Source organism: Neptunomonas japonica DSM 18939, assembly GCF_000422765.1.
GTDB lineage: Bacteria > Pseudomonadota > Gammaproteobacteria > Pseudomonadales > Balneatricaceae > Neptunomonas > Neptunomonas japonica.
In genome coordinates this window covers 230,686-288,356 of record NZ_AUGR01000002.1, presented here as the reverse complement: position 1 = coordinate 288,356, position 57,671 = coordinate 230,686, and the positions used below count along the sequence as shown (strand labels likewise).

The window sequence follows — 57,671 nt, the reverse complement described above, 5'->3', positions numbered from 1 at the left end:
GGGTCCCCTCTATCCGCTTTATTAACGGTTATCACCAAACGCCTGAATATGTAAACGCTATTAGCCTGTCGATAACAAACTATATCGAGCAGTTCGGCATGCCCGAACGCTTGATATTCTCATACCATGGCACACCACAACGCTATCTAGAACAAGGTGATCCTTATTATTGTTTTTGTATACAAACCACTCGCCTAGTCGTTGAGGCATTGGGGTTAGACAATGAACTTGTTATTAGCAGTTTTCAATCACGCTTCGGTAAGGCTGCATGGCTGCAACCCTATACAGATGTCACTTTAAAATCGTTTGCTGAGCAAGGCGTGAAGCGAGTCGCTATTATCTGCCCTGGTTTTTCCTCAGATTGCCTAGAAACAATTGAAGAGATCGAGGTTGAGAATAGAGACTATTTTATTAATGCCGGAGGCGAGTCTTACGATTACATCCCCTGCCTAAATGACAGCCAAGCTCATATCGATATGATGCACCAGCTGATCAAGCAGAATATGACATAGCAATAACTTCAAAAAGAGCGGTTCCCATCGACAAAAGCCAATGGGAGCCCGCTGAAATATGGCTGGAGGCAATCTAATCGCTAATTACTAGATTTAGCAGTAGTCTTCAAAGTCCAAGGCTTGGCGATAGCCAAACAGAGCCTGAGCACCGCCTGTATGTAAGAAAACGATATTGTCATCTTTATCAAAATGGCCTTTACGGATCAGATCGATAAAGCCTGCTGCACCTTTGGCAGAATAAACTGGGTCTAGCATAATAGATTCTTGGCGGGCAAAAAGTTCGATCGCTTCGATACCGCTTTCTGTTGGTATTCCGTAGCCCTCACCCACATAATCACAGTTAGCCACAACATCTTCGCGCTTAACCACTCCTGGGATGCCCAGATGCTCAGCAGTTTTTTCTGCGAGGCGAAATACATTACCCTCTTGCAGTTCACGTGGAGCACGAACACCAATCCCTAAAACAGGGATCAGGCTATTAGAGGCCACTAAACCTGTGACCAAGCCAGCCTGTGTACCCGCGCTACCTGTGGCATGAACGACTCTATCGATCTTAAGGCCCATATCATTCGCCTGTGTGAGAAGCTCTAAAGCCGCATTCACATAACCCAAAGCACCAATAGGGTTAGATCCACCACCTGGAATAATATAAGGAGTCTTGCCTTGTGCACGTAGTTTTTCGGCAACTTCTTCCATCGCTTGATTCATGTCAGTATCAGCAGGGAACTTGCTTAAAGATGCACCAAATAACTGGTCCAGTAGCACGTTACCATTGTAGTTATAGTCAACGTCTTTACTGCCAGTACGGTCTTCCAATAGTACATGGCATTCCATACCCATTTTAGTCGCGATTGCTGCCGTCTGGCGAGCATGGTTAGACTGTGTTGCGCCTTGAGTAATAATGGTATCAGCACCCTGAGCAATGGCATCGCCCATCAGGAACTCTAGCTTGCGAGTCTTGTTGCCGCCACCAGCCAAACCCGTGCAATCATCCCGTTTAATCCAAAGATTAGGCCCTCCAAGAAGCTTGCTAAGGTTTTTCATGGGCTCAAGTGGTGTTGCCAAATGTGCAAATTGTAAGCGGGGAAAGCGAGATAAATGCATCGTAATGCTCCTGTTATTATACTTGTGCAGCTCATAGGCTTTGTTCAAGTGACGCTATTGAACGGTGATTTATCATAGGATTTCTCAACAACAACTGACCAATGCTGTTTTCTGTACAGCTTGGTACTTTTTGGCATACTCTAGATATAGCGTTGCTTCTGGGGCACATCCGGGGCCAAACATAAGCATGAGTAGAGATAAAGCAGGAGTAAGAAATGGAGCTAAAATGGTTGGAAGACTACCTTGCTTTGGCAGAATACAGCAGCTTCTCAAAAGGTGCTGAAGCCCGGTTTGTAACACAACCCGCTTTCGGGCGCCGTATCAGAGCCTTAGAAAACTGGCTGGGTGTTGAGCTGGTCGACCGGCAGCAATACCCTACTGCTCTCACCCCTATGGGAGTAGAGTTTGTTGAACAAGCCCAGCAATGGGTAGAGCAGTTCTACAATACTCGCGCACAGATGCGGGAGCGACTTACCAGCACAAAACGGATTGTCTTCGTAGCCCAACACTCACTGACCGTCTCTTTCATACCCTATTGGGTTAAATCACTACAGCCATTGATTAATGATACCTGCATGAGGATCAATGCCTATAACCTCCATGATTGTCTTGATACGCTGCTGTCCGATCAGGGTGATTTCTTGCTGAGTTATCACTCTCCTGAGATATTCCCCCAACTAGAGCGGGATGATGTACTGAGCCTACAGGTTGGAACTGATGAGTTAATTCCGGTATCTGCCATTGACGAAAACGGAACACCCTTACATGCTCCCCATTTGCATGAGCCTCTAAAGCTTCTGAATTATCCTGATGAATCATTTTTCGGAAGATTATTACAACGAGACTATTTTTCACGTAGAAAAAATACCATTAAATTTCAGATTCAATGTGAAAATGCATTGGTTGAGGGGCTTAAAGCACTGGCATTAGCAGGTAACGGTATGGCGTGGTTGCCCGCCAGTGCCATTAAGCAAGAATTGAAACGAGGCCTACTGGTACGGATTTACGAACACCTCCCTGCTCCCGAACTAAAAATCATGCTTTATCGCAAGAAAGACCCAAGGCTAAAAGAAGTTGAGCTCATCTGGGATTATCTGAAAAACATGAAGGCCTGAACTCTCACTATTACTTTATAAGCTCTGCTGCCATTTCAAGAGAGGTTTCCATAATAACCTGTTCGCGGGCAGAGCTGGCCGAGTGGTGATAATACAGACGAATGTCATACTCAATATCCCAGCTTTTATCCCCAGCACTGCAGAGCTTACCGTCTTTGAGCTCTGAAAGAATTGAGGACTTGGGAAGCCATGCAAAGCCTAACCGTTCAATAATCATTGACTTAAGCACATGGGAAAATGCATTTTCGTAGCGTCGAGATAAATAACAATGCCTGCCCTTATCCTGTATCAGCTTATCGACTGTTTTACCAAACAGTGAGTCATGGGTGTAAGCAACAAAAGGGGTAGGGTTTTCAGGGCTGCCCGGCAAAGTAAAAGCGGGTTCTTGGATGTCATCTCCATTGAGCGGTGTTGTCACCGGAATCAATGTATCTTTACCGATCGTCGTGTAAGAGAACTTGTTCTCATCGATGGGCAAGCTTACGTTCTCATTCGCATAGCAGAGCATGTAATCAACATGGCCCTGATTGAGCAGGTCGATGCAGTCGGTAAGCTTTTCTGAAATCAAACGGACATACACAGAGTCTAAACGTTTCTCAAATCGTTTGGTCCAGTCAAGAAACAACGTTTGAGCGATAGAGCTTTGTGCCGCCACTCTAATCTCACTTTCACCGCTAGAACCCAATGCTCGCACAGCTTCACGCGCATTATATAAACGCCTCAAAATAACTTCAGCCTCCGCAACAAATGCCACACCCTGCGGAGTAAGATCAAACGAGGGACTATCACGATTAACAAGTGTTGTACCCAGCCACTCTTCCAGCGCCTTGATACGCCGACTCAAAGCAGACTGCGTAACATGCCGCTCTAAAGCGGCAGCTGTGAAATTTTGTAAATTTGCAAGGCATACAAAGTCTTCGAGTAGCTTTATATCCACCAACCCTTCCTTTCAAATAAGATCTTTTAGTTATTATTATCAACAGTATAAGTCGGCCCTAAAGATATTCGCTAACAACAATGCTGCAAAATAGCAGTGGCCACAAACATTCTAGAACAAACTGCTTTTCAGCATGCACTAGCAGGGTCAAATAGTGCAAGAAGAATACCTTCAAGAGCCATTTTTCTGCTTCCAAAGCCTCTTTCGTCATACAACATAAAATACGTCTTCCGCTGAATAACTGCGTTGCAAGACGTGTAAACATGCGGGCTTGCCATTTTCAGCATGGGGTCAGTCTGAATAAGCATTAGCCAAAAATTAAAAAAAATGGAAATACTAAAAACATGAGTAAGAACATAAACCCAACTCATATGACTATGACGACAATAAAAATAATGGTGATTCAAATGATGAAAACTACATTCTTACGAACAGTTTTAGCCAGCGCCGTAGTACTCGGTATGACGGCAAGCGTTGTTCAGGCAAAAGAAACGATTCGTGTATCCACCTACGTGAACGAGTCAGATATTCGTTATGACGGATTTAAAAAGTTTGCTGAGTTAGCCAGCCAAAAATCCAATGGCGATTTAGACATACAGATTTTCCCGTCGTCTACGTTGCATGGCTGGAGTGAGGGTGTTGATGCCGTACAGGGCGGTGTCTCGGATGTTAGCTGGATTCCGGCAGATAAGCGTCTAGCGTGTTATCGCGTTACATCCTTATACCCTGCAGCCGTCAGCCTTGAAAACCAAATCGATCTGGATGCTGAATACGCTGAGTTAATGCGTAGCGAGTCCGCAAAAGTAGGCTTGGTTCCTTTGATCAATTCTAACTATTCCTACGACCAGGAATGGTGGTTCGAAGAACCTATTCAGGACTTGAGTAATTTGGACGGAAAGCTGGTTCGATCTATCGGCCCACTGGTTAGTAGCATGATTGAATCATGGGGCGGAAAACCCGTTTTTGTTGCACCAAAAGAAGTCTTCCAGTCAGCGGAACGTGGTGTCGTCGATGGCATCAATATGGGCGTCGCAACCTACAGTTCATGGAAACTGTGGAGTGTTATGCCTTACATGGTCAATGCCAACCTATTCTACGGCAACATCATGTACATGATGAATAAAAACAAGTTCGACTCACTCAGCGAAAGCAACCAAACCGCATTGCTAGAAGCGGCAAAAGAAGCAGAAACCTGGTTAAAACCTCGTTATGAAGACTGGGTCGATCAGCGTGTGGGTAACGCGGTAATGAAAGGTGGCGGTGCCGCTGTCACGGTCTCTCAAGAAGACCGTCATGCCATGATCGAAAAGGCGCAATCTTCATGGAATAGTGAAGTTGATGCAGCCTGTGGAAAACCTCTTGCTAACAAGGTTAGAGCTTTATTTGCTAAGCACGCTAACTAAGTTATTTTTTGCAATAAGAGGGTGTCAATATGCGACAGGCATTGGCTCGACTACTAGAACGACTAGCACTGGTACTGCTGTATTGCGGTGGTGTAATCGTCCTCATTCAGGCAGTTTGGATCAGTTATGGCGTATTCATGCGCTATGTACTTGATAGCCCTGACGGCATGGTGACCGAGGCAACAGCATTAATGCTGGTGCCTGTTGCATTCTTTGGGTTGGCGTATGCGCTTAGCAACGACGCCTATCCAAAGGTCACATTGCTGCGGGATTTACTGCCTGTAAAGGTTCAAGGAATCATCGATAGAATCAACTTACTAATCATGACACTGACAGGGATGTTTTTCAGTGTCTCCGCGTGCGAAGCTGCTTATCGCGCCTTTCATTCGGGGGCCGCTTCAGAGATTTTGCTCTGGCCGCGATTCTATTTCTGGATTCCCGTTGCTATTTCATTGTTAATTTTTACCCTGCTAGCGATTGTTCGTCTACTTAACTACGAACATCCATCGCGCCGGGTAGATGCTGTACAGGAGGCTCCCTAATGGAATGGTACACTGTCGGTCTAGGTTTACTTGGTCTGCTCATTCTATTCATCTCGATTGGTCTTCCAATCCCATTCGCACTGGCGGCGGCGTCGGTACCGTTTCTTCTCAGTATTCAGTCGCTGTCGACATCACTCATCACCGCCGAGCTAAAACTCTGGGGGGTATGGGTCGATTACATACTGCTGGCTGTGCCACTCTTTGTGCTCTTAGGCGAGCTCATCGGGCGATCGTCGATTGGCCCCAATCTCTACTGGTTTATGCACAGTAAGGTTCCTGTCAGAGGCTCTGCCGCCTACGGGAGTATCGGTGCCTGTGCAGGTTTTGGCGCGGTCTGCGGCTCCAGCATGGTGGGATCACTTACCATTGGAGGGGTAGCCCTTCCTGAGATGTTGAAACTGGGTTATGGCAAACGTTTATCCAGTGGTGTGTTAGCTGCCGGTGGTACGCTCAGCGTATTGATCCCACCGAGCCTGATTCTGCTGTTTTACGGTATCGTGACAGACCAATCAATTGGCGATCTATTTATTGCCGGCGTTATTCCGGGCATCATTTTAGTCTCGTTCTTTATCATTATCGTCGCTATCTGGGGCTGGTTACGCCCGCAAGATGTACCAGAGCGTGATAACACCAACCCGATCCCTTGGGGATTAGCGTTGAGCGCCGTTTTGCCGGTTATTTTTATCGGTCTGATTATCACGGTATCGATCTATACTGGTATAGCAACGCCCACTGAAGCGGCAGGGATCTCCTGTGTCGCCACCATGATTATGGCCTTTACTGTCGGTGGATTACGTTGGGATGGCTTTCTTGGGGCGATACGCGCCACCATGCAAACCATGGGATACCTCGGTCTACTGCTATCGGCCGGTGTGCTGTTCGGTTTTGTGATGACCTACTATCGCGTGCCACAGCAGTTCACTGAAATTTTCAGTGCAATGGAGCTATCGCCCTACTTAGTGCTGGCAATAATCATCGTGTTTTACGTCATTCTCGGCATGTTCCTTGAACCGGTCTCCATGACCTTCATTACCCTACCAACCATGTACCCGCTCGTAGCCGCATCTGGCTTCGATCTGATCTGGTTTGGCGTGATATATACCATCACCATGGAGTTGGCGGTGCTCACCCCCCCCGTAGGGCTCAACTTGTATGTCATACAAGCCCTAGCCCGAAAGGAAATCACCATCATAGACGTCATTATTGGCTGCCTACCTTTCATTGGTTCCCTGATCATTTTATTGGGCTTGATGGTCATGATCCCCGACATAGCACTGTGGTTACCGAGCATCATGGATTAGGAGAGAGATTATGGGATGCATTAGAGTCGGGAAGGGACCCGTGTTGGTCTTAGTTCATGGGTTCTTAAGCGGGCTTTCTTACTGGGATAAACAGATTGAAAGCTTAAGTACACGCTTTGAAGTTATCGCCATGGACCTGCCCGGTTATGGCGGAGAAACACAACAAACTGGGCACGACAAAGTCGCTAGCTTTGCGAATACGATACTCGAAAAACTAGATAGATTAGGCGTGAAAAACTTTCACCTAGTAGGCCACTCTATGGGCGGCATGATTGCTCAGGAGATAGCCCTTCAAGCGCCAGAAAGAGTCAATCGTCTTGTGCTTTATGGAACCGGGCCGATGGGTGAATTGCCCGGTCGCTTCGAGCCTCTAAAAGTCAGCATGGAAAAGGTAGAAAAGGATGGCACCGGAGAGGCCAAGCACTACACGGTAGCAAGCTGGTTTAAACAAGGGGCAAAAGACGCTAATTTTGAACCCGGAATGGAGTTGGCCAAAGGCGTGTCATTGCAAACCTATATCAATGGATTGAATGCGATGGCTGGTTGGAGCGCTGTCGGACGGCTGGATCAGATCCAATCCCACACATTGGTGATATGGGGGGACATAGACCGCAGCTATATCTGGCAGCAACCTTACGCCCTGTGGCAAGAGATACAAAATTCTAGTTTGGCGGTTATGCCACTGTGTTCACACAATGCACATTTAGAGAACCCACAGCTGTTTAATCAATTGCTATATGACTTTCTAACGCATGATTGATATATCAAGTAGGTAAAGCATTGACTAAATGCTGACAGCTTACATCAACAAAACTATCACAATAGAGGATGATAACTCATGCTTATAAAAGGCCCTTATGGACCTTTTATAAGCTCGTAGGGCCTTATAATAAACAACTTTTGCTATTTAACATGCGGTTGATAGGGAATCCGGTAAAGCAAGGTAAATAGCACGGGGACAACGATCAATGTCAGCACCGTAGCAAAGCCTAAACCAAACATAATGGTAACCGCCATAGATTCAAAAAAGACATCAAATAGCAGTGGAATCATACCAAGAATCGTTGTGATTGCAGCCATAGCTACGGGTCTTACTCGACTAACCGCCGAGTGGAAAACGGCGAGGTAAGGATCTTTACCTTGTGAAAGTTCAAGGTTGATTTGATCAACCAGCACTATCCCATTTTTTAGCAACATTCCCGACAAGCTAAGTAAGCCTAACAACGCCATAAAACTGAATGGAGCTCCCATAACCAACAGGCCAACAGAAACACCAATGAGAGCCAACGGTACGGTAGCCCAGATCACCAACGGAGCTCGAATCGAGTTAAATAGAAGCACTGTGATGACAAACATTCCTAGATAACCTAATGGCAAGCCACCAAATAGTGCCGCTTGCGCATCACCAGCGGACTCATACTCACCACCCCATTCCATTTTATAGCCCGGCGGTAAATCAATGGCCTCTATTCCCGGTCGAACTCGGCTAAACAATGTGGCGGCCGTTTCATCGCCCAATACATCGTGGTCGGCCATCACTGTGAGTGTACGCTTACGATCACGACGTACAATCAATGAATCCTCCCAGTCAGTTTCAAAGCCGTTGGTCACTTGAGCGATAGGCACGTAAGCGTTAGCAGCCTGACTGTAGACTTGAAGTTCGGGTAAGCTATCAATGGTTAGACGCTCCGACTGCGGAGCCCTAGCAATAATTGGCAGCAACTGAGTGCCTTCACGATACAATCCTACTTGCTGACCAGAAAAACTAGAGAGTAGTAATTGATCAAGGTCCTGTTTGCTGATACCGACCCTACGTCCCATCGCTTCGTTAAACTGCGGACGAATGACCTTGGTTCGCTGTCGCCAGTCGTGGCGAATATTATGGGCACCAGCGTCAGCTTGTAATATCTCTATAGCTTGACCTGCTAACTTACGTAACTGATCCGGATCGGGACCTGTAAAACGGGCCTCGATCTTTGCGTCCGTTGACGGCCCTATCTCCATCCGCTTAACCTTAAATTCGGCTTGAGGATAGTTATTAGCCATATAATCACGGAGGTTGGCCATCATAGGCCGCAGCGCCTCTCGATTATCTACTCTAATTATCACCTGCCCAAAGGCTGCATAAGATTTTTCCTGGCCATAAGTCAGCATAAACCGTGGAGCGCCACGCCCGGCCGTAGTCGTGACTTGCTCTACAGATTCCTGCGTTAAAAGATAAGCTTGTATTTCCTCGATATCTTTCTGCGTTTCACGGATATCTGATCCTTGAAAGCGCCAATAGTCCAGATAAAACATCGGCGTATTAGACGGAGGGAAGAACGACTGCTTAACTTGCCCAAAACCCACAACTGCTGCAACAAAAAGCGCCACCATTAACAATAAAGTGGAGATACGAAAGCGCATACAAAAATTCAATAGAACCTTATAAGCGGTGAATATCGCGCCTTTATAAAGCTGCTCATCCTTGTCTTCATTTATATTATTGCCTGCGTTTTCTTTAAACATTAAATCGGCAAAAAAGGGCGTTAGCGTGATAGCCGTAACCCAACTCAACAGCAGGGATATCAATAGCACCCAAAATAAGCTGCCGGCAAACTCCCCTGTCGCATCAGAAGAGAGACCGATAGGAGCAAAAGCCGTAATGGCTATCACCGTTGCACCTAGCAATGGAAGGTTAGTTTGGCGTGTAATATCTAAGGCGGCCTGTAGCTTTGTTTGGCCTTTTTTAATGCCTATCAAAATACCTTCAGTGATAACAATAGCGTTATCCACCAGCATACCTAAGGCGATAATGAGTGCGCCCAATGAAATTCGTTGCAGATCAATAGCAAAGAGCTTCATAAATATAAAGCTACCAAACACAGTGAGCATCAGAATCAGGCCGATCAAGATGCCACTTTTCAGGCCCATAAAGACCAGCAGTACTGCAATCACAATTGCTACAGCTTCCGTTAGACTCAGCATGAAACCTTGCATAGAGTTATCTACTTCAGCTGGCTGGTTATAGACATGAGAGACTTCCATACCGATAGGACGAACATATTCTAGTTCAGCCATACGTTTTTCGATTTTCTCACCTATCTCGACAACATTAACCCCACTAGCAAAAGAGATTCCCAGTAATAAAGCTTGCTGGTTATTGTAGTTAGTAATGTTTTGCGGTACTTCAGCATAGGTTCGGCTAACCTTAGCGACATCACCCAGATAAATCAGCTCAGAAGCTCCGGAGTTAGAAATTAATAAACCTTCCAACTCTTCAACGCTTTGAAACTCACCCGTTGGATGCAAGCGAATGTACTCGCTTCCTATCTTGATGCTACCAGAATTAGACACTTGGTTTTGAGTCTGCAAAAGCTGATAAATTCGATCGGGAGAAATGCCCAAAGACGATAGCTTATTTCGGGCAACCTCAACCACTATTTGTTCCTGTTGCTCGCCCGCCATTGTTACTTTTCCGACACCTTGAATCAGCACTAATTCACGTCGCAAATAGTCGGAATAGTCCTTAAGCTCCTCGTAAGAATACCCTTCACCGTTAATGGCTAACAAGACACCATAGACATCGCCAAAGTCATCCATAACATTGGGGGTCAACACGCCAGGAGGTAAATTTGGGCTAAGGTCATTCACCTTACGCCTGAGTTCATCCCAAATCTGTTTCAGGTCATCTTTACGGTAGGTCCCCTTCATTTCAACAATGATTTGCGACAAGCCTGTAGACGATACAGAGGTAACAAAATCTACGTAAGGCAGTTGTTGCAGAGCATTCTCAATAGGGTAAGTGACCTCCTCTTCTACCTGCGCCGGCGAAGCACCAGGGTAGTTAGTCATTACCATCGCCATTTTAAGAGTAAACTCTGGGTCCTCTAACCGCCCCAAACCATTGTAAGAAACAATACCACCGAGCAGTAAGATCAGAGCAAACATCCAGCTAGTAACGGGGTTTGTGATCGAATATTCAGTTAGTTTCATTTATAACCCCTCTTCCCTGTTCCAGGGGCGAACCTGCATACCTTCAGAAAGAAAATGCACACCAACGGAAACCAGCTGATCTCCTGGCTCAATACCACTTAATATTTCAATACCCTGATCCCGTATATCTCCTACGGTTACCTCTGCTCTACTGACTTTCATAGTTTCTGGACTCACTTTCCAGATATAACGGACACTAGTAGAAAGTGGAGCATCTTCTGCAGCAAATACAGCACTCACAGGCAGTATAAAGTTATTGCTGCTGACGTCAGTCACTTGAGCGAGATCAATTCTAATATTGGCTGACATTCCCGGAAGTACAGTGAACGCTTTGGGTGAGGATAAAGAAAAGACAACCTTGTAGGTTAGCGTGGATGGGTCGGCCTGAGTATCCCACTCTTTCACAGTGACCAGAAATTCTTTACCCGGATGAGAATCAAAAATCACCGTTGGTTGATATTTAGTATCTTTTTTAATGCGCGAGACGATACTTTCAGGCATTTGAATTGAGATATCGACCTGATCCCGAGTTTGGAGTATCAAAACGGTCTGCTTGGCCTGAATATTCTCATGTTGTTCTACCATTACTTTAGCAATACTGCCGGTAAAAGGTGCTCGCAAGTATGTGTACTCTAGGTTTGCTTTCTCTACGTTGAGAGACGACAACGCTACATTCAACTCCGCTTTCGCCTTATCGTAATCAGATTGGGCTAATAATTTGCGTTTCAGCAGCTTCTGAGCTCGTTTAAACTGAGATTTAGCCAGTGCATAGCGAGCTCGGCGATCATCTAGGCTAAGTTTAAAGTCCTTAGGATCCAACCGTGCTAGCAACTGCCCCTCTTTCACTTCATTTCCCGGTTTTACCAGAAATTCAATAAGCTGGCCGCTCACCCTGAATGCCAGCTTAGAATCAGCGTTTGCTTCTACTTCGGCTGGATAGTTACGAAAAGTCTCACTAGCAGGGTCTAGCACCTGAAAAATTTTGGCAGGACGAACCACTTTAACGCTCGGCTGGTCAGCCGTCTGCTCGCTGCAACCCGCAAGACCAATTAGCAGTAATACAACGGCTGAAAGCAGCCTTTTATTCAAAGGAGTCTGGGGTAGAACAGGCATATTAAACCTCTTTATGGCTTACGATAGATCAGATAGGGTGTGACCGGTGACTAAAGACCGGACAGAAAAGCGCAGACAAAGCCACGCTTAAGATCATTAAGTTAGCCCGCTATTTTTTCCCGGCATAATTAACGGGTGAAGAATATGTCTAAATCTGCTTAAATAATATTCACTAATTATTGCCAACTTGTTAAATAAAATTTATATGACGCTAGATCAACTACGTACTCTTTGCCATATTGTCGAGTGTGGCTCACTTAAACTAGCAGCGGAAAGCCTACATAAAACTCAGCCGGCATTATCAATGGCGATCAAAAATCTAGAGGCTGAATATGGCTTCAAGATATTTAACCGCCAAAGTTACAGACTAAATCTTACCCCTGAGGGGAAACCGTTTTATCGTAAGGCGCAGGAACTGCTGTTAAATGCCGACCAACTCAACTCTATGGGGAGGCACTTAGGGGAAGGTAATGAACCTTTAGTACGTTTTGCCTATGATCTAACTTCTCCACATGCACTTATTCTTAAAGCATTAAAACAGTGCCAACGTCAGTACCCTGAGACCGAACTACATGTCCTTTGCAAATCACGCTTCGGAGCATTAGAGCTATTACAAAATGGCCAAGCAGACCTTGCAGTCGGCCCTTGGTGGCCAACACTATATAGCTTAGGGGATTTAGATACCGTGGCTATCAGCCACTTCAAAGTGTTGCTTGTTGCCTCACCCGAACTGTTTCAACCCGGAGAAGTAACATGTGCCGACCAGCTCAAACCTCAATGCCATCTAACCGTTGAGGAGAGCGGCCTAAACTTTGATTCAGAAAACCTGATGATGATGAAAGGGCTGAGACAGTGGAAAACTCAAGATGCACACACGCTAAAACAAATGCTACTAGGAGGGCTAGGATGGGGCTTTATTCCAGAGCACATGGTCCAAAATGAACTCATCCAAGGAACTCTAGTTGCATTACAACCTGAAGATATGGAACACACTATTAATGGTGAGATTCGCCTGATTCGCCGACAAGAACAAACCTTGGGCCCAGTAGCCACAATGTTGTGGCAAAGCTTCGTTACCGCTAACGATGAACTATCCTTATCTTAAGCCATACATTTACGCCTCATTAGGCTCACTCCTGACCCTCAGGTAATGATATCTAACTAGGCGCAATGTATTGCTATTTTCAGCGCACCGCTACCCACCCAACTGTTATTAACTATAAAGTGTGATGAGTTGCGCCATTAGCGTGTTTCTAGATTTTCTGCTGACTCTAACGTTTGACTAATCAAAGCATTAATAGTCATTGGCCCCACTCCACCTGGTACGGGTGTTAATGCTGCAACTCTGTTTTCTAGACCGGCTTTCTCGATGTCTCCGATACCTCCAGCATGATAACCGGCGTCGACCACAACGGCGCCGTCCTTAATCCATGCAGCTTTAATAAGTTCAGGCTTACCTACTGCACCCACAATGATATCCGCTTGAGCTACCAGCTCAGCAAGGTTCGTTGTACGCGAGTGGCAAACCGTTACTGTCGCATTGGCATTAAGCAACATAGCAGCCATCGGCTTACCCAAAATAGGGCTACGCCCTAGCACTACGGCATGCTTACCTGAGAGCTGGATGTCATAGTGCTTGAGTAGAGTCATAATACCTGCAGGTGTTGCTGAACCAAATGCCTGCTCCCCCATAGACATCTGACCAAACCCTTGAGTAGTCACACCATCGACATCTTTCGCTATTGCTATAGAGTCAAAACAGGCACGTTCATCAATCTGCTCCGGTACTGGATGTTGTAGCAAAATCCCGCAGACGTCTGGATCTTTATTCAGCTGGTCAATCTTGGATAGTAACTCTTGTGTGGTAGTGGCTGCTGGCAAACTGATAAAACGAGAGCCCATACCCACCCGAGCGCATGCATTAATTTTCATCTGCACATAGGTTGCAGAAGAAGGGTCATCACCCACTAAAATAGTTGCCAAAATAGGTTGTAAACCACCCCCATCCTGAAACTTTTTAACAGCGGCTTGTAGTTGTTGCTCACGACTCTTAGCCAGTGCTTTCCCATCCAAAATTAATGCAGACATCAATCAAACCTCATCATTGTTCTTGGGTTGTTTTCATATAGGGAAGCAACCATATAGCCCGAGTTCAGGGCCCCCATAAACCGACAGCAACCTAGCACCGGTTTATAAACGGGTGGGCTATACAGTGCTTCTAACTTTTCAGGTGCAATAGCAAAAACGGCCTATTAACACTTAATTTTCTCCATGGACGGGTCATAGAACGAACGTAAAGATGGTTTTACTGAGTAACGCTCACACTCAACTTCAATTTCAAAGTCAGTGTTATCCAACCATTCTTTTGTTACGCCCTCTGCATGCTCAACATAACCCATCGCTACTGTCGCACCTACCGTATGGCCAAACATACCTGCTGTGGTACGCCCAACAATCTTGCCGTTGGCATAGATAGGTTCTTCGTGGTAACACAAAGGTTCTGGGTTCTCGAATAGAAATGCAATGAAGCGCTTCTTCAACGGACCTTCAGCCTTCTGTGCTAATAAAGCTTCTTTACCAATAAAACCGCCTTCTTTGTCAAAATTAGAAGCAAAACCCAGACCTGCTTCCAGAGCGGTATCCTCGTCTGTAATGTCATGCCCCCAATGGCGGTAACACTTTTCCATTCGTAACGAGTTCATCGTATGGTAGCCGTATGGCTTGATAGCAAACTCTTCACCGGCTTCCATCACTAAATCATAAACACTCGGTGCATATTCAGTTGGGATATACAATTCCCAACCTAACTCACCTACGTAGGTAATTCGTGATGCGCGAACCATCGCATAACCCATCTCAATTTCTTGAGATGTAGCAAACGCAAAGCTCTCGTGAGATAAATCAGCACCTGTTAGTTTACTCAATGTTTCACGAGACTTCGGTCCCATTACCGTCACTACAGCGTAGGCAGAGGTCACGTCGGTAAACACAACCATCGCATCAGCGGGTTTATTTCGGCGTAACCAGTCCATATCACGGGTCTGACAAGCCACACCTGAAACAACCAGATAGCGATCTTCAGCCAAACGAGTCACGGTGACATCAGCTTCAATACCACCACGATCATTAAGCCACTGGGTATACACCATCTTACCTACGGCAACCGACACATTGTTGCTACAGATACGGTTCAGCAGAGTTTCAGCATCAGGGCCTTCAATCTGGTACTTACAGAATGAGCTCTGATCTATAACGCCTACCGAAGTACGTACAGCTTCATGCTCTTCGCGGTTATTATCAAACCAGTTCTGGCGACCAAAAGAGAGTTCATATTCAGGCTTTTGTCCTTCTCTTGCGAACCAGTTAGCACGTTCCCAACCATTTTCTGAACCAAACACGGCGCCTTGTGCTTTTAGCTGATCGTGTAAAACCGAACGACGAACACCGCGGGCTGTTTTATACTGCTTAAATGGAAAGTGCGTTTCATACAACAACCCCAATGATTCAGTCGTACGCTCTTCCAAATACTTTTGTGTACCTTGGAATGGCAGGTTACGACGAACATCAACATCCCATAGATCTTGTGGCGCATGGCCTTTATGAATCCACTCGGCCAGCATTTTACCAGCACCACCTGCAGACTGAATGCCTACAGAATTAAAGCCTGCTGCTACAAAGTAGTTACGCAATTCTGGCGCTTCCCCTAAGTGGTAGCGATCATCTGGTGTGAAAGATTCTGGTCCATTGAAGAATAACTGTAAGCCAGTGCGTTCTAAAATCGGCAAACGGTGCATTGCAGCTTCAAGATACGGCTCAAGGTGCTCAAAGTCATCCGGTAACGAATCGAAGAAGAAGTCTTCTGGTATGCCTTTCATACCCCATGGTTTTGCATGCGGCTCGAACATTCCGACGAGCAACTTGCCGGCATCTTCCTTGTAATAGCAATAACCGTCCATATCACGCATTGTTGGCAAACCACGTGTCAGATCCGGCATGTTCTCAGTAACAACATAAAAGTGCTCAGCAGCATGTAACGGTACATTAACGCCCGCTTTTTTACCGAACTCTCTAGCCCACATACCTGAACAGTTAACTACGTACTCTGCATCAATATCACCCTGTTCGGTGATAACACCTACGGCTTTACCATCACGTATTTTCATATCCAGCACTTTTACGCCTTCAATGATTTTCGCTCCACCCAATCGTGCGCCTTTAGCTAATGCTTGTGTGACATCAACCGGGCTGGTCATACCATCCATTGGCAGATGAATAGCACCTAATACATCGTCAACGTTCATCAGCGGCCAAAGTTCTTTAGCCTGATCTGGTGAAATCACATCGCACGGAAAACCTGCAACTTTGGCCATCGATGCACCACGTTTCAATTCTGCTAACCGCTCTTTATTGGTAGCGATAGTCAACGAACCATTACGAACAAAGCCTGTTGCTTGTCCAGTTTCAGCTTCTAATTGCTCATAAAGAGTGGCGCTATAATTAGCTAACATCGACATGTTATAGGTGGCGCGAAGAGTGGGTACTAGGCCAGCTGCGTGCCATGTAGTACCACACGTCAGCTGGCGGCGTTCTAGCAGCACAACATCGGTAAAGCCAAGTTTAGTCAAGTGATATGCCACGCTGCAGCCGATAACGCCGCCGCCAACGATGACAACCTGAGCAGAAGTAGGTAGTTGCTTAGTCATTATTATTCTCCAAAATCCCACGGCCCTGGCGCAGGATTAAGTTGGTAAAGTTATTATTAGCTGAATACAACTGTTTTATTTCCGTGTACTAAAATACGATCTTCCAAATGATCACGTAAGCCACGAGCAAGCACGGTCTTTTCGACGTCTTTACCTAAACGAACGAGGTCTTCAACTTTATCGCTATGGGTCACTCGTGCTACATCTTGATCAATGATCGGGCCTTCATCCAACTGCTCTGTTACATAGTGGCATGTCGCACCAATCAATTTCACACCACGGCGTGAAGCTTGGTGGTAAGGTTTAGCGCCAATAAACGATGGCAGAAAACTGTGATGAATATTGATTACCTGATGTCGATATTTTTCACATAGCGCTTGCGGCAGAATCTGCATATAACGCGCCAAGACAATACAGTCCGCATCATATTCATCAACCAAACCTTCTACCTGAGCAAACCCAGGGGCTTTATTATCTTTATCAATAACAACATGGTGGTAAGGAATACCGTACCATTCAACCAACCCCTGCATATCGGTATGGTTTGAGATAACGCAGCTGATTTCGCAATCAAGATCGCCACTTCTCCAGCGGTCCAAAAGGTCAGATAGGCAGTGACTACCTTTGCTCGCCATCAACACGACTTTTTTAGGTGTACCACTATCAACGAGACGAAGATTCATCTGGTACTCTTCAATCATCGGTTTAAACTTTTCGCGCAACTCTTCAATTCCGAACGGTAAAGAATCAGCTTGAATTTCAAAGCGGGAGAAAAAACGATTGCTGTCTTCATCAGAATGATGCGCAGCTTCAGATATCCAGCCACCATTACGGGTGATCATCTCGCCAACACGAGTAACGATTCCAACTTGGTCCGGACAATCGAGAATTAAACGAAAAGTACGCTTCATAGTATTCATCCTTTAATAATGCAGTCACTGAAATTTTTTCACGCCTGCATTACTTTGTTATTTTTAGAAACTTTTTATATTTAAAAAGAATTAGCTCAATGCTTTCTCAAGCTCAGGTAAAGCATCGAACAAATCAGCAACTAGGCCGTAGTCAGCCACACCGAAAATCGGCGCTTCTGCATCTTTGTTAATAGCGACGATAACTTTAGAGTCTTTCATGCCTGCCAAATGCTGAATCGCACCGGAGATACCCACTGCCACATATAGATCAGGTGCAACAATTTTACCGGTCTGTCCTACCTGCATATCGTTAGATACAAACCCAGAGTCTACCGCAGCACGAGAAGCGCCTACCGCAGCGCCAACCTTGTCAGCTATGCGTTCCAGCATTGGGAAGTTATCACCGCTTTGCATGCCTCGGCCTCCGGATATAATTATCCGAGCAGAGGTGAGGTCTGGACGATCAGAAATGTTCTTATCTTCGCTGATAAAACGAGACAAGCCGCTCTCAGCTACGACAGACAAGCTAGCTTGTTCTGCCTGGCCACCATTATCTGCCACCGCAGCAAACGCAGTACCACGAACGGTCATTGCTTTAATAGAGTCGCTACTACGAACGGTAGCTAATGCGTTGCCTGCATAAATAGGACGCTCAAAAGTATCAGCATCAACAATTCCCACGATCTCAGAAATCTGTGCAACATCTAATAATGCAGCAACACGTGGTAACAGGTTTTTACCCGTGGTTGAGGCAGCACAAAGAATGTGGCTATAACCACCCTCTTTACAAAGCTCTACTACAACAGGAGCCACATTCTCTGCCAATTGATTGAGCAGAACGGCGTCATCAACAAGAACAACATGATCGGTGACAGGCACTCCAGCAGCTTGATCAGCAACAGCGCCGCACGCATTACCCGTTACCAATACAGTAATTGGTGAACCGGTTTTTTCTTTAAGCTCTGCGGCCGCCTGCAAGGTATTCAGCGTTGCAGCATTAAGGGTTTCATTGTTGTGATCGGCAATCACTAGAATAGATGCGCTCATCTTAAAGTACCCCTGCTTCTGTTTTAAGTTTTTCAACCAGCTCAGCAACACTGCTGACAATGACACCCGCTTCGCGCTCTGCTGGACTAACAACTTTAACCGTTGTCAGACGCGGCGTTACATCAACACTTAACTCTTCAGGGGAAATAACTTCTAGAGGCTTACGCTTAGCCTTCATTATATTAGGTAGCGAAGCAAAACGAGGTTCGTTTAACCGCAGGTCAGTTGTGATTACTGCGGGAAGTTGCAAAGCAATTTTTTGCAAGCCGCCATCTACTTCACGAGTCACCAACACTTCAGACCCTTCACATACAACTTCTGAAGCAAAAGTGCCTTGCGGCATATTACCAATAGCAGCCAACATCTGACCGGTCTGGTTATTGTCGTTATCAATAGACTGCTTACCCAATACAACGAGCTGACATTCTTCTTTCTTAACGATAGCATTCAGAATTTTGGCAATGCCCAGAGGCTCAACTGTAGAATCCGTTTTAACTTGTACAGCACGATCGGCCCCCAACGCCAAAGCCGTTCGTAGCTGCTCCTGACAGCGGTCATCGCCTACACTCACCACCAGCACTTCACTGGCCACTCCGCGTTCCTTCAGGCGAATAGCTTCTTCAACAGCAATCTCACAGAACGGATTGATAGCCATTTTTACGTTAGCCAGATCTACATCAGAATTATCAGGCTTAACTCGTATTTTTACGTTGGCATCGACAACGCGTTTTATCGCGACCAGTACTTTCATGGTGACCTCAGCATAAGTAAGTTGCTTCAAAACTAACAAATGAAATTATTATTTAAATTTTCATGCTCGTATTTACATATATTTTTTTATTCATGTCAATTCACTTGTTCAATAAATGTTCATTAATGTTTTAAGTTAATTTGTTTTTTTCAAAGCCAAACAGTATTTACTTGTTATTAAAACTAACAATGTAGGAATTTTTCTCAATTGTCCCGCTCTCTAATACGGGGCAGTATCGATAGAAGTTCATTGATTTAATGAAGTTCAAAACCGGTCCACTTAACGTGCACCGAACCAATAAAATAAGAATTCGCACAAGCGATAATGTAGAGGTAATTATGAAATCGATCGTCTCTAACACGTTCAAAGTAATGGCTTTAACTACTTCAGTTTTAGCAGCAGGTTCAGCTATTGCCGCCGACAAGCCAGATACTGTTACTGTTGGCTATTTTCTTGAATGGCCAACGGCCAACCAAATTGCTCAGGTCGAGAAAACTTACGATAAGGTCATGGGTGTCAACATGGAATGGCGCGCTTTTGACTCAGGCACTGCAATGTCAGCAGCGATGGCTTCTGGCGATGTTGATATGGCTTACTCTCAGGGACTTGTACCTTTCACTGTCGCTGTTTCACAAGGATTGCCAATCACTATGGTTGGTATCGCCGTCTCTTACGCAGAAAACGACAACTGCGTTGTTAGTACAAAATCAGGTATCAGTCAGGCCAACGCTAAAGACCTAGAAGGTCAGAGAGTCGCAGTGCCATTCGGTACAGTTGCACATTACAAAATGTTGCGTGTGATGAGCCATTTAAACGTTGATAGCACGAAGGTCCGTCTACTCGATATGGCACCAGCCGACAGTGCTGCAGCGATCGCCCGTGGTGATGTAGCTATGGCATGCGGTTGGGGTGGTGCATTACGCCGCATGAAAGCGTACGGACCAGTACTAATGACTGCCGCTGAACAAGAAAAGCTGGGGATTCGTGTATTTGATGTGATTTCTACAAACAATAAGTTTGCAAAAAAGCATCCTGAACTCGTTACTCAATTCCTACAGGTTACTAATGATTCAAATAGCGCCTTCACTAATAACCCTGAACAATACCAGCCAGTTATCGCTAAAGCCTCTGGCCTAAACCTAGAAGATTCTAATCAGGTTCTTGCTCTTTTTGACTTCCCGTTGAAAGACTCACAGGTATCTGATCAGTGGCTAGGTGGTGCTGTTCAGGAGTTCACAAAAGAAGTCGCTGATTTCTTTGTACTGCACAAGCAGATCCCAAAAGCGTTGCCAGACTATAGCGCTACAATTGACAGCAGCTTCTTTGAAAAAGTGAATTAATAATCTCTTAACAGGTCTTTCGGCCTGGACGCATCAGGGCAGTAGATATTAGCTGCTCTGATGCCCTACACACTTTATTAATTCTTTTGTTTTAAGGAAATAGCTATGTCTGATCTAGTTGTTAATGACGTGTCCATGGTATTTGATACACCTAGCGGTGAACAAGTTCATGCACTTGAAAACGTCTCATTCTCCCTAAAGCAGGGTGAATTGCTGTCCATTCTGGGTCCTTCCGGCTGTGGTAAAAGTACCCTATTAAACATTATTGCAGGTTTCCTTGCGCCAACAGATGGCACCGTTGAACTAGCATCTACTGAAATCCACGGCCCAGGGTCTGATCGAGGCATGGTATTTCAGCAAGGAGCCTTGTTTGAATGGTTAAGCGTCGCTGAAAACATCGGCTTTGGTTTAACGATGAAAGGAACTCCGAAAGATGAGATCAAAAAAACAGTTGATCATCTTCTAGAAACTGTGGGCTTGCATGATTTTGGTGAAAAAGCGATTTACGAACTCTCTGGAGGAATGCAACAGCGCGTAGCTCTTGCACGCTGCCTTGCCAATGACCCCGATGTTATTCTCATGGATGAACCTCTAGGAGCACTGGATGCTTTAACACGTGAAAAGATGCAAGGCTTGGTATTAAAGCTTTGGAAAGAGACTGGCAAAACCATCATATTAATTACTCACAGTGTTGAAGAAGCCCTATTCCTGGGCGAACGATTATTCGTTATGGCTCCACGCCCTGGTCGAATTAAAAAAGAATATTCACTACCGTTTGCTGAAGCAGGCGTTACAAAAGATCCTCGTGATGTGAAAGCTGATCCCGATTTCGGTGCTAAAAGAGAAGAAATTCTTAATATGATCTGGGAGATGGAAGAAGAAATCATGGGCCAGGCAGAAGAATAAGGAGCCTAAATAATGTCATTTATTCAAACGCTGAAGCAAAGCGTCGGTCTTAGTACAGACGGACTAACTAAACGAAAAACTGTCACCTTTGGCGACACCACCGCCGTAGGCAATGGCCGCTTCTGGAGTATCATTTCGGTAATTACGCTATCAATGGCCTGGTATCTAGGCAGCGCACTTGAGTTGGTAAACCCCATCTTCTGGCCCGCACCTTCAGCCGTCTGGGATCAGTTTATTAATATCTCGCAGGACGGTTACCGAAATTTTACTCTTTGGGAACATGTATGGGCCAGCCTATACAGAATATTAGTCGGCTTTGCTCTGGGCTGCCTAATCGGTATACCTCTGGGTTTCGCTATGGGACTATCCGAGATAATACGCGGCTGGTTTGACCCTATTGTGGAGTTTTTTCGCCCAATTCCGCCATTAGCCTTTATACCATTGGTCATTATTTGGTCAGGTATTGGTGAGCGCTCTAAAATTTTACTGCTGTTTTTTGCAGCTCTCTGGATTATGGTTATTGCAGCCAGAGCGGGTGTTGGGAGTGTTAAGCTTTCTAAAATTCATGCGGCTTACTCTCTAGGGGCTACTAAACGCCAAATATTGATGCATGTAATCTTACCTAACTCACTACCAGAAATATTTACCGGTATGCGTGTCGCTATGGGTATTTGCTGGGGAACGGTAGTTGCCGCTGAGCTAGTTGCCGCTGAATCCGGCATTGGCTTTATGATCATGGCCGCTAGTAAATTCCTAGCGACAGACATTGTAATACTCGGGGTAATTGTCGTCGGGGTAATTGGTTATGCGATCGATATACTGATGCGTAAGCTGGAAGATAAGCTGATCCCTTGGAAAGGAAAAGCATAATAGAGAGTTTTTAACGACTTCTGCCAGTATTTTTAGTGCGATATTAAGGAAAGATCGAGGCTATCTCGGTCTTTCCTTTTTTAGTTAATGCGCAGTAGCGTTTTATCTTCAACTATCTGGTGATGTAACCAGCGAGCAAAGTAATTAATCTTGGAATCAGACAAGCTGCGTGACGGTTGCACTAGATACCAAGCACCAATTTCAGGTACTTGAAGGTTTACTGGCACCACCAGCTTATTATTGGCAATATCACCACTGGCGAAAAATGATTGCACAATAGCCACGCCCTTCCCTGCAATCGCCGCTTCTAATGCTAGTTGATGATTATCATGTTCACTAACAACAGTGACCTGCCCCTCAGTTAAGCCAACACTTCTCAACCAACTAGGTAGGTTCAAAGGGGATTCTGCAATACTCAGAAAAGGCATTTCTAGTAGTTTATCAACCGTTATCGGGCCATTTTCTTCAATCAGTGAAGGGCTGCATACCGGGATTAAAACACCTTTAAACAACTGTTGATAGATCAAGCCAGGCTCTGTTTTTTCACTGTAAATAATACCGATATCTGCAGCATTTATTTCAAATTCCCAGTCATAATAAGAGCTATAGAGTTCTATATGTATATCCGGGAACTGATCCCTAAAATAGCCTAACCTTGGCACCAACCAGCGCGAAGCAATACCCATATAGACCTGTACCGATAAATCACCTTTATCGGGATCACCAAATATACGGTAAGTGCTGTTCTCTATGTCATACAAGGCCTGACGGATTTCTGATGCATACTGAGCTCCAACACTGGTCAGTGCAATGCTACGCCCTAACCGTTCAAACAGAGACTTTCCCAACTCCTGTTCCATTTTTTTAATCTGATGACTTATCGCCGAATGTGTCACATTCAACTCTTTTGCCGCCTGTTGAAAGCTAAGTAAGCGCGCTGTTGCCTCAAAAGCTTTTAACGCTTGTAGTGAGGGTATATGACGTCTCATGAGCCCTGCTCCCGCCCCCTGAATAACAGGCACGTAAGCTTCATATACATTCCATTATTCATACTATTGTGTCTCTCACATTAAAATTAGGGTTTTGATCTATCTAGCTTTCAGTCCATGACCCTAATAACCAATCTCTAAAAATACGTGACGCATCAGATAAGTTTTTATCACCTTGATAACACAGATAATAGCTACCTTCAGTGGTAATACTATCCGCAAATGGCGCAACCAGTTGCCTTGCTAACACCCCTTCACGCATTAACTCATCGTACATCATGCATACACCAAACCCATTGGCAGCCATGGTCACCGCAGTCGCATGGCTATCCATATACTGGCGCGTTTGATCTTGTAAGTGGTCAAGCTGCATTTTTTCTAACCAGCCACTCCACCCCTGTGGAGTTCCTATCACATCTAGTAGCGGTACTCCTTCTAAATCCGATGGGTTACGCATTCGTTTAGCATTAGCCATTGAGCAATAAGGCCGTAACAGCGGAGTGACTAAAGGATGAGACTCGTACCCTGACCAAGTCCCAGAACCGTACCGAATCTCTAACTCTGCTGTTGATATATCAAAATCAGTAGACCAGTTAGTGCCTAATTGGCGAATGGTTATTTGTGGGTATATCGCATTAAAGCGCTGTAATCGTGTCGCAAGCCACAACACACTGAATGACGTATTCACATTGACCTCTACCACGGCCTGATTCAATGGTGTGAATATTTGCGCGGCACCTGCATTCAATTGACGCAAACTTTCCTGTACTAGCGGCAAAAAAGAACGCCCCGCATCACTTAATTGAATAGCTCGGTTCGCACGTACAAATAGTTGCTGATTCAGATGATGTTCTAGTAACTGAATCTGCTGACTCACTGCAGACTGGCTCATATTCAGCTCTTGAGCAGAGAGCGTAAAGCTTAACTTTCGTCCCGCCGCCTCAAAGGTTCTGAGCCAATTTAGCTGAATATTATTTGTCAAAATATCTTTCATAAGTAGAGCTTATCCATCTAGGCTTTATTTATCGTTTGTAACTAGTCGAACACATTCATAACATCGATAGATATTCATTTACAAGAGATCGAGTGGTTGTTTCCACTTTTTGCGACCGATGGGAATCAAATAATGAAAAATAAAACAGAAGTGTTAATCATTGGCGGCGGCATTGCAGGTGTAAGTACGCTTTATCATCTGACAAAGATGGGTTGTACTGATGTAATGCTGACAGAGAAGCTGGAACTCACGTCTGGCTCTACATGGCATGCTGCGGGCAATCTTCCGCACTTTAGTAACAGCATTAATGTCATGAAATTACAGCAATACAGTATCGATCTATATAGCCGTCTACAGGAAGAGACAGGCCAAGTTGTAGACCATCACCAAACAGGCGCAGTACGCTTAGCACATACGCAGGAACGTTTCGACGAATTCAAGCGCGTCGCGGCTATGGGTGAGATCTGTGGCCTAGATCTTGAGATCATTGATAATGACCGCCTAAAAGAACTATACCCATTCCTTGATACCACAGGCCTTGTCGGTGGATTATGGGATAAACTGGATGGCCATATCGACCCAACCAGTGTGACTAACGCACTGGCCGCAGGCGCGCGTGCTAGCGGCGCAACAATTGTTCGCCACAACCCAGTATCTGCCATTGAACAACAAGAAAATGGTCGTTGGAATGTAACAACAGCAAAAGGTGTTATTGATGCTGGTGTCATCGTCAACGCTGGCGGCTTCCGCGCTCAAGAAATTGCTGACATGGTTGGCCACCAGCTGCCAATGAATAGCATGGAACATCAGTTCATCGTGACGGATAACGTACCTGAACTGGAAGAGCGTGACCAGATGCTCCCTATGCTGCGTGACCCCGATGTTTCTTACTACTTACGCCAAGAAGGTAAAGGCTTTATCTTAGGCCCTTACGAAAAAGGCGGTATTCCTTGGGCTGTGGATGGTGTCCCAGCTGCATTTGGCCAAGAACTTCTACAGCCAAGCCTTGACCGAATCGAAGATATTTTGTGTACCGCTATGGAGCAAGTTGGCATTACAGCTAATGCTGGTTTTAAAACAGTGGTCAACGGCCCTATTACCTACACACCAGACGGCCACCCGTTAATCGGCCCTATTCATGGTTTTGAAAACTACTTTGTTTGCACCGGCTTTAACTTCGGTATCGTACAAGGTGGTGGTTCAGGTAAGTTCATGGCCGAGTGGATTGTCAATGGTCACCCAGAACTAGACCTCTGGGAACTTGATCCACGCCGTTTCGGTGACTACGCAACTCCAGAGTTTAACGTTGCTAAAGGTACAGAAGTTTACGCTAACGAATACCAATTAGGCTTCCCTAACGAATACGCTATGCGCCCAGCTGTTCGAGGCCAGAAAAAAGCACCTATCTACGAAAAACAAGCTGAGAAAAACGCCGTATTTGGCGCTTACTATGGCTGGGAACGTGCGAGCTGGTTCGCGCCAAAAGGCACTGCGCCAGTAGAAGAGCATAGCTTTCGTCGTGGTAACTGGTTCGACGCTGTCGATGCTGAATGTAAAAACGTAATGAACAATGTAGGTCTACTCGACTTATCACCGTTCACTAAGTTTGATGTTAGCGGCGATGCTGCCCATGCATGGTTAGAGTCTATTTCTCCTAACCGTATTCCTACGAAAATTGGCGGTACTACTCTAGCCCACCCTCTTACAAAAGAAGGCGGTGTTGCTTGGGAATTTTCTATCACTAAATTGCCAGACGGTAGCTACTATATGATGGCTCCCGCTGCAGCAGAGCTACTTGTAGAAGACTGGTTAACACAGCGTTTACCTAAAGATGGTTCGGTTAATTTAGTTAATATTACGCGTAATTACGGCACGCTCGTTATTGCAGGCCCTAATGCTCGTAAAGTCTTATCTAAAGCGACTGATGCTGATCTAAGCAACGAAGGATTTCCATGGTTCACAAGCCAAGAAATCACTATTGCAGGCGCAACAGTTCGCGCTATTCGCATGAACTTTGTTGGTGAACTTGGCTGGGAAATCCATCACCCTATCGAGCATCAAACAGCTATCTACGATGCACTTAATGATGCAGGTAAAGAGTTCAACATCTCAGACTTCGGCCTACGAGCCATGGATTCCATGCGCCTTGAGAAAGGCTACCCAATGTGGGCTCACGATCTGACACTTGAGTACACATTGCTTGAATCCAACCTAGGCTTCTTCGCTAAGCTTGATAGTGATAAAGCTGACTTCCAAGGTAAAGAGGCTCTTATTGCACAAAAAGCAGCGGGGGTTACGCGCAAGCTAATGCTGCTTGAAGTGGACACTAATGTTGATGCATCTACGGGCATGGAACCGGTCTACCACGATGACAAAATTGTTGGTGAAGTTAGCTCGGGTGGTTATGGCCACAGAACAGGCACAAGTCTAGCGTTAGCCTTCTTGGATGTTGATGCTAAAGACAAGGAGTTAACGGTTAAGATTCTTGGCACTAAATACCCAGCTAAACCAGTGCCACAGTGCAACTACGATCTGAAAAATGAGCGTCTTAAGTCTAACGGCTAAACTTTCATGACTGAAGTATCTCCTACTTCGTTTGCCCGGCTCCAGCCGGGCTTTTTTATGTCTAAAAAAAGAGATGAGTTTGCCAATAGTTACCGATCTTAGATTGCAGCTACCTAATAAGCCATACTGGTTTAAAAAAGGGGAAGTTTGTTAGGAAGGGAAATAGTAGAAAAAGACCTGTGATGCGACAGAGGCTTACAACAGCACCACAGGCATAAAACTGAGCAACTACATATTCGGGTAGTTCGGCCCTCCCATCCCTTCAGGGGTGACCCAATGAATGTTTTGCGCCGGGTCCTTTATATCGCATGTTTTACAGTGCAAACAGTTCTGAGCATTAATTTGGAAACGCGCCCCCTCTTCTTCTTCAATAATTTCATACACACCCGCTGGGCAAAAACGCTGCGCAGGTTCAGAATACATAGACAGGTTAGTCGTCAGCGGAATAGAAACATCAGCAAGCTGCAAATGGCAGGGCTGATCCTCTTCATGGTTCGTGTTTGAGAGAAAGACTGAAGACAATTTATCGAAGCTAATTTTACCATCCGGTTTCGGATAATTAATCATAGAAAATTCTTTAGCCAGCTTTAACTGAGCATAGTCTGCTTTATTGTCATGCAGTGTAAAAGGCAGTTTTCCCTTAAATATATTCTGGTCGACAAAATTAAATGCACCGCCCATAACCATGCCAAACTTATGTAACGCAGGCCCAAAATTGCGACTACGATATAGTTCATCATGTAACCAAGATGCTTCAAAACGCTCTTGGTAGCCATCCAGCTCTTTAGTTTCGTCCTCACCCGCACTAATCGCAGCAAAAATCTCTTCTGCGGCAAGCATGCCGGATTTCATAGCCGTATGCGTCCCCTTTATCTTAGAGAAGTTCAACGTGCCAGCATCACAGCCCACCAGTAAACCACCTGGAAAGGTCATACGTGGCAAAGCATTCAAACCGCCTTTGGTTATAGCTCTAGCACCATAGGAAACACGCTTTCCTCCTTCAAGATACTGTCTTAAGACGGGGTGCTGTTTAATCGTTTGAAACTCATCAAAGGGGCTTAGATAAGGGTTGTCATAGTTAAGGTCAACAATCAGACCCACCACCACCTGGCAATTGTCCGTATGGTAGAGGAAGAACCCTCCACTGGCGTTACCACTTAGCGGCCATCCCGTCCCATGCAATACAAGGCCAGGCTGATGCAGTTCAGGGGCAATATCCCACAGCTCTTTCATACCTAGGCCATAATGTTGGGCATCCACCCCTTCACTTAAATTAAACCTCTGGTTCAACTGTTTACCCAAGTGCCCACGACAGCCTTCAGAGAAAACTGTGTACTTAGCATGTAACTCCATTCCAGGCATATAGCTGTCTTTAGGCTGGCCATCAGCTCCAATGCCCATATCACCGGTAGCAATACCTTTTACACTGCCATCTTCTCTGAAAAGCACTTCTGAAGCAGCAAAGCCAGGGAAGACTTCTACGCCTAAGCTTTCTGCTTGCTCCGCTAACCAACGACAGAAATTCCCCAAGCTGGCAATATAGTTACCCATGTTATGCATAGTTTTAGGCACTAGCATATTAGGTAACTTTTGTGCTGTTTCTGCATCTTTAAGCAGGAACAACTGATCCTCAGTTACGGGAGTATTCAATGGAGCATTACGCGACTGCCAGTCCGGGAACAACTCATCTAGTGCTCGAGTTTCGATCACAGCACCGGATAAAATATGCGCTCCAACCTCAGACCCTTTTTCAACGACACAAACCGTGAGTTCTGACGCATTTTCTTGCGCCTGTTGCATTAGACGGCAAGCAGTTGCAAGTCCAGCAGGACCAGCGCCTACTATAACGACATCAAACTCCATCGCTTCCCGCTCCATATTCTTCTCCTCAATCATAACTGTAAATAACGTATCAACGACCAACACTGCGACCTATTCAGCAGAGCCTGAAGTGAAACCAAGGTTACATTTATAATTATATGAAATTTCTAAGTCAAATTTTCATCAAATATAAATCAAATTAACTAATAACAGCTGAAAAAGAAAAAATATAAAACCTCATTAAAATTCATAATAAATCATTTATTTCAACAAGTTATAAATATTTAAACAACTTTTTTAAGTACTTACTCAATCATCTATCAAATTTATGATAGTTAGCATAAACGTAGCTTATGCATTAAAAATACAAAACATAACCTGTTGTTTTATAAGTACTTTAAAAATAATTGAATAAAAAACAAGCAAATCCACTTGCCTTAGAAATAACACCAAGGCAGTATTATGAAAAATAACAATTTAATTTCACGGAAAGCACAATGAACACAATATCTAATATTGACCCTAATGGCCTTCTTGAATACTCAGTGGTTTACACTGATCGCTCTCTTAACCATATGTCCCAGTCATTCCAAGGCGTAATGAACAACATATCTCGCACTTTAAAGGGGGTCTACAACGCTCACTCTGCTGTAGTCGTTCCTGGTAGTGGCACATTTGGTATGGAAGCTGTTGCCCGCCAATTTGCCAGCGACAAAAAATGCATGGTTATCAGAAACGGTTGGTTCAGTTACCGTTGGACTCAAATCTTAGAAATGGGCAGCATCCCTTCGGCTTGCACCGTCTTGAAAGCCCGCAAAACGTCAGATGCATTTGATGCACCCTTTGCTCCAGCTCCAATCGAAGAAGTAGTTGCTAAGATTAAAGCAGAGCGGCCCGATGTTGTGTTCGCACCCCATGTAGAAACTTCTTCAGGGATGATTCTTCCGAATGGTTACCTTAAAGCGATAGCCGATGCTGTTCATTGCGTAGGAGGGCTTTTCGTTTTGGATTGTATCGCCTCAGGTACTATCTGGGTGGATATGGAAGCATGTGGTGTGGATATTCTCATCAGCGCCCCTCAAAAAGGCTGGAGCGGATCTCCTTGTTGTGCCTTAGTCATGCTAAACCAAACTGCACGCCACCGAATTGAAAACACGCAAAGCTCAAGCTTTGCCTGCGATCTGAAAAAATGGTTGCAAATAATGGAAGCCTACGAAAATGGCGGCCATGCTTATCACGCCACAATGCCAACTGATTCCCTTGTCCGCTTTAACCAAGTGATGAAAGAAACTCAAGAATATGGTTTCGATAAACTTCACGCAGCACAACAAGAGTTAGGCGACAAAATTCGTGCACTACTTACCAGTAAAGGCATCAAAAGTGTAGCCGCTGAAGGCTTCCAGGCACCAGGCGTTGTTGTTAGCTATACACAAGATGAATCTATTCACAACGGCAAGAAGTTTGCTGCACAAGGTATGCAGATCGCTGCCGGTGTTCCCCTGCAGTGTGATGAACCTGAAGACTTCAGAACCTTCCGGCTTGGCTTGTTTGGCTTAGACAAACTGTATGACGTTGATACCGCAGTCTCTCGGTTTGAACAAGCGCTGGAGCAGATACTGGCTCGCTAGATTACCACATCATTTTTTAACCCATATTCGCCTAACTGCTCAACGCTAATAGAGGCCTGTACCTAAGGCCTCCATTCTTTGAGCCGCTAGCTCAACGTTTTCAAATAAAAATAAAAGGTTATCAACGATGAAGATGGTACCAAAACTCACGCTGAGTGATGCTCAAGTCATTATGCAGGCCTGCATCGAAGAAGCCGAGGTAATCGGTGTCGATATGGATATCGCCATCACCGATGACGGTGGCAACTTGCTGATGTTCCAACGCATGGATAATGCGCGCATTACCAGCATAGATATCTCTCTTGGAAAATCATTCACAGCCTCAGCTGCACGAAAATCAACCCGTGCTTATGGCGAAATCAGTGTCCCTGGTAAACCAGCATTTGGAATCAACACCAGTAATCAGGGTAAATTTTCCATCGTCGCTGGCGGCTTGCCATTATTTGCTGGTGAGCAAATAGTCGGCGGCGTGGGCTGCAGTTCAGGCACACCTGATCAGGATGAAATTGTTGCTCTAGCGGGTATAGATGCTTTTAAAGCACTCGCTTACCAGTAGCCACTACCCACATTACCCACCTCGCTTTGGCGCGTATATCCCATAACGAGGTCCGTTACTGTACTTCAGGAGAGATTAATAATGTTTAACAAAAAAGACGGTATTCAAGGCTACGACGATCAACTTTGGCAAGCAATGCAACAGGAAGACACTCGCCAGGAAGAGCATATCGAACTGATTGCTTCAGAAAACTACACTAGCCCTCGCGTTATGGCGGCACAAGGCTCCGCCCTAACCAACAAGTATGCAGAAGGATACCCTGGCAAACGCTACTACGGTGGTTGTGAGTATGTCGATAAAGTCGAGCAACTAGCAATAGACAGAGCTTTGCAGTTATTTGGTGCCGACTATGCAAATGTGCAGCCTCATTCAGGTTCTCAAGCCAACGCCGCTGTGTATATGGCGCTGTGCGCACCTGGTGATACTATTTTAGGTATGAGCCTAGCCCACGGTGGTCACCTTACCCATGGCTCTAAAGTCAGCTTTTCAGGCAAGATGTATAATGCCGTTCAGTATGGCCTGAACGAAGCAACCGGTGAAATCGACTACGATGAAGTCGAACGCCTTGCACATGAACATAAGCCAAAAATGATTGTTGCTGGTTTCTCAGCTTATTCACGCATAGTTGACTGGCAGCGATTCCGTGATATTGCCAACGCAACGGGTGCTTATCTGTTTGTCGACATGGCTCATATTGCAGGTTTAGTAGCCGCCGGCCTGTACCCAAGCCCAGTTCCTCTGGCGGATGTCGTGACAACAACCACACATAAAACTCTGCGTGGACCACGCGGCGGATTGATCATTGCAAAGTCAAATCCTGACCTTGAAAAGAAACTCAATTCAGCTGTATTCCCCGGAGGTCAGGGAGGCCCGTTAATGCATGTTATTGCTGCAAAAGCGGTCGCTTTTAAAGAAGCGCTAGAACCAGAATTCAAAACTTATCAACAGCAGGTCATCGAGAACGCCCAAGCTATGGCAGAAGTGTTCATCGAGCGTGGCTATGACGTAGTATCCGGTGGAACAGATGACCACCTATTTTTACTGAGTTTGATCAAACAGGAAATCACCGGAAAAGATGCCGATGCAGCGCTGGGGCGTGCCAATATTACGGTAAACAAAAACTCCGTACCAAACGATCCTCAATCCCCATTTGTTACCAGCGGTCTGCGAATAGGCTCCCCTGCTGTTACCAGCCGTGGCTTTAAAACTGAGCAGTGTCGCCAACTCACTCACTGGATCTGCGACATATTGGCAGACCTAAATAATGACATTGTGATTGCACAAGTAAAACAGAATGTAACTGCACTGTGTGCGGACTTCCCTGTTTACCAGTAATCATCACGTTTTATAAATAATGACTGGCGACTCGACAGCCAGTCATTGCCATAAATTAAGCTGCATCGCCGGTAACGGTGAGCACACTTACTAGAGGTGACTCACCATGGCTATTAGTCTGTTCGACTTGCTAAAAGTGGGAATCGGCCCATCAAGCTCACATACCGTGGGCCCAATGAAAGCCGCCTTAATGTTCGTTGAAGAATTAAAAAAGAACCAGCTGCTCAATGTCGTTGCACGCGTACAAGTACAACTATACGGGTCACTGGGTGCTACGGGTAAAGGGCACGGTACCGGTTCAGCCGTCATCATGGGGCTAGAAGGACATGCTCCAGAGAGCATTAACCCAAATATCGTCGACTCCCGTGTAGCTGAGGTTAGCCAAACTAAACGCCTTAAGCTAATGGGTAGTAGTGATATTTTCTTTAATATCGATACCGGCATTGTCTTTCACCGTAAGGAAAGCCTGCCATATCACCCTAACGGTATGACGGTAACTGCTTGGAATGCCGACGGTGAAGTGCTATCGCACCGAGTCTATTACTCAGTGGGTGGTGGCTTTGTGGTTGATGAAGAAGCCGCTGGCGCAGACCGCATTATGGAAGATGCGACAAAACTACCTTACCCGTTCACCAATGGTACCGAGCTTCTTGCTATGTGTGAGAAAGATAATCTCAGCATTAGCGAACTGATGATGGAGAATGAAAAAGCTTGGCGTAGTGAAGAGGAAGTCCGCGCTGGCATTTTGCACTTATGGAAGGTAATGCAAGAGTGTGTACAAAGTGGCTTTATTAACGAAGGTATATTACCTGGCGGGCTAAAGGTTAAACGCCGTGCTGCAAGTCTTCACAAAGACCTTAAACAGCGCACTCGTATGGATATGATTACCCCGTCACTAGGGGCTATGGATTGGGTCAACCTATACGCGCTGGCAGTGAGCGAGGAGAATGCTGCCGGTGGACGCATGGTTACTGCTCCGACTAACGGTGCAGCAGGGATCATCCCAGCGGTATTACACTACTATGATCGGTTTTGCCCCAACTCTGATGATGAAGGCGTTATCCAATTTCTACTAACGGCCACCGCAGTAGGCATTTTATGTAAACTCAACGCCTCTATTTCCGGTGCTGAGATTGGTTGCCAAGGAGAAGTAGGATCCGCCTGCGCTATGGCGGCAGCGGGCCTAGCAGAAGCAACTGGAGGCACTCCCGCACAAGTCGAAAATGCTGCCGAAATAGGCATTGAACATAACCTAGGCTTAACCTGCGATCCGATAGGAGGTTTGGTACAGGTACCCTGTATTGAGCGTAATGCGATGGCGTCAATGAAGGCCATTAACGCCGCATCCATGGCGCTTCGCGGAGATGGTACTCATTTTGTATCACTGGACCATGCAATTAATACTATGCGAGAAACAGGCTGCGATATGTCCGATAAATATAAAGAAACATCAAGAGGAGGATTAGCCGTTAACGTTATCGAGTGTTAAACCTTTTCATCAAGTTTTACCCTTTGTCTCACCCACATTTAACCCGGTACCAACCGGGTCTTTTTTTATCCGGCTTACTTGAGTTACTAAATTAGTAATTACCGCCTGTTAATACCCACTGCACAACCGCCTCTTCTTTATCAGAAGGGTTGCGTACCCAATGAGATTCATTACCTGTCAGGGAAAAACTATCTCCAGCGACTAATATAAAGCGTTTATCACCAATACCTAGTTCAAGTGAGCCTGACTGTACAACACCTGCCTCTTCATCTTTTCGTTGGCGAGATTCCTGGCTTCCTGCACCTGGAGCAAAAGTTGTCAGAATCATTTGTAGCTGCCCACTCAATCGAGGTGATAACAATTCTTCCCGAATACCTGTGCCAGAGAAATTCAAGCTTCGACGAGCATTCCTTCGAACAATATGATTTAACTCATCCATTGGCGCTTCATTATCAGCATGGAAAAACCAGCTAATCTGAACGCCAAATACTGCGCTGATCGCTTGTAAAGTCGGAATAGGTAACGAAGAAACTCCCCGCTCTACCTGGCTAACATAACCGACAGAGCGACCAATTTTTTCTGCCAATGTAATCAAAGTAATACCTTTGGCTTTGCGCAGATCGCGAATCTGCCGTCCAATGCGCAAGCTCTCTTTCTCCATGAAGTCCTTTCTGTGCTGTCTTATATAATAAAGTTGATTTCAATCTCTCTTTATTTATTGTATCAGATATCATTATTATGAATATAAATTAGAAATATTCATGCACCAACAAATCACATATAAAAACATTCACAAATAGGTTATCTAAACGAAGAATTCTATACAAAACGATTTAGTTTTATAGATTCGGCGCTACTAACCCTTCCTAACAATGCTGCCTTTTACATGTCCTAGACAACAGACTCTTGTAAAATTTTCTCACCAATATGCTCAAGAGAATCAACAACGAGCGTAGGTTTGGCCTCCCAATCATCAAACAAAGCGGCTTCACTGCGTTTAACCCACGCCGCTTTCATGCCAAAATTTAAGGCACCGATAACATCAAAAGGATTACTCGATATTAGCCAGCTTTGCTCTTTGTCCGAAGCACTGCGTTGTAAAAAGTAATCATATACGGCGGGGTCTGGCTTGAAGCTTTTGAGATCATCAACGCTGACAATATCGAGCAAGTACTGCTCGGTTCCAGAAGCTTGAAGTAACTTTCTAACGGCAGCTTCGGTACCGTTAGAAAATGCGTATGGACGGAACTGTTTATGACTCAGCGCCGCTAATCCATACAGAGTATCCTGAAAAGCAGGCAGCTCAGCGTACAATGACAGCAACTGGGATTTCTGTTCAGTACTCATATCTACCCGATGTAACTTGCAGGCATATTCGAGTGCGCTGCGGGTACATTCAGAAAAGGGAAGATAGCGTTTCATTAAGCCTCTGCGAAACGAGTATTCCAGCTGTTTTTCACGCCACGTATTCGAGAAACTTTGTGCTTTATCGTCGACTAACTCTTCGAGCTGTGTCAGCAACCCATGAGTGTTAATCAAGGTTCCATATACATCAAATGCTAGTGTGATCGCCATAATTACCTCTGGGAAATTATTTGGATACTGACTGTTAGTAAAATTTTAGTGCACATCAACATCAAACAAGACTAAAGTTTTCTCAAAATAGCGAAGTAAACCGACTATCACTATTACAAAGAACACCCGCCTAATACAAGTAACTGAGAACCGTTATCTGATAATTATAAACAAGTTTAATATACAGACGAATCAGTTAAGCGCTTTATGTAATTCCCCAAAAAAGTGCTACCTTGCATAAACATTACTGCATTATCTAGCATCAAAATAGATAAGCTTACTACTTGTTGCTCATCAATTTTTCATTGTTAAATCAGCTATATGATGTCTGATAAACATGAACAAAAGCCTAGGAGCCTCACATGCCGACAGATGTAGAAATAGCTCAACAGTTTACGCCAAAGCCTATTACCCACATCAGTGAAGCACTGGGTATTGAGGAGCAATATCTTTACTCTTATGGCCGTGACATCGCAAAGGTCGACTTAACAGCACTCACAACACCAACCCAAAAAAAGGGGCTGTTAATTCTGGTTTCAGCGACCACTCCCACCCCATCCGGTGAAGGTAAAACCACAACTACGATTGGCCTTGGGCAAGCATTTACCCAGCTGAATGAATCGGTATGTATGGCGCTACGCGAACCTTCTCTTGGCCCCTGTTTAGGTATGAAAGGTGGAGCAACGGGCGGGGGTTATAGCCAGATAATGCCCGCAGATCGAATCAACCTGCACTTTACCGGCGACTTTCATGCTATTACCAGTGCGAATAATCTACTCTCTGCTGCCCTGGATAATCATATCTACCAAGGGAACGCGCTTAGTATCGACCCTCGCCAAATTGTATGGCGTCGTGTCATGGACATGAATGATCGCAGCCTACGAAAAATCGTACTTGGTCTTGGCGGCAAGATGCAGGGCATCCCTCGCGAAGGCGGCTTCGATATAACCGCGGCTTCCGAAGTCATGGCCATGCTCTGTTTAGCTAATGATGCTGAAGATTTACAGCGACGCTTAGAGCGAACCTTAATTGGCTTCACTTACCAAGGCGACCCCGTTTATGCTAAGCAACTAGACATTACCGGTGCAATGATGGCTCTGCTTCGTGACGCTTTACAGCCTAATTTAGTGCAGAGTTTTGAAGGTACTCCAGCCTTTGTTCATGGCGGGCCTTTTGCCAATATTGCTCATGGTTGCAACAGTGTAATTGCCACACGTATGGCGATGCATCATGCAGATTGGACAATCACAGAAGCAGGATTTGGTTTTGATTTAGGTGCCGAAAAGTTCTTTGACATCAAATGTCGGGTAGCTGAGTTAGATCCTGATGCTGTCGTGCTGGTCACAACCGTGCGAGCATTAAAAATGCATGGTGGTAAAAATAAAAGCGACTTAGAGAATGAAGACCTTATCGCCGTGAAACAAGGCCTAGAAAACCTAGATAAACATATAGAAAGTGTAGAGATATTTAATAAGCACCCGGTCGTTGCCCTGAATCGTTTTGCCACCGACACCGATGCTGAAATTGCCTTAATTCGTGCGCGTTGCGAAGAACATGGCGTTTCTTTTGCCGAAACAAACCACCACGCAGAGGGAGGTAAAGGAGCGATTGAACTGGCTAAAGTCGTTATGTCGTCTGTAGAAAAAAACCGCCCTTTCAAGCCGCTCTATGAACTGGATGCTAGCGTATTAGAAAAAGTGCGTGCCGTATGTAAAGCCATGTACGGGGCAGATGATGTCGCCTTCTCTAAAGATGCTGAAAAAGATCTTAAGCATGTCGAAAAACTAGGGCTTACCCACCTTCCCGTCTGCATTGCAAAAGCACCTAGCTCATTATCTGACGACCCGGCTTTACACGGTAGACCACGAGACTTTGAAGTCACCGTTAGCTCCATTCAAATTAATGCTGGAGCGGGATTTTTAGTTATATTAACCGGAAAAATCATGCGTATGCCGGGACTGCCAAAGAAGCCTGCAGCCAATAGCATTAAGCTACTAAAAAGCGGCATTATTGAAGGGTTAGAGTAACGACGTTGTAAATCCCCCCTAACCTAATGCCAAGAGAACCTATCAACTAAGAAGTGCTCTTTATCAGCATTAGGTTAGTTTCCTTCCATCAGCATAATCGCATTGTTCTCTGCATGGCGCTTTAAGTGCTGCCAAACCTTGTTCACACGGGCTAGTTTTTTCTGCTCGGGATGAACAGCTATCCAAAAAGTCCGCACGACGCTCGTTTGCTGGGGTAAGATCGGAATTAAATCCGGATGCCTTCGTGCTAAAAAATGAGGCAGCATCGCCAGCCCAAGACCTTCACGTACGGCAACCGATTGTGTGACAACACTGGTGCTGCGAAAGCACGGGTTTGAATTGGGTAGTAAGCGCTCTAAATAGGACAACTGATCACTAAACACCAAGTCATCTACATAACCAATCAGTGGGTGCTTATAAATATCTTCTGGCACATTAATAACCTCACAGTGCTCAAGATAATCACGAGAGGCATACATGCTAAGACCATAATCACAGAGCTTTGAAACCACGAGCGAGGTATTTGGCGGTTTTTCAATCGTAACGGCAATCTCTACTTCCTGATGAGACCACTTAACGAAGCGCTGTAAAGGCAATAGATCAATAATGATCTGGGGATTGTGCTGGCAAAAACGCGCCAGCTCAGGCGCAATAAAGTCATTACCAAAAGCCTCAGTAACACCAAGGCGAACCTTACCTTGGTTCTCTAAATTTTTACCCTGTAAAATATCATTAGCCGCTTGGGCACGCTGATCCATATCACGCGCAGTTTGTAACAGTAACTGGCCATGCTCTGTGAGACTATGACCTTCGGTGCTGCGATCAAACAACTGAGTCGCCAACTGGTCCTCTAGACGGTGTAAGCGCCGCGAAACGGTCGATGCATCTATACCCAAGCGCTTAGCGGCTTGTGATAGCTTCTCAGTACGCGCGACTTCTAAAAAGACCTTTAAGTCATCCCAGTTCATATCTATTCTCTTTATGATCATAGCTTTGCAATTATGCAAGGCTGTATTGCCAAACTGTCTATTGTTAACAAGATACCCTGCCGCTATCCTCGATATCAATATAAATACACTGTTTGCATAAATGCAGTTTTATATGCAGCGCAACATAACCCAGATATCTATTAATGATGTCTCTGGAGGTAATAATGAGCATTCCCCAAGTATCTATGATTATTAACGGCGAAAAAGTTGAAACCACCAGCGGCATTTGGGCTGATGTACTTAATCCAGCCACTCAAGAAGTTGTTGCCCAAGTACCGTTTGCAACACTTGATGAAGTCGATACTGCCGTTGCTAGCGCAAAAGAAGCTTTCAAAAGCTGGCGTAAAGTGTCCGTCGCCAAACGCCAAGCGATTATGCTGCGATTCCAGCAATTGGTACGCGACAACACCAAAGAAATCGCTGAGCTAATAAGCTTAGAACACGGTAAAACACTACCTGATGCCGAAGGTGAAGTTGGCCGTGGACTAGAAGCCATCGAGAATGCTTGCCTCATCACTAAACTCCAGCTGGGCGAGATAGCTGACAATGTTGCGGGTGACGTTAATGTATATACGCTCAACAAACCACTAGGTGTTGGTGTGGGTATTACTGCGTTTAACTTCCCAATTATGCTGCCTTGCTTTATGTTCCCGATAGCAATCGCATGCGGTAACACATTTGTTTTAAAGCCTTCTGAACAAGACCCTACATCAACTATGCGCTTAGTTGAGTTGGCGATGGAAGCGGGTGTTCCTGCTGGTGTATTGAATGTCGTGCACGGTGGCGCCGATGTTGCTAACCGTCTTGCAGAGCATCCTGATGTTAAGGCGCTGTCTTTTATCGGTTCTACTCATGTCGGCACATCTCTTTATAATCGCGCTAGCAGCACAGGTAAACGTGCACAGTGCATGATGGGGGCAAAAAATCACGCAGTTATCATGCCTGACGCCAATAAAGACCAAGCAATTAACCATATGCTGGGTTCTTGCTTTGGTGCTGCAGGTCAACGCTGCATGGCTAACTCCATTGTAATTTTAGTGGGTGAAGCACGTGAGTGGTTACCAGAAATGGTTGAGCGCGCCAAAAGCATGATCATAGGCCCTGGTAGCAATCGCGACGCAGATTTAGGCCCGCTTGTTTCTCCACAAGCACAAGCACGTGTTGAAGGGCTTATTGAAACAGGTGTTCAGCAAGGTGCATCCTTATTACTCGATGGCCGCGGTGTCGCTGTTGAAGGTTATCCACAAGGAAACTTCGTCGGCCCTACCTTGTTTTCAGATGTCACTACTGAAATGGATATCTACACTCAGGAAATCTTCGGTCCTGTCATGTGTGTGATGGGCGCTGATGATCTAGAGAGTGCTACTGATATTATCAACGCTAACGAAAATGGTAATGGTACTGCCATCTTTACCAACTCAGGCTGGAACGCTCGCTGGTTCGAAAATAACGTAGATGTAGGGCAAGTGGGTATCAATATCCCAATTGCAGTACCTGTTGCCTACTTCAGCTTTACTGGGTCACGTGCATCTAAGCTTGGCGACTTAGGGCCTAACGGCCAACAAGCCGTTCAGTTCTGGACTCAAACAAAGACAGTATCTGCTCGATGGTTTGAACCTGGTACAACGTCTAATAAAGTCCACACTACTATTTCTATGAAGTAATAAGTGACTTTTCTTGCCAGCAAACATTGCTGGCAAGAATGTATGACAGCGGAGGGAAACCTCTGCTTTCACAAGCGCTACAAAGCTCTCCTCAATACCGACAACGAAGACCTGCCTTAAACACTTTTATATTTTCTTTCTGGCCTACCAACGCTACCGTAGCTCACTTCTGCAAAAAGCTCGTTATTGCTTACCAAAAAATCCAGATATCGTCGCGCAGTAGTACGGCTAGCGCCAATACGCTGACCAACGTTACTATGAGGCAAGAAGGTATCTACATCACTTTGCACAAGCCAGCAGCTTGTCTAAATGCTTAAGGTAGCGCTCTAAGAGCAGCCCTTGGTATTCAAACGAAGATAAAAGCAAAGATGACGTGACTGGCTGGTACGCAAACGTAACCTATAAGTTTCCAGAAAAGAAAAACTTCAGTGTATTTGCCGAAATTGGCGATAACAATGAAGACGATAGCAGCATTGGCTACTTGGCAGGAATGCAGCTTAAGTTTTAAACGCATGCAGATCTAGCCTTGAGAGGCCTCCCCCTTCAGGTTTCTCAGGGCTACATAAAAAAACACCCGCATGACTGTTCACAGTCTGCGGGTGTATAAAAGAGCATCGATTTATTAATGCCAACTATCCAAATATCACTCCAGGTAACCAGAGCGCTATCTGTGGAAACGCAACCACCAGTGCCAATCCGATAACCTGCAAAATAATGAACGGGATTACCGCTTTATACAGGTCATATATGGTTATTGAAGGAGGCGCCACCGATCGCATGTAAAACAGATTGTACCCAAAGGGGGGCGTGAGATAGGCCGTTTGCATACTGATAATAAACAGTACTGCAAACCACACTGTATCGAATCCCAGCTCCTGAACAATCGGTACGAACAAAGGAACAGTAATAAAGACAATCGCAAAGTCATCCAGAAACATACCCAACACGAAGTACGTTACCAGCATCGCGATAATGACCCAGTAAGGCGAAAGATTCGCGTCTTCTACTAGCTCGGTAAGCAGTGATCCAGCCCCCAAACCAATATAGACTTTACTGAAGAATACCGCTGCTACGGTAATCCAGATCAACATACCCATTAGCTGCGTAGTGCTCATGAGTACTTCTTTAAGCATTTTCATATTCAATGTGCGATATATTGCCGCACAGATGAGTGAGCCCGCTGCACCAATAGCTGATGCTTCTGAAGGCGATGTCACACCACCGACGATGAAACCCAACACAGTACCAATAAGAATACCCGGCAGAACCAAAGCCTTAAGCGCTTTAATTTTACCAAAACCACTCACTCGCTCTTCTAGAGGAATTGGTGGCGCTTTTTCCGGATTCTTTTTCGCAAACAGGTAGATGTAAAGCATGTAGATACCGGCCAACATTAAGCCAGGCATCAAACCTGCTGCAAACAATTTACCTACCGACTCTCGGGCAAGAAATGCGTATACGATCATCAATACGCTAGGTGGAATCAAAAACCCTAATGCGCCACCCGCCATAATAGTACCGGTGACTAGCTTCTTGTCGTAGCCTCGTTTGAGCATCGCGGGCAATGCAATAATGCCTAAGCTAACGGTTGCAGCCCCTGAAACCCCAGCAAGCGCTGCGATAATCGCACAGACAATCACAGTTCCCATTCCCAAACCACCAGGAACGCCGCCCATGAGCTTATTAATCATTTCAAACAGGTCATCAGTGATGCCGGATCGCTGCAGCATTAATCCCATAAAAATAAACATTGGGAGTGCTACCAGCAGGAAATTATCCATCGCCCCGAAAGCACTGTGAGCCATCAATTCGAGGCCTGCTGGCCCCCAAAGAAAATAGGCGGAACCTGTGCCCACGGTAAGCAACGCCCAAGTGAGCGGAGCCCCCATCGCCAAAAGCACCAGCATGGAGCAAAACATGCCTGCGGTAACCAATAAAGGATCTAGATCTAACACGGATACACCTTCGTTTTTTCAGTATACAACTGCACTATTCTTATCGACCTCTTAGCCAAACAAGGTTCTCTGACAAAAATCACAGATATATAAAACTAACAGAGCAATTAACCCCTTCGAAAACCAGCCAAGTATCACACTATTGCGAACTAGCTTTTTTCTTCTAGTTGCATACCCAGAGCGACAATCAGGCTACGAATCAAGCCTGCTAAGCTTTGCAACATCATCAGAGCGATGGCCAGAGGGAGAACGGATTTAAAAGGGTAAACAATGGGTCCCCAAGTACTCTTTGATGAGACCTCTTTAATTGCCCATGATTCCGCAGCATAATTAAAGGTAATCACAAAGAAAACGCCGAATACAACCAAGCCAATCGAGCCGGTTATCACATCCATAATGGCTCTGGTGCGAACTGAGAACAGGTTATAGATCACTTCACTTTTCACATGGCTGTGGTGTCTATGAGTATAGACACCCGCCAGTATGCAGAAAGTACCATATAACATCGTGGTACTTTCATGCGCCCATGAGGTAGGGCTATTAAACAAATAACGGGCCGCCACCTCATAAGCAAGCACAGCAATCATGGCAAGACACATCCAGGAGACGGTCTTGCCCACCCACTCAGATACCCTGTCTTGAAAAGCAAGATATTGAGAGAGTGTTGACATTAAGCTCTCCCGGTAGCCTTAGCTGTTGCGATGATTGCATCAACCGCCTTGCTGTTACGCTCAGATTTTTTAGCTTCTTCTTTCCACACATCCATGGCTGCAACCGTCAACGCTTTAGAGTCTTCAGCAGGTAAAGAAGCAAATTCGAAGATGCCTTCGCCGTTCACATCAAGACAACCGTTAACATTCCAAGCATGCATGTTAGTTGAATGCTTAGCGGTAGCTAGTTCAATAACTTTTTGCTGATCAGGAGACATAGAGTCCCACTTTTTCTTATTGATCAACATACCATCAGCATAACCAGGGTTGATCATGTTTAGGTAAGTGTAATGTTTAGCTGCTTCGTGCAGTTTTAGTGCTTTATATTCCAAAGATCCGCCATAAATCACACCATCAATCGCACCAGTAGACAGTGCAATATAGAGCTCTTGGCTTGGTAGGTATACGGTTGGAATACCGAACTTTTCAAGAATCGCAGCCACAGTAGCTGTTGCGCGAATCTTCATGTTTTTCAGATCATCCAAGCTCTTAACAGGCTTAGTTGTTAGCAGGTCGTACGGACCACCAAATACTGGACCTAAGTAATGTACGCCTTTTTCAGCATAAGCTTCTGTAAGCAGATCACCCAGACCTTTAGCTTGGTGCAGGTACATAGCTTCATCATAGCTAGTCCAAGCGCCTGGAATACCACTTTCAATCTTAGCGATATCTAGCTGGCCAGCCCAGTAGCCACCATAACCCTGACACATATCCAAAGTACCTTTAGATACGGCATCTAGCATCTGGTCATTTGCTACAAGTTCGCTACCACGAAAACGCGTTATACGAACACTTTTGTTAGAACTTGTTTTGATATCGTTTGCAAAAGCTTTGTACAGATCATCAGTTTCTGTTCCGTACAGCGTTTGCATTCTTAGGTTAACTTTATCGCCAGCATGTGCAGATGTTGCTGTTAGGGCGAGTGGTGCTGCAGCGATACCGGTGGCAGCTGCTTTCAGTAAGTCTCTTCTTTTCACTATCTGATTCCTTTTTTCTTATATGTATTGATAGCTTATTTTAGGCAGAAACACTTAAGAACTGTATAAACTCATTCTATCTATGCTCTACCAGAAGCTCTCTGATAACGTCTCTACCTACGACCGGGTAGCTGTGCGGTATTTTTAACACCGTTTGGTGTAAATTAAAAGCTACGTTTGCATGCTGTTTTGTAAAATTTGATAGATTCAACCGAAGTGCATGAAAAAAACTCAAGAACCCAGATGAAAGAAACAACGAAGAAAAATTAACATAAGTCGTTGTTTATGTTAAATAAAATATAAAATAACAGTGATGATCACTTATTTTTCAAACTCTATATTTCGCTGCTTTCACCTACTTTGATGAAAAACGCACACTCAACCAATGTTTAATATATCGAACATAAGACAATCCTGTTTTAGCAATCATCAAAAACTACTCTGTTATCCACTACCGACTATTAGCCTTTAGCCTTGTGGAAACCCAAGTGATTCGGCTGCGGTATCCAGCGGCTCTACACTGCCGATTTCTAAATCATTGCGCGCCCACCAATAGGTAAAGCCGTTATCCAGCATCCATTGTGCCATCCTGTCTAATGTTGACCACTCACGACAATCACCACGAGCACTGTTTAGGCGCAATGGCACACCATCAACATACACAATCGCAGCCCAAGCAAACGGGTGCTTATCAGGGTCACCAAAACCACCACCCTGCTTATTTCTATAGACTCGATAAGCTACTGCATAATCACCTATCCTCCCTTGGTCACGTACAAAAGAAAGTTCGGCTTGAGTAATATTTCCTGCTATTTGGAGGAAAGCCTCCAGACTCTCATTGTCATACATCATGATTCATAGTGTTGCTTTTTTAGCGAGATGATTTTACATTATGAGCCATGTTGTAAGGCTCGACAACCGGCGAATACGAAGTATCTATGCACTTCAAGCGGGTATACAGAAGCCATTAATAATAAGTCTAATAAAGGACTCTTGATGAAACTGGGCAATAAAACGGCTGTTGAACTCGTTGCAGATCTGCGCGCTCACCATATCTCAGCGACAGAGCTTCTCGAAGAAACAATCCTACATGCAGAGCATGTCGCACAAGCTTATAATCCATTTTCTATCAAACTCTATGAGCGAGCACGCAAAGCAGCGGCTCATGCAGACGAGCTATTAGCCAAAGGCTTAGGAGGGCCGTTATGCGGCCTACCTATTACGATTAAAGACTCTCAATGGCTGGAAGGTGTTCCCTGCACTAATGGCTCGCGCACACAACAAGACTTTGCTCCTCACGCCACTAGCGCTGCAGTTCAACGCTTAGAAGAAGCCGGCGCTGTTATCTTCGCTAAAACGACTTGTCCAGAGTTTTGTTTAACGGGTACAACCTCATCCGAACTTTACGGTACAACCTCTAATCCTTGGAATACTGAGCGCACCTGTGGAGGCTCTTCAGGCGGCGCTGGTGTGGCCGTGGCCGCTGGAGCGGGTACGTTATCTCTTGGTGGCGATGGCGGCGGGTCGATTCGTATTCCTGCTGCATTTTGTGGCATTGTGGGCTTCAAGCCTTCATTCAAAGCGGTACCTCGTGAACCCTGCTTTCCTTCATGGAGCACCATTGTTTCCTACGGCCCAATGGCGCGCAGCGTAGCAGATGTACGCTTAATGTATTCTGTGGTTGCAGCTAATAATGATGACAAAGCCTATGTAGATGATCTTGCTGCTCATGCACATAATCCTTTAACGCTGTCTGGTCAAAAAATAATTGTCTCCGAAGACCTTGGCTTTGCACCCATCGATGATGATGTGCGCCTGACCTTTCGCGAGATAGTTAGAAAGCTAAAAGAAGCCGGTGCAGAAATCGTTTACGACCACCCGCACCTGCCTTCATCCGTTGTTGCTTGGGCAACATCTGCTCACTACGACTCATGGAGTTTCCAAAAGAAAAAAGATTCTCCTCTAAAAGACTTAGAGAAAGGCACTCTGGATACATTGCACTTTGGTGCGAGCCTTACAGAAGAGGAGTTTAACGCGGCAGAAGATCATCGTGAGGTTATCCATACAGCCTACACAACTATGTTTGAAAGAAACGCAAGCTCGTTTTTTATAACACCGACACTAGGCATTGAAGCATTTAAACATACTCGCCGTTACCCTAAATACGTGGGATCGACAAAAATTACTAATCCGTGGTTAGATTGGGTCTCTTTTCTCTATGATGCCAACCTCACTGGAATGCCTGCCTGCGCACTACCGATGGGGCTAGGTGATGAGAACCTCCCTTTATCCATCCAAGTAGCCGCGCCTGTTGGTAGCGATGCTTCGGTATTAGATATCGCAGAGCAGCTCGAAAGCATCATCGGCTGGGATAATTCTCCAAAAGATTCTTTAAAAGAGAAGAACGAGCTAGGTTCTAAATAGCAGCCGCCCTATGAGTATGCAATTGCCAGCACGTTCAATAAGCCAAGCAACACGTACGGAGATAGTATCTTAGTGAGAAACCTGCAGTTTGACGTGATCGATGAAGCAACCATCGGTAAGAAATTTGGCCAGTTATTTAACAAAAACTGGCCAGCTTATCGGGCCTGGTACTTGGATGATGGGGAAGAAGCACGCCCTAGTTATTTAGAGTGTATATCTGCATTACAAGAGCATATGCCAGAGCTTGTTCCCGTCTATCAGGAGATTCTCAAACTATTAGATTGCGATGACTTGCAAGCCAGATTTCTTAGCTTGTACTGCCCTCCAACCTTCTACTCCGCCTGTTCCCAGCTTATCTATAAAAAGGAGCAAACGGCACTAATCCGCAACTACGATTTTCCTGCATTTTTATGCGAAGGCACCATTTTCCGTACAAAATGGCTCGACAAGCAGGTAATAGCCATGGCGGACTGCGTATGGGGAGTATTAGACGGTATTAACGATGCAGGCCTAGCGGTTTCTATCAATTACGGTGGCCGTTTAATCGAAGGAAAAGGCTTTGCTATTACGCTTGTCGTTCGATACATTTTGGAAACCTGCCTCACAATTGAGGATGCCGTTGCCGTTCTGAAAAGAGTGCCTGTACATCTGGACTACAACATTGCCTTGCTCGACAAACACGGCAATCATGCCACTGTGATGATCGCGCCAGATAGGAAGCCATCGGTTACTCAGGAAATGACATCTACTAACCACCAAGACCCTATTGAAATAGGTAAGCCGCTGTTTCTTAAAGACTCAGGTACCAGATTAGATGCACTTAACTGGATTAATGCCAACCATGAAACCTCTTTAACAAATACTGTCACACAGTTTTTACACCCGCCGCTATACCGTCCGCACGACAGTAATGAGTCAGGGACTTTGTACACAGTAGTGTATAAGCCAGCAGCTGGGCATGTTAGCTACATTTGGCCGCAACACATGCTAAACCTAACATTCGACCATTTCCCTGAACAAACACTGGATATAAAGTATGCCTAGTAAGCTAAGCCCCTACTTTTTAAAAAAATTAAAGAACACTGCTGGAGCTGAATGACCTCTTTAATAACAAAAATAACATCACTACCGACCTATATTTTCAGATCTATTTTCTCAAAAAGAGATGAAAGAAAACTGGAAGAAAACACAACCGATGCAAAAGATAATAATAATGAGGACGAAATTATGAGTACGCCAGAAAAGCTTCGCGGTTTATCCGATATTTATCGTTTTTTCCGTAAGAACACCACACCTATTTACTTCGTTTCACCTACTGCCTATAACATTCTTGGCTTGGGACAGTGGGTTCAGGGGTTTAAATATATTACCCATTTCGACTCGTTTGATGGCGGTCACTTTCGCGTTACCAACCCGGAACAGAATACTGAAAGAGAATTTCAGTCGATGGAAGATATGGTTAATTACCTATTAAGCCATAAAGAATCTGTCGACCTATTTCAGAGAAACGGCGGTAAAGGCAAAATACTTACCGTTATGTTCGATGAAAAAACAGAAGAGATTGCCAAGAAGCTAGGGGTTGATATTGCGTTGCCTCCTGCAGAACTACGTACTCGCCTAGACTCTAAAATTGTCACTACTCAACTCGCTAATGAAGCAGGCGTTGCCAGTGCTCCCAACATTGTTGATGTTAAAGCATCAAGCTATCAAGAGCTGCGTGCCTTAGCGGCTGAAAATAATCTTGGAGAGAAACTCGTTGTACAAACCCCTTATGGCGACTCCGGCAAAACTACCTACTTCATTAGCAACGAAGCTGACTGGGAAAAAGTAGCCGATAAGGTTATTGGCGAAACGCTAAAGGTGATGAAGTACATCAATCACATACCGGGCACAGTTGAAGCTGTTGCCACACGTTGCGGTACCATGGTTGGGCCATTACAAACAGACATCACAGGTTATCAAGAACTAACACCCTATAAAGGCGGCTGGTGTGGAAATGATATTTTCCCTGAGATCCTAGAAGGAGCACAGCGCGACAAGATCATCGGCATGGTTAAAGCCATGGGAGACAAGCTCTACGAAACAGGTTATCGCGGTACCTTCTGCTTTGATTACCTCGTCGATACCGATGATGGCGAAGTCTACCTAGGTGAAATCAACCCACGCATCAGTGGTGCCAGCCCACTTACAAACTTAGTGACATCAAAATATGGCGGCATACCATTAATGCTGTTTCATCTACTTGAATTTATGGATGTCGACTTTGAAATTGATGTTGATGAGATTCAAAAGCGCTGGTCAGACTTTGGCAGCTGGACACAACTTGTACTCAAGCACACGACCGATGAAGTACGCTCAATCACAAAAGCGCCGCAATCAGGCATCTGGCGTATGCTTGATGATGGCAATATCACTTTTGTCCGTAACAGCATCGACTGGAACAATGTAAGTGACGGTCAGGATGCTTTTTATATACGTGTTTATAATGCCGGTGATTATGCGTATTTAGGTGCAGATATGGGAATCCTAGTTGCACGTGGGCGCATGCAAACAGATGACCGCCAATTGTTACCCCGCGCTCACAAATGGGTAAGAGCCATTAACGCAGAGTTTGAATACAAAACACTGGATGAACTAGAAATCCCACATATTCCAACTGATAACGTTCGAAAAATGATCTAGTTACCGGTCAATTAGGTTCTTTTAAACCAGTCCTTTAGAGCTAGTCCTTTGGCCGCTTTCTCAGAGAGCGGTCTTTTTTTGTACATTTCATACCCTTTTCTTTTGACACAGAAAACCTACACCAACCTGTTAGCCATATAAGCATTTCACTTTATGTTCTTTACATATCTATTTTAATTCAATATATTAGATAAATCTAATTTAATATCATCTAATTTATTACTCCTTCCCTTTATAGTGAGAACTGATATGAAATCAATCAAACACATTGCTGCAGCATGCCTAGTTGTCGGATCCTTATCTATCACAGCAGTACAAGCAGAAGATAGCGCCACGCAAGCAGATCAAGCGCTCATAATACTCACTAGCCCATCATTACAAACGCAAGGAATGGCGATGGTTTTAGGTAATGCAATGCAGGCAAAAGGAGTCTCTGTCGATGTTCTTTTGTGTGATAAAGCTGGCGATTTAGCCCTGAAAACCACCACAAGCACAACCTTAAAACCACGTAATGTCACGCCAGAGCAGCTTATGCTTAAGTTGCAAAAAAGTGGCGGTAATATCAGCGTATGCGCTCTTTACTTACCAAATAGCACCCACAATAAACAAGATTTACGTCAAGATGTCAGTGTTGCTACACCGCCACAAATGGCAAGCATGATGTCGTCAAGCAATGTGCGTGTATACAACTTCTAACCCGTTTGAAAGTGAGTTTTATCATGAAAAGCATCATCATACGCACCGTGCTCGCCACGTTACTCGCTGCACCACTGGGCTTAGCAAGCGCCGATGAAATAGGCATTAACCCACAAGACACTCAAGCGTTAATCAAACAAAATGAGAACGTCCTATTTATCGACGTTCGTGATCCAGTAGAGATTATGTTTATTGGTTTTACTGACGAAGTAGACCTTAACATCCCCTACTTAATGGTAGACCGCTCACAATGGGATAAACAAAAAAAGCGCTTTCGTCTTTATAAGAACCCTGACTTTATCTCTCAAGTGAAGGCAGCCTTAACAGCACAAGGGCTGGATGAAAATGCCACTATCATTACCATGTGTCGCTCAGGAAGTGAACGCGGTTTGCCCAGTGCTAAATTTTTAAAAGAGAACGGCTTTGCTAATGCCCACTATGTTATTAATGGTTTTCAGGGTGGAAAAGTGAAAGAGGGAGAGAAATCCGGCCTACGAATTAAAAATGGTTGGCAAAACGCAGGCCTTCCTTGGAAAGCCAAGCCAAACCCTGCCAAAATATACAGAACAGATAGATAACACCACAAGGGCTCTGTATCACAGAGCCCTCCTCATCGAAATAATTCACTCAGAAAACAGCACTCACTGTCATTAGTCATAACTGGCATTAATTGTGTCATTTCTAGCTCAAATCTACTGAACATATATTCACAAGCCCCTGAAAAACAAAATAAATCATTATTATCAACAAGCTATAACAATCAATTTTATGGCACAACACATGCTTGTCTTTTAGTTAGGGTGAATAATCTAACAACTCACACCCCATTTTATTGCACAAACCTAAAGGGTGAACAATTATGTCAATTAGCCGACGCAATCTTCTTATAACAGGTGCTTCGCTTGGCGCCGCATCAGCTGCAGGTATTTTAGGCTGGGAGCTAAGCAAATTAGAAACTCAAGCCCGCATACTCATCGCCGGAGGTGGTGCTGCTGGCATAGGTATCGCCAACAAACTCCAAATGTACTTAAAAGGTGCTCACATAACTGTCGTTGATCCTCGCCCGTATCATTGGTATCAACCTGGGCAAACGCTTTTGTTAGCCGGGGCTTATAAGACCCAAGCCGATGTTGTAAGCAGCAACCAACAATACATAAACTCTGATATAAAATGGATAACCGCAGAAATTAGTGAGTTTGATCCTGAGCATAATCAGGTGCGTACCAGTAAAAACGATGCTCTTAGCTACGACTACCTCATTGTCGCTACCGGCTTAGAACTACGCTACGACTTAATAGAAGGCCTGGATACCCAACAGATAGGCAAGGATGGTATTGCCAGCATTTATTTAAGTCCTGAGGCAGGGGTTGCTAGCCACCAGCAAGCGTTGAAATTTGCACAATCAAACGGTGGAGAGGCCGTTTTCACCCGCCCACATGGTGCGATGAAGTGTGCTGGCGCTCCGATGAAAGCAGCTAATTTAGTAGAGTATTTCGTTCGTAAAGGGGGTAAAAGAGAGCAGTTTAACGTTCATTACATGACCGCCGAAAACAGCCTGTTTGCCGTCAAAGTATTTAACAAACGTCTTCAAGATATCTGGCAAGAAAGGCAAATAACTGCGCACTACCAACACGAGCTTAAAGCAATTGACACCCAGAGTCAGAAAGCATGGTTTTCAACGCCCGATGGCACCCAAGCCCAGCAACCGTGGAACTTCATACATATTGTACCTCCCATGTCGCCTATTCCTGTTGTGCGTAATTCCGCACTGGCAGACAACGACAGGTTCAAAGGCTACCTTGAGGTCGATCAATACAGCTTGCAACACAAACGCTATCACAACGTTTTCGGTTTAGGTGACACGGTTGGCACTCCCATAGGAAAAACTGCTGCGTCAGTGAAAGCACAACTCCCTGTTGTTGCAAAAAACCTCTTATCACTCTTGCGTGAAGAAAAAGTGACTGCCCGGTGGAATGGCTACACCTCCTGCCCAATGATTCTTGATGTCGGACACGCGATGCTTTGGGAGTTCGATTACAGCATGCAGCCTGTCACCGCACTACCTTTTGAAGTTGTTGACCCTTTGGAAAAAAGCCAACTGGCTTGGGTAATGGAAAAGTCATTAATAAGGCCTGTTTACGACGTAATGCTTGAAGGCTACACACCTATTTAGCTGTTCGTAAAAACTTTTACTCATTTGTCACTTTTGTCAATAAATGACAAAACTTACATCGTGAATATCAAAAATCTATGTTCCTGCTATCAATAAGCCATTATTAGCAGGCTTTTAAGCACTTTTGTGTAGATAAAAACCTGGCATAGCTTGTGCTAATACCTGAGTAAGTTACTCAGCTTATTGTTCATTACTTCCGGCATAAGCCGGTTTTACATTTAACAAAGGTCGTGGTTTATGGTTTCCGAAACAGTTGTGGAGCTATCCCGCTGGCAGTTTGCCCTAACGGCGCTGTATCACTTTTTATTTGTCCCCCTGACTTTAGGGTTGTCATTCATGTTGGCCATCATGGAGTCCGTTTACGTGATGACCAACAAGCAAATTTACAAAGACATGACCCGTTTTTGGGGGAAGCTCTTTGGTATCAACTTCGCATTAGGCGTGACAACAGGCCTGACTATGGAGTTTCAATTTGGTACGAATTGGGCCTATTACTCACATTATGTGGGTGATGTTTTTGGTGCACCACTGGCCATAGAAGGGCTAATGGCTTTCTTTTTAGAGTCGACCTTTATCGGCTTATTCTTCTTCGGTTGGGACCGCCTCTCTCGGGTGCAGCATCTTTCAGTAACCTGGCTAGTTGCTATCGGCTCAAACTTCTCTGCCTTGTGGATTCTTATTGCTAATGGCTGGATGCAAAACCCGGTCGGTGCTTATTTCAATTTCGAAACCATGCGCATGGAGATGGACAGCTTTACAGAGGTGATTTTTAATCCGGTTGCGCAGGTCAAGTTTGTACATACCGTTTCAGCAGGCTATGTGACCGGTGCCATGTTTGTGTTGTCGATTAGCGCTCTCTACCTACTACTCAATAAAGACGTAGGCTTTGCAAGACGCTCCTTTGCGATTGCCTCAGCCTTTGGCCTAGCCTCTATCATATCGGTCATCATTCTGGGCGATGAAAGTGGCTATGAAGTAGGCGATGTACAGAAAGTAAAATTAGCGGCCATCGAATCTGAATGGGAAACACACCCGGCGCCTGCTGCCTTTACGTTGATTGGATTGCCCGATCAAGAAAACCAAACTACAGATTACGCGGTGCGTATTCCCTATTTGCTCGGTCTGATAGCCACCCGTTCAACTGATACAGAAGTCACTGGGATCAAAGATTTAATCACTGCCAGTGAAGTACGCATTCGTAACGGAATGATCGCCTATGGTTTGCTACAGAAACTACGAAATGGTGAAGACAATGCAGAAAACCGTGCCGCATTTAGCGCCGTAAGTGATGATCTCGGCTATGGCTTGCTATTGAAGCGCTTTACCGAAAATGTTGTTGATGCAAACGAAGAACAGATCAAAGCAGCGGCCCGGGACACTATTCCACAGGTGGCACCGATCTTTTGGACCTTCCGTATTATGGTGGCTTCCGGTTTTATCATGCTGCTAACCTTTGCCACTGCGTTTTACTACACAGCGCGTCGTCGTGAGCACAAGACTCCATGGTTATTAAAGCTCTGCCTTTTCAGCCTGCCTCTACCGTGGATTGCGATTGAAACGGGCTGGTTTATCGCTGAGTTTGGCCGCCAACCTTGGGCTATTGGTGAAATTCTACCGACCTACGTAGCCACATCAAACCTCACTGAAGCCGATTTATGGATGAGCATCGCAGGCTTTGCCAGCCTCTACTCACTATTTCTAGTTATCGAAGTTTACCTAATGATGAAGTATATCCGCAAAGGCCCAAGTGCATTAGAAACCGGCCGTTACGACAACGAACAGCAGGGAGGACTGCAGCATGTTTGATTACGAAACTCTGCGACTAGTGTGGTGGCTACTTGTTGGCGTCTTACTGATTGGTTTTGCTGTTACCGACGGTTTTGATCTGGGCGCAGCCATGTTGCTACCTTTGCTCGGTAAAACGGATACAGAACGCCGTGTCATTATCAACACCATAGCGCCACACTGGGACGGTAACCAAGTATGGTTCGTGACAGCCGGCGGTGCGCTTTTTGCAGCCTGGCCACTTGTCTATGCCACAGCATTTTCTGGCTTCTACTGGGCAATGCTATTGGTATTATTTGCACTGTTTTTTCGCCCCATTGGCTTTGAATATCGCAGTAAAATGCCTAGTCAGCGCTGGCGTAACAATTGGGACCGTGGCCTGTGTATAGGTTCTTTTGTACCCGCTTTAGTGTTTGGCGTAGCCTTTGGGAACTTGTTCCTAGGCGTACCTTTTAGCTTTGATGAATTTACCCGCCCAACTTATAGTGGATCTTTTTGGGCACTACTCAATCCATTTGCTTTGTTGTGCGGCCTAACCAGTGTGGTCATGCTTATTTCACATGGCGCTACCTGGTTACAAATGCGCGCGGGAGGCGAGGTACAAATGCGCGCCAGAACAACCGCCGCCTTAACTGCCCCAATGCTAAGCCTATTACTTATCTTTGCTGGCGTTTGGCTAGTAACGGCGATCCCCGGGTACGAAATTAGTAGTGCCGTTATAAGCGATGCCAGCTCGAATCCATTAAGTAAAACGGTAGCTCGCACCGATGACTGGTTTGCAAACTTTGCGACTTATCCACAACTCTGGTTACTGCCCGCTTTCGCAGTCGTCTTACCTTTGTTAACGAGTTTATTAACAAAACTAGCACTCTACGGCTGGGCGTTTCTAAGTAGCGCGCTATCAATAACGGCCATCATTTTACTGGCAGGCACTACGCTGTTTCCTTTCTTGATGCCATCATCGCTGGACTTAGCCAGTAGTTTAACCCTGTGGGACGCAACATCTAGCCAGCTTACGTTAGAAATAATGCTGTGGGTGGTGATCTTTTTTGTGCCGCTGATTTTGGCTTACACCGTTTGGAGTTACTACAAAATGTGGGGCCGTGTTGAACCAGAAGCGATCGAAAGCAACAGCATTTCATTTTATTAATAGGAGAACAGCATGTGGTATTTCGCTTGGGTTTTAGGGGTTTTACTCGCCTGCAGTTTTGGCATTATTAACGCCATGTGGTTAGAAAGCCAGATGGAAGATGAAGAATAAAGCCGTGTACATAAACAACCGTAAACGGGCACTTACCCGTTTACGGTTCCAATTTGCGATACAAAGTACGCAAACTACAGCCGGCAATGTCGGCCACCAGCCCCTTATCCGGGTATGTTTGTAACAATGTATGTAAATATGTTTGCTCTAACTGCTCTAGGCTCAGTTTCTTCTCAGCTAAAAGCTGAAAAGCGCTTTCTGACGTTGCCTCCACTTCATCATGCCGTGTCACATTTTTTACCGGCAATAGGTGCAAGCTTTGCTGTATAACATCCACATCTATCTGATCATCATTACGCAATACAACCGCACGCTCAAGAATGTTTTTCAGCTCCCGGATATTACCCTTAAACGCCTGCTGGGAAAGCAACGCTTGCGCCGCTTCGGTCAAACTCAAAGGTTGATTCTCAGCGATGCGCAACAAAATGCTCTTTACCAGCAATGGCAGGTCTTCTTTTCGCTGTGCCAGTGCAGGCAAACGAATAGGAAAAGTACTGATTCGGTGATAAAGGTCTTCACGAAATTCGCCTTGTTCAACCATATCCAGCAAATCTTTATGCGTGGCACATACCAGCCTGAAGTCAGCGGCTGTCGGCTTACTGTCCCCCACTGGGCGAAAAGTTTTAGTTTCAATCAAGCGCAGCAGCTTAACTTGAAGATGCAGAGGCACATCTCCAACCTCATCAAGAAACAAGGTGCCACCATGAGCCGACTTCACCAGCCCTGTTCGTGTGTACGTAGCACCTGTAAAAGCACCCTTCATATGACCAAACAGCTCACTTTCAAACAGAGTGTCTGTCAAACCAGAACACTCAACAGTGACAAATGGCTTGTTTGCTCGAGGACTTGCCGAGTGAATGGCTTGAGCAGCCAACTCTTTACCCGTTCCCGAAGCGCCCATCAAAAGAACATTAGTGTTGGTTTTACCCACGCGCTGAATCAAATCAACCAGCCCGTTAAAAGCTTTACTACGCCCAATCATCTTATTGGCAATGGGCTCAGCACTCACCTCAAGAATCGGTTTCATAACTTCGATGAAGTAAGCACGCTGCTCTTCATCAACAATCGGGATAGTCTCTATCCCAACATGCTCTTTTCCTTGAGGCGTATTATGAATATGCAGCACACTGGCACGCTTACCGGTATCGCGCGCTTCTTGCATTGGGCATGTTTCACCCTCCAAATCGCAAGGGCGCTGGTAACCATGCGAGAGGTAATAACATTTTGCAGGGCCACGACCATCCAGCTCACCAAAGCGAAAATCATAGTTGCTATTAGTAGCCACCACGTTGTAATCAGCATCCACCAAAACCGCAGGGTCGTTATAGCTATCCAATACATTGCGCATTGTTTCCAACCAGCTAGCATTGGTCATAATCGTGCCCCGTCAATTTTGTCTTATGTATGACGATAATGACAAAAAACATAACGTTCTACCAGAAATCTTGCCCTAGCTTGCAAAGTAGCCGTGCTGATCAGCTTGTATTAGCGATCCTACGAAGAGAATATCTACATAAGAGCCATTTTATATGAAGAACAGCACAGCACTTTTATGTGACAGCCCTGATGCAAAAACGCTATTGCGTAACGCTGGCAAGATCGCGTACCACGAGAGCTTTTGGCTCACCTGCATCGGCATGATCCAAACTTTATGCACTATTGTTTTTGCCACCATCATTGCGCTACTCATTAATAGTGCGGTTTACCTGCAACAAAGCATTTGGCAGCAAACTCACTGGTGGTGGCTATTAACATTAGTACTCAGTATTAAAGCGCTTTTGCCACTCGTTCAATCTCGGTTGGCCGATAAAGCCAGCGGAAAAATACGTAATGCCTTACGCACAGCTACATTTAAACATTGCCAACAACATCACATTCACTTATTTCCGGCCTTTAGTGCTGCTGAGCTAAGCAGCTTAATCAGTACTGAAATTGATAGCACTCGAGACTACTTTGCAGAGTTTCTCCCGCAGCAACGACTCGCCGTACTGGCTCCTTTGTTAATTATCATTGCTTGCAGCAGCATTAACTGGCTAGTGCCGCTCATTTTTGCACTGACAGCGCCATTGGTTCCATTATTTATGATCATCGCCGGCCATAAAGCAGCAGAGGCCAGCCAACGAAGCCTGACACAACTCAACCGTCTAGGAAACTTACTTGCTGATCGCATAAAAGGGCTCAACGCTCTGCAGCTAGCCAGGGCAACAGCTCACGAACAACAGAGTGTCTATGAGCATTCCGAGTCTTACCGACGCTCTACTATGCAAGTGCTACGATTAGCGTTCTTATCAGGGACGTTACTTGAGTTCTTTAGTGCTATTAGCGTCGCTCTGGTCGCAGTCTATCTAGGGTTATTGTTTCTTGGGAAGTATCAAATAGGTACTTGGAGTGGCGAGATATCACTTGGGCACGGTATATTTTTGCTGATGCTAGCGCCCGAATTTTACTTACCACTTCGCCGCTTAGGTACACTATACCATGCCCGCGCCGATGCCATGAGTGTCGCTGAGCACTTGTTGCGTTTATTTAGCAATAATCCGTCTAACAACAATACCCCTGCAAAACATCCACTTACAGACAGCCACCATAAAAGTTTACCAATACAAATCCACATCATTACGCTTCGCAACTTACAAGCAGCACGACACGGCCAACTCCTTAATAAACCGCTTAACCTAACGCTAACACCCGGACAAAGTGTTCTATTACGCGGCCCTTCTGGTATAGGAAAAAGCACCTTGCTGGATACGTTAGCGGGTTTTTTACCGATAGCAGCAGGCCAACTGCTCATAAATCAGCAGGCTAGCGACGTTTTTAATCATGCGTCATGGCAAAGCAGAATAGGC

48 protein-coding genes and 1 pseudogene (2 of these 49 only partly in view) are annotated in these 57,671 nt (G+C 45.2%); 28 read left to right on the top strand and 21 right to left on the bottom strand.

Annotated features, from left to right (window positions below; genetic code table 11):
• Positions 1-512 carry the 3' portion of a ferrochelatase gene (gene hemH, locus G511_RS0103400; RefSeq protein WP_028468382.1) on the top strand. 508 nt of this gene lie to the left of the window's left edge, so only the last 512 of its 1,020 coding nucleotides appear in the window; the start codon falls outside the window, past its left edge; its stop codon occupies positions 510-512.
• A gap of 93 nt (positions 513-605) precedes the next feature.
• On the opposite strand, the gene cuyA is transcribed toward hemH, so the two are convergent.
• Positions 606-1,616, bottom strand: coding sequence for a D-cysteate sulfo-lyase (cuyA, locus tag G511_RS0103395; protein ID WP_028468381.1), 1,011 nt, complete (start codon positions 1,614-1,616; stop codon positions 606-608).
• A gap of 215 nt (positions 1,617-1,831) precedes the next feature.
• Between cuyA and G511_RS0103385 the strand changes: the two genes are divergently transcribed.
• Positions 1,832-2,731, top strand: a complete 900-nt coding sequence (locus tag G511_RS0103385; RefSeq protein WP_028468380.1) for a LysR substrate-binding domain-containing protein — start codon at positions 1,832-1,834, stop codon at positions 2,729-2,731.
• Positions 2,732-2,741: 10 nt separating this feature from the next.
• On the opposite strand, the gene G511_RS0103380 is transcribed toward G511_RS0103385, so the two are convergent.
• A complete protein-coding gene (locus tag G511_RS0103380; RefSeq protein WP_028468379.1) occupies positions 2,742-3,668 on the bottom strand; it encodes a LysR family transcriptional regulator in 927 nt (308 codons plus the stop codon).
• A gap of 344 nt (positions 3,669-4,012) precedes the next feature.
• Here G511_RS0103380 and dctP (G511_RS0103370) point away from each other — a divergent pair, with 344 nt between their 5' ends.
• Genes dctP (G511_RS0103370) through G511_RS0103355 form a run of 4 tightly spaced genes read left to right on the top strand, consistent with a single transcriptional unit; the run spans position 4,013 to position 7,674 of the window.
• Positions 4,013-5,071 carry a TRAP transporter substrate-binding protein DctP gene (gene dctP / locus G511_RS0103370; protein WP_245573805.1) on the top strand — a complete coding sequence of 353 codons (1,059 nt, stop codon included), beginning with the start codon at positions 4,013-4,015 and terminating at the stop codon, positions 5,069-5,071.
• 29 nt (positions 5,072-5,100) lie between these two features.
• Positions 5,101-5,613 carry a TRAP transporter small permease gene (locus G511_RS0103365; protein ID WP_028468376.1) on the top strand — a complete coding sequence of 171 codons (513 nt, stop codon included), beginning with the start codon at positions 5,101-5,103 and terminating at the stop codon, positions 5,611-5,613.
• The gene (locus G511_RS0103360) at positions 5,613-6,914 is read left to right on the top strand and encodes a TRAP transporter large permease (protein ID WP_028468375.1); all 1,302 of its coding nucleotides are present in this window, start codon (positions 5,613-5,615) and stop codon (positions 6,912-6,914) included. The genes G511_RS0103365 and G511_RS0103360 overlap by 1 nt, the downstream gene beginning before the upstream one ends.
• Before the next feature lie 10 nt (positions 6,915-6,924).
• Entirely contained in the window at positions 6,925-7,674 is a 750-nt protein-coding gene (locus G511_RS0103355; protein WP_028468374.1) for an alpha/beta fold hydrolase, read from the top strand.
• Positions 7,675-7,817: 143 nt separating this feature from the next.
• Here G511_RS0103355 and G511_RS0103350 read toward each other — a convergent pair whose 3' ends face one another.
• Positions 7,818-10,889 carry an efflux RND transporter permease subunit gene (locus tag G511_RS0103350; protein WP_028468373.1) on the bottom strand — a complete coding sequence of 1,024 codons (3,072 nt, stop codon included), beginning with the start codon at positions 10,887-10,889 and terminating at the stop codon, positions 7,818-7,820.
• Positions 10,890-12,002, bottom strand: a complete 1,113-nt coding sequence (locus G511_RS0103345) for an efflux RND transporter periplasmic adaptor subunit (RefSeq protein WP_036551067.1) — start codon at positions 12,000-12,002, stop codon at positions 10,890-10,892.
• A 205-nt stretch (positions 12,003-12,207) separates the two neighbouring features.
• Here G511_RS0103345 and G511_RS0103340 point away from each other — a divergent pair, with 205 nt between their 5' ends.
• Positions 12,208-13,107: a LysR family transcriptional regulator gene (locus tag G511_RS0103340; RefSeq protein WP_028468371.1), complete on the top strand. Its 900-nt coding sequence runs from the start codon at positions 12,208-12,210 to the stop codon at positions 13,105-13,107.
• A gap of 137 nt (positions 13,108-13,244) precedes the next feature.
• Here the strand turns inward: G511_RS0103340 and folD are convergent, their stop codons facing one another.
• From folD to G511_RS0103315, 5 genes are all read right to left on the bottom strand, one after another.
• Positions 13,245-14,090, bottom strand: coding sequence for a bifunctional methylenetetrahydrofolate dehydrogenase/methenyltetrahydrofolate cyclohydrolase FolD (folD, locus tag G511_RS0103335; RefSeq protein ID WP_028468370.1), 846 nt, complete (start codon positions 14,088-14,090; stop codon positions 13,245-13,247).
• Between the two features lie 164 nt (positions 14,091-14,254).
• Entirely contained in the window at positions 14,255-16,705 is a 2,451-nt protein-coding gene (locus G511_RS0103330; protein WP_028468369.1) for a GcvT family protein, read from the bottom strand.
• Positions 16,706-16,761: 56 nt separating this feature from the next.
• A complete protein-coding gene (gene purU, locus G511_RS0103325; RefSeq protein WP_211224855.1) occupies positions 16,762-17,616 on the bottom strand; it encodes a formyltetrahydrofolate deformylase in 855 nt (284 codons plus the stop codon).
• Positions 17,617-17,706: 90 nt separating this feature from the next.
• Positions 17,707-18,663 carry an electron transfer flavoprotein subunit alpha/FixB family protein gene (locus G511_RS0103320; RefSeq protein ID WP_028468367.1) on the bottom strand — a complete coding sequence of 319 codons (957 nt, stop codon included), beginning with the start codon at positions 18,661-18,663 and terminating at the stop codon, positions 17,707-17,709.
• A gap of 1 nt (position 18,664) precedes the next feature.
• Positions 18,665-19,414 carry an electron transfer flavoprotein subunit beta/FixA family protein gene (locus G511_RS0103315; RefSeq protein ID WP_028468366.1) on the bottom strand — a complete coding sequence of 250 codons (750 nt, stop codon included), beginning with the start codon at positions 19,412-19,414 and terminating at the stop codon, positions 18,665-18,667.
• 338 nt (positions 19,415-19,752) lie between these two features.
• On the opposite strand from G511_RS0103315, the gene G511_RS0103310 reads away from it, so the two are divergent.
• The 3 genes from G511_RS0103310 to G511_RS0103300 all read left to right on the top strand — a co-directional run bounded on the left by G511_RS0103310 (position 19,753) and on the right by G511_RS0103300 (position 22,530).
• The gene (locus G511_RS0103310; RefSeq protein ID WP_169565705.1) at positions 19,753-20,754 is read left to right on the top strand and encodes a taurine ABC transporter substrate-binding protein; all 1,002 of its coding nucleotides are present in this window, start codon (positions 19,753-19,755) and stop codon (positions 20,752-20,754) included.
• Positions 20,755-20,859: 105 nt separating this feature from the next.
• Positions 20,860-21,660, top strand: coding sequence for a taurine ABC transporter ATP-binding protein (locus G511_RS0103305; protein WP_028468364.1), 801 nt, complete (start codon positions 20,860-20,862; stop codon positions 21,658-21,660).
• Between the two features lie 12 nt (positions 21,661-21,672).
• On the top strand, positions 21,673-22,530 hold the full coding sequence (locus G511_RS0103300) for an ABC transporter permease (protein WP_028468363.1): 858 nt from the start codon (positions 21,673-21,675) through the stop codon (positions 22,528-22,530).
• A gap of 80 nt (positions 22,531-22,610) precedes the next feature.
• On the opposite strand, the gene G511_RS21660 is transcribed toward G511_RS0103300, so the two are convergent.
• Positions 22,611-23,519, bottom strand: a complete 909-nt coding sequence (locus G511_RS21660; RefSeq protein ID WP_051221500.1) for a LysR substrate-binding domain-containing protein — start codon at positions 23,517-23,519, stop codon at positions 22,611-22,613.
• Between the two features lie 103 nt (positions 23,520-23,622).
• A complete protein-coding gene (locus G511_RS21655) occupies positions 23,623-24,513 on the bottom strand; it encodes a LysR family transcriptional regulator (RefSeq protein WP_051221497.1) in 891 nt (296 codons plus the stop codon).
• Positions 24,514-24,645: 132 nt separating this feature from the next.
• Between G511_RS21655 and G511_RS0103285 the strand changes: the two genes are divergently transcribed.
• A complete protein-coding gene (locus G511_RS0103285) occupies positions 24,646-27,078 on the top strand; it encodes a GcvT family protein (RefSeq protein WP_028468362.1) in 2,433 nt (810 codons plus the stop codon).
• Between the two features lie 228 nt (positions 27,079-27,306).
• On the opposite strand, the gene G511_RS0103280 is transcribed toward G511_RS0103285, so the two are convergent.
• Complete coding sequence (locus tag G511_RS0103280) at positions 27,307-28,956, bottom strand: electron transfer flavoprotein-ubiquinone oxidoreductase (RefSeq protein WP_028468361.1); 1,650 nt, start codon at positions 28,954-28,956, stop codon at positions 27,307-27,309.
• A gap of 440 nt (positions 28,957-29,396) precedes the next feature.
• On the opposite strand from G511_RS0103280, the gene G511_RS0103275 reads away from it, so the two are divergent.
• From G511_RS0103275 to G511_RS0103260, 4 genes are all read left to right on the top strand, one after another.
• Positions 29,397-30,527, top strand: a complete 1,131-nt coding sequence (locus G511_RS0103275; RefSeq protein WP_028468360.1) for an aminotransferase class V-fold PLP-dependent enzyme — start codon at positions 29,397-29,399, stop codon at positions 30,525-30,527.
• Between the two features lie 127 nt (positions 30,528-30,654).
• Entirely contained in the window at positions 30,655-31,083 is a 429-nt protein-coding gene (locus tag G511_RS0103270) for a GlcG/HbpS family heme-binding protein (protein ID WP_028468359.1), read from the top strand.
• An 81-nt stretch (positions 31,084-31,164) separates the two neighbouring features.
• On the top strand, positions 31,165-32,418 hold the full coding sequence (gene glyA, locus G511_RS0103265; RefSeq protein WP_028468358.1) for a serine hydroxymethyltransferase: 1,254 nt from the start codon (positions 31,165-31,167) through the stop codon (positions 32,416-32,418).
• Between the two features lie 106 nt (positions 32,419-32,524).
• Positions 32,525-33,907, top strand: a complete 1,383-nt coding sequence (locus G511_RS0103260) for an L-serine ammonia-lyase (protein ID WP_028468357.1) — start codon at positions 32,525-32,527, stop codon at positions 33,905-33,907.
• Positions 33,908-33,998: 91 nt separating this feature from the next.
• Here the strand turns inward: G511_RS0103260 and G511_RS0103255 are convergent, their stop codons facing one another.
• Both G511_RS0103255 and G511_RS0103250 read right to left on the bottom strand, forming a co-directional pair.
• Entirely contained in the window at positions 33,999-34,568 is a 570-nt protein-coding gene (locus G511_RS0103255) for a helix-turn-helix domain-containing protein (protein WP_028468356.1), read from the bottom strand.
• Between the two features lie 230 nt (positions 34,569-34,798).
• A complete protein-coding gene (locus tag G511_RS0103250; RefSeq protein WP_028468355.1) occupies positions 34,799-35,482 on the bottom strand; it encodes a haloacid dehalogenase type II in 684 nt (227 codons plus the stop codon).
• Positions 35,483-35,844: 362 nt separating this feature from the next.
• Between G511_RS0103250 and G511_RS0103245 the strand changes: the two genes are divergently transcribed.
• Entirely contained in the window at positions 35,845-37,509 is a 1,665-nt protein-coding gene (locus G511_RS0103245; RefSeq protein ID WP_028468354.1) for a formate--tetrahydrofolate ligase, read from the top strand.
• A 74-nt stretch (positions 37,510-37,583) separates the two neighbouring features.
• Here G511_RS0103245 and G511_RS0103240 read toward each other — a convergent pair whose 3' ends face one another.
• The gene (locus tag G511_RS0103240) at positions 37,584-38,477 is read right to left on the bottom strand and encodes a LysR family transcriptional regulator (protein WP_051221495.1); all 894 of its coding nucleotides are present in this window, start codon (positions 38,475-38,477) and stop codon (positions 37,584-37,586) included.
• Between the two features lie 185 nt (positions 38,478-38,662).
• Between G511_RS0103240 and G511_RS0103235 the strand changes: the two genes are divergently transcribed.
• The gene (locus G511_RS0103235; RefSeq protein ID WP_028468352.1) at positions 38,663-40,162 is read left to right on the top strand and encodes a CoA-acylating methylmalonate-semialdehyde dehydrogenase; all 1,500 of its coding nucleotides are present in this window, start codon (positions 38,663-38,665) and stop codon (positions 40,160-40,162) included.
• A 116-nt stretch (positions 40,163-40,278) separates the two neighbouring features.
• Here G511_RS0103235 and G511_RS24135 read toward each other — a convergent pair.
• A pseudogene (locus G511_RS24135) lies at positions 40,279-40,413 on the bottom strand (response regulator); the annotation flags it as partial.
• Positions 40,414-40,535: 122 nt separating this feature from the next.
• Between G511_RS24135 and G511_RS24795 the strand changes: the two are divergent.
• Positions 40,536-40,670, top strand: a complete 135-nt coding sequence (locus tag G511_RS24795; RefSeq protein ID WP_281170391.1) for a hypothetical protein — start codon at positions 40,536-40,538, stop codon at positions 40,668-40,670.
• Positions 40,671-40,794: 124 nt separating this feature from the next.
• On the opposite strand, the gene G511_RS0103225 is transcribed toward G511_RS24795, so the two are convergent.
• From G511_RS0103225 to G511_RS0103210, 4 genes are all read right to left on the bottom strand, one after another.
• Positions 40,795-42,117, bottom strand: a complete 1,323-nt coding sequence (locus tag G511_RS0103225) for a TRAP transporter large permease (RefSeq protein WP_028468351.1) — start codon at positions 42,115-42,117, stop codon at positions 40,795-40,797.
• Between the two features lie 149 nt (positions 42,118-42,266).
• Positions 42,267-42,788: a TRAP transporter small permease subunit gene (locus tag G511_RS0103220; RefSeq protein ID WP_028468350.1), complete on the bottom strand. Its 522-nt coding sequence runs from the start codon at positions 42,786-42,788 to the stop codon at positions 42,267-42,269.
• Positions 42,788-43,804, bottom strand: a complete 1,017-nt coding sequence (gene dctP, locus G511_RS0103215) for a TRAP transporter substrate-binding protein DctP (protein ID WP_028468349.1) — start codon at positions 43,802-43,804, stop codon at positions 42,788-42,790. The genes G511_RS0103220 and dctP (G511_RS0103215) overlap by 1 nt, the downstream gene beginning before the upstream one ends.
• Positions 43,805-44,272: 468 nt before the next feature.
• On the bottom strand, positions 44,273-44,656 hold the full coding sequence (locus G511_RS0103210) for a hypothetical protein (RefSeq protein ID WP_156905134.1): 384 nt from the start codon (positions 44,654-44,656) through the stop codon (positions 44,273-44,275).
• A gap of 144 nt (positions 44,657-44,800) precedes the next feature.
• Here G511_RS0103210 and G511_RS0103205 point away from each other — a divergent pair, with 144 nt between their 5' ends.
• The 9 genes from G511_RS0103205 to cydX all read left to right on the top strand — a co-directional run bounded on the left by G511_RS0103205 (position 44,801) and on the right by cydX (position 54,825).
• On the top strand, positions 44,801-46,228 hold the full coding sequence (locus G511_RS0103205; protein WP_028468347.1) for an amidase: 1,428 nt from the start codon (positions 44,801-44,803) through the stop codon (positions 46,226-46,228).
• 72 nt (positions 46,229-46,300) lie between these two features.
• A complete protein-coding gene (locus tag G511_RS0103200) occupies positions 46,301-47,272 on the top strand; it encodes a C45 family autoproteolytic acyltransferase/hydrolase (RefSeq protein ID WP_036551062.1) in 972 nt (323 codons plus the stop codon).
• Positions 47,273-47,323: 51 nt separating this feature from the next.
• On the top strand, positions 47,324-48,910 hold the full coding sequence (locus tag G511_RS0103195) for an ATP-binding protein (RefSeq protein WP_245573804.1): 1,587 nt from the start codon (positions 47,324-47,326) through the stop codon (positions 48,908-48,910).
• A 249-nt stretch (positions 48,911-49,159) separates the two neighbouring features.
• Positions 49,160-49,606, top strand: a complete 447-nt coding sequence (locus G511_RS0103190) for a DsrE family protein (protein ID WP_028468344.1) — start codon at positions 49,160-49,162, stop codon at positions 49,604-49,606.
• Between the two features lie 23 nt (positions 49,607-49,629).
• Positions 49,630-50,184, top strand: a complete 555-nt coding sequence (locus tag G511_RS0103185) for a rhodanese-like domain-containing protein (RefSeq protein ID WP_028468343.1) — start codon at positions 49,630-49,632, stop codon at positions 50,182-50,184.
• 281 nt (positions 50,185-50,465) lie between these two features.
• Complete coding sequence (locus G511_RS0103180; protein WP_036551059.1) at positions 50,466-51,779, top strand: NAD(P)/FAD-dependent oxidoreductase; 1,314 nt, start codon at positions 50,466-50,468, stop codon at positions 51,777-51,779.
• Positions 51,780-52,016: 237 nt separating this feature from the next.
• Positions 52,017-53,585 carry a cytochrome ubiquinol oxidase subunit I gene (locus G511_RS0103175; RefSeq protein WP_028468341.1) on the top strand — a complete coding sequence of 523 codons (1,569 nt, stop codon included), beginning with the start codon at positions 52,017-52,019 and terminating at the stop codon, positions 53,583-53,585.
• Positions 53,578-54,714, top strand: a complete 1,137-nt coding sequence (gene cydB, locus G511_RS0103170) for a cytochrome d ubiquinol oxidase subunit II (protein WP_028468340.1) — start codon at positions 53,578-53,580, stop codon at positions 54,712-54,714. Before G511_RS0103175 ends, cydB begins: the two co-directional genes overlap by 8 nt.
• 12 nt (positions 54,715-54,726) lie before the next feature.
• On the top strand, positions 54,727-54,825 hold the full coding sequence (cydX, locus tag G511_RS24130; protein WP_028468339.1) for a cytochrome bd-I oxidase subunit CydX: 99 nt from the start codon (positions 54,727-54,729) through the stop codon (positions 54,823-54,825).
• Between the two features lie 40 nt (positions 54,826-54,865).
• Here the strand turns inward: cydX and G511_RS0103160 are convergent, their stop codons facing one another.
• Complete coding sequence (locus G511_RS0103160; RefSeq protein ID WP_028468338.1) at positions 54,866-56,200, bottom strand: sigma-54 interaction domain-containing protein; 1,335 nt, start codon at positions 56,198-56,200, stop codon at positions 54,866-54,868.
• Between the two features lie 154 nt (positions 56,201-56,354).
• Between G511_RS0103160 and cydD the strand changes: the two genes are divergently transcribed.
• Positions 56,355-57,671, top strand: partial view of a thiol reductant ABC exporter subunit CydD gene (gene cydD, locus G511_RS21650; RefSeq protein WP_051221491.1) — the 5' portion only. Its footprint extends 420 nt past the window's final position; the window shows 1,317 of its 1,737 coding nt (coding positions 1-1,317); it begins with the start codon at positions 56,355-56,357; its stop codon lies off the right edge, out of view.

Coding starts and splice junctions, on each gene's coding strand:
- G511_RS0103160 (WP_028468338.1), bottom strand. CDS start 56,200: ATGACCAATGCTAGCTGGTTGGAAACAATGCGCAATGTATTGGATAGC.
- purU (WP_211224855.1), bottom strand. CDS start 17,616: ATGAAGCGTACTTTTCGTTTAATTCTCGATTGTCCGGACCAAGTTGGA.
- G511_RS0103330 (WP_028468369.1), bottom strand. CDS start 16,705: ATGACTAAGCAACTACCTACTTCTGCTCAGGTTGTCATCGTTGGCGGC.
- G511_RS0103365 (WP_028468376.1), top strand. CDS start 5,101: ATGCGACAGGCATTGGCTCGACTACTAGAACGACTAGCACTGGTACTG.
- G511_RS0103340 (WP_028468371.1), top strand. CDS start 12,208: ATGACGCTAGATCAACTACGTACTCTTTGCCATATTGTCGAGTGTGGC.
- G511_RS0103180 (WP_036551059.1), top strand. CDS start 50,466: ATGTCAATTAGCCGACGCAATCTTCTTATAACAGGTGCTTCGCTTGGC.
- cydB (WP_028468340.1), top strand. CDS start 53,578: ATGTTTGATTACGAAACTCTGCGACTAGTGTGGTGGCTACTTGTTGGC.
- G511_RS0103210 (WP_156905134.1), bottom strand. CDS start 44,656: ATGATGTATGACAATGAGAGTCTGGAGGCTTTCCTCCAAATAGCAGGA.
- G511_RS0103315 (WP_028468366.1), bottom strand. CDS start 19,414: ATGAAAGTACTGGTCGCGATAAAACGCGTTGTCGATGCCAACGTAAAA.
- G511_RS0103280 (WP_028468361.1), bottom strand. CDS start 28,956: ATGGAGCGGGAAGCGATGGAGTTTGATGTCGTTATAGTAGGCGCTGGT.
- G511_RS0103300 (WP_028468363.1), top strand. CDS start 21,673: ATGTCATTTATTCAAACGCTGAAGCAAAGCGTCGGTCTTAGTACAGAC.
- G511_RS0103255 (WP_028468356.1), bottom strand. CDS start 34,568: ATGGAGAAAGAGAGCTTGCGCATTGGACGGCAGATTCGCGATCTGCGC.
- G511_RS0103240 (WP_051221495.1), bottom strand. CDS start 38,477: ATGAACTGGGATGACTTAAAGGTCTTTTTAGAAGTCGCGCGTACTGAG.
- G511_RS0103175 (WP_028468341.1), top strand. CDS start 52,017: ATGGTTTCCGAAACAGTTGTGGAGCTATCCCGCTGGCAGTTTGCCCTA.
- cydX (WP_028468339.1), top strand. CDS start 54,727: ATGTGGTATTTCGCTTGGGTTTTAGGGGTTTTACTCGCCTGCAGTTTT.
- G511_RS0103350 (WP_028468373.1), bottom strand. CDS start 10,889: ATGAAACTAACTGAATATTCGATCACAAACCCCGTTACTAGCTGGATG.
- cuyA (WP_028468381.1), bottom strand. CDS start 1,616: ATGCATTTATCTCGCTTTCCCCGCTTACAATTTGCACATTTGGCAACA.
- G511_RS0103235 (WP_028468352.1), top strand. CDS start 38,663: ATGAGCATTCCCCAAGTATCTATGATTATTAACGGCGAAAAAGTTGAA.
- G511_RS21660 (WP_051221500.1), bottom strand. CDS start 23,519: ATGAGACGTCATATACCCTCACTACAAGCGTTAAAAGCTTTTGAGGCA.
- G511_RS0103205 (WP_028468347.1), top strand. CDS start 44,801: ATGAAACTGGGCAATAAAACGGCTGTTGAACTCGTTGCAGATCTGCGC.
- G511_RS0103385 (WP_028468380.1), top strand. CDS start 1,832: ATGGAGCTAAAATGGTTGGAAGACTACCTTGCTTTGGCAGAATACAGC.
- G511_RS0103245 (WP_028468354.1), top strand. CDS start 35,845: ATGCCGACAGATGTAGAAATAGCTCAACAGTTTACGCCAAAGCCTATT.
- G511_RS21655 (WP_051221497.1), bottom strand. CDS start 24,513: ATGAAAGATATTTTGACAAATAATATTCAGCTAAATTGGCTCAGAACC.
- G511_RS0103320 (WP_028468367.1), bottom strand. CDS start 18,663: ATGAGCGCATCTATTCTAGTGATTGCCGATCACAACAATGAAACCCTT.
- G511_RS0103195 (WP_245573804.1), top strand. CDS start 47,324: ATGACCTCTTTAATAACAAAAATAACATCACTACCGACCTATATTTTC.
- G511_RS0103220 (WP_028468350.1), bottom strand. CDS start 42,788: ATGTCAACACTCTCTCAATATCTTGCTTTTCAAGACAGGGTATCTGAG.
- G511_RS0103185 (WP_028468343.1), top strand. CDS start 49,630: ATGAAAAGCATCATCATACGCACCGTGCTCGCCACGTTACTCGCTGCA.
- G511_RS0103285 (WP_028468362.1), top strand. CDS start 24,646: ATGAAAAATAAAACAGAAGTGTTAATCATTGGCGGCGGCATTGCAGGT.
- folD (WP_028468370.1), bottom strand. CDS start 14,090: ATGTCTGCATTAATTTTGGATGGGAAAGCACTGGCTAAGAGTCGTGAG.
- glyA (WP_028468358.1), top strand. CDS start 31,165: ATGTTTAACAAAAAAGACGGTATTCAAGGCTACGACGATCAACTTTGG.
- G511_RS0103270 (WP_028468359.1), top strand. CDS start 30,655: ATGAAGATGGTACCAAAACTCACGCTGAGTGATGCTCAAGTCATTATG.
- G511_RS0103345 (WP_036551067.1), bottom strand. CDS start 12,002: ATGCCTGTTCTACCCCAGACTCCTTTGAATAAAAGGCTGCTTTCAGCC.
- G511_RS0103360 (WP_028468375.1), top strand. CDS start 5,613: ATGGAATGGTACACTGTCGGTCTAGGTTTACTTGGTCTGCTCATTCTA.
- G511_RS0103190 (WP_028468344.1), top strand. CDS start 49,160: ATGAAATCAATCAAACACATTGCTGCAGCATGCCTAGTTGTCGGATCC.
- G511_RS0103305 (WP_028468364.1), top strand. CDS start 20,860: ATGTCTGATCTAGTTGTTAATGACGTGTCCATGGTATTTGATACACCT.
- dctP (WP_245573805.1), top strand. CDS start 4,013: ATGAGTAAGAACATAAACCCAACTCATATGACTATGACGACAATAAAA.
- G511_RS0103275 (WP_028468360.1), top strand. CDS start 29,397: ATGAACACAATATCTAATATTGACCCTAATGGCCTTCTTGAATACTCA.
- G511_RS0103355 (WP_028468374.1), top strand. CDS start 6,925: ATGGGATGCATTAGAGTCGGGAAGGGACCCGTGTTGGTCTTAGTTCAT.
- G511_RS0103250 (WP_028468355.1), bottom strand. CDS start 35,482: ATGGCGATCACACTAGCATTTGATGTATATGGAACCTTGATTAACACT.
- G511_RS0103310 (WP_169565705.1), top strand. CDS start 19,753: ATGAAATCGATCGTCTCTAACACGTTCAAAGTAATGGCTTTAACTACT.
- G511_RS0103260 (WP_028468357.1), top strand. CDS start 32,525: ATGGCTATTAGTCTGTTCGACTTGCTAAAAGTGGGAATCGGCCCATCA.